Annotated in this window: 53 protein-coding genes and 2 tRNA genes (2 of these 55 only partly in view); 21 read left to right on the top strand and 34 right to left on the bottom strand. The window is 68.3% G+C overall.

What is annotated here, in order from left to right; all coding sequences use genetic code 11:
* Positions 1–108: the end of a C40 family peptidase gene (locus ISU10_RS02670; protein WP_194694821.1), read on the top strand. The gene continues 936 nt to the left of window position 1, outside the view; 108 of the gene's 1,044 nt are visible here — the last part of the coding sequence; its start codon lies beyond the left edge, outside the window; the stop codon is at positions 106–108.
* A gap of 114 nt (positions 109–222) precedes the next feature.
* On the opposite strand, the gene ISU10_RS02665 is transcribed toward ISU10_RS02670, so the two are convergent.
* Complete coding sequence (locus ISU10_RS02665; protein WP_194694820.1) at positions 223–1,314, bottom strand: hypothetical protein; 1,092 nt, start codon at positions 1,312–1,314, stop codon at positions 223–225.
* 173 nt (positions 1,315–1,487) lie between these two features.
* On the opposite strand from ISU10_RS02665, the gene ISU10_RS02660 reads away from it, so the two are divergent.
* On the top strand, positions 1,488–3,149 hold the full coding sequence (locus ISU10_RS02660; protein ID WP_194694819.1) for an ABC1 kinase family protein: 1,662 nt from the start codon (positions 1,488–1,490) through the stop codon (positions 3,147–3,149).
* A 122-nt stretch (positions 3,150–3,271) separates the two neighbouring features.
* Here ISU10_RS02660 and ISU10_RS02655 read toward each other — a convergent pair whose 3' ends face one another.
* On the bottom strand, positions 3,272–5,836 hold the full coding sequence (locus tag ISU10_RS02655) for an ATP-binding protein (protein WP_194694818.1): 2,565 nt from the start codon (positions 5,834–5,836) through the stop codon (positions 3,272–3,274).
* A 337-nt stretch (positions 5,837–6,173) separates the two neighbouring features.
* On the opposite strand from ISU10_RS02655, the gene ISU10_RS02650 reads away from it, so the two are divergent.
* Complete coding sequence (locus ISU10_RS02650; RefSeq protein WP_194694817.1) at positions 6,174–7,058, top strand: GNAT family N-acetyltransferase; 885 nt, start codon at positions 6,174–6,176, stop codon at positions 7,056–7,058.
* Positions 7,059–7,078: 20 nt separating this feature from the next.
* Here ISU10_RS02650 and ISU10_RS02645 read toward each other — a convergent pair whose 3' ends face one another.
* Positions 7,079–8,932 (bottom strand): AMP-dependent synthetase/ligase, encoded by a 1,854-nt coding sequence (locus ISU10_RS02645; RefSeq protein ID WP_194694816.1) that lies wholly within the window; start codon positions 8,930–8,932, stop codon positions 7,079–7,081.
* A gap of 398 nt (positions 8,933–9,330) precedes the next feature.
* On the opposite strand from ISU10_RS02645, the gene ISU10_RS02640 reads away from it, so the two are divergent.
* Positions 9,331–10,266: a TIR domain-containing protein gene (locus tag ISU10_RS02640; RefSeq protein WP_194694815.1), complete on the top strand. Its 936-nt coding sequence runs from the start codon at positions 9,331–9,333 to the stop codon at positions 10,264–10,266.
* A 159-nt stretch (positions 10,267–10,425) separates the two neighbouring features.
* Here the strand turns inward: ISU10_RS02640 and ISU10_RS02635 are convergent, their stop codons facing one another.
* Both ISU10_RS02635 and ISU10_RS02630 read right to left on the bottom strand, forming a co-directional pair.
* Positions 10,426–11,082: a response regulator gene (locus ISU10_RS02635; protein ID WP_194694814.1), complete on the bottom strand. Its 657-nt coding sequence runs from the start codon at positions 11,080–11,082 to the stop codon at positions 10,426–10,428.
* Positions 11,079–12,257 carry a sensor histidine kinase gene (locus ISU10_RS02630; protein ID WP_194694813.1) on the bottom strand — a complete coding sequence of 393 codons (1,179 nt, stop codon included), beginning with the start codon at positions 12,255–12,257 and terminating at the stop codon, positions 11,079–11,081. Before ISU10_RS02630 ends, ISU10_RS02635 begins: the two co-directional genes overlap by 4 nt.
* Positions 12,258–12,387: 130 nt before the next feature.
* Here ISU10_RS02630 and ISU10_RS02625 point away from each other — a divergent pair, with 130 nt between their 5' ends.
* Entirely contained in the window at positions 12,388–13,071 is a 684-nt protein-coding gene (locus ISU10_RS02625) for a hypothetical protein (RefSeq protein ID WP_194694812.1), read from the top strand.
* Between the two features lie 27 nt (positions 13,072–13,098).
* On the opposite strand, the gene ISU10_RS02620 is transcribed toward ISU10_RS02625, so the two are convergent.
* Together ISU10_RS02620 and ISU10_RS02615 are read right to left on the bottom strand one after the other, a co-directional pair.
* Entirely contained in the window at positions 13,099–13,452 is a 354-nt protein-coding gene (locus tag ISU10_RS02620) for a DUF488 domain-containing protein (protein ID WP_194694811.1), read from the bottom strand.
* Positions 13,453–13,582: 130 nt separating this feature from the next.
* Entirely contained in the window at positions 13,583–14,236 is a 654-nt protein-coding gene (locus ISU10_RS02615) for a DUF998 domain-containing protein (protein ID WP_194694810.1), read from the bottom strand.
* Positions 14,237–14,408: 172 nt separating this feature from the next.
* Between ISU10_RS02615 and ISU10_RS23995 the strand changes: the two genes are divergently transcribed.
* The 3 genes from ISU10_RS23995 (at position 14,409) to ISU10_RS02600 (ending at position 16,894) form a co-directional block, all read left to right on the top strand.
* Positions 14,409–15,587: a sensor histidine kinase gene (locus ISU10_RS23995; RefSeq protein WP_194694809.1), complete on the top strand. Its 1,179-nt coding sequence runs from the start codon at positions 14,409–14,411 to the stop codon at positions 15,585–15,587.
* On the top strand, positions 15,584–16,243 hold the full coding sequence (locus ISU10_RS02605) for a response regulator (RefSeq protein ID WP_194694808.1): 660 nt from the start codon (positions 15,584–15,586) through the stop codon (positions 16,241–16,243). The genes ISU10_RS23995 and ISU10_RS02605 overlap by 4 nt, the downstream gene beginning before the upstream one ends.
* Before the next feature lie 153 nt (positions 16,244–16,396).
* Complete coding sequence (locus ISU10_RS02600) at positions 16,397–16,894, top strand: hypothetical protein (RefSeq protein WP_194694807.1); 498 nt, start codon at positions 16,397–16,399, stop codon at positions 16,892–16,894.
* Between the two features lie 446 nt (positions 16,895–17,340).
* Here ISU10_RS02600 and ISU10_RS02595 read toward each other — a convergent pair.
* From ISU10_RS02595 to ISU10_RS02565, 7 genes are all read right to left on the bottom strand, one after another.
* Positions 17,341–17,416: transfer RNA gene (locus ISU10_RS02595), tRNA-Ala, on the bottom strand.
* 81 nt (positions 17,417–17,497) lie between these two features.
* A complete protein-coding gene (sepX, locus tag ISU10_RS02590; protein ID WP_194694806.1) occupies positions 17,498–18,283 on the bottom strand; it encodes a divisome protein SepX/GlpR in 786 nt (261 codons plus the stop codon).
* Between the two features lie 114 nt (positions 18,284–18,397).
* Positions 18,398–18,997 carry a GNAT family N-acetyltransferase gene (locus tag ISU10_RS02585; RefSeq protein WP_194694805.1) on the bottom strand — a complete coding sequence of 200 codons (600 nt, stop codon included), beginning with the start codon at positions 18,995–18,997 and terminating at the stop codon, positions 18,398–18,400.
* A 9-nt stretch (positions 18,998–19,006) separates the two neighbouring features.
* Positions 19,007–19,498: a MogA/MoaB family molybdenum cofactor biosynthesis protein gene (locus ISU10_RS02580; RefSeq protein WP_194694804.1), complete on the bottom strand. Its 492-nt coding sequence runs from the start codon at positions 19,496–19,498 to the stop codon at positions 19,007–19,009.
* Positions 19,495–19,971, bottom strand: coding sequence for a cyclic pyranopterin monophosphate synthase MoaC (moaC, locus tag ISU10_RS02575; RefSeq protein ID WP_194694803.1), 477 nt, complete (start codon positions 19,969–19,971; stop codon positions 19,495–19,497). Before moaC ends, ISU10_RS02580 begins: the two co-directional genes overlap by 4 nt.
* Entirely contained in the window at positions 19,971–21,224 is a 1,254-nt protein-coding gene (gene glp / locus ISU10_RS02570; RefSeq protein WP_194694802.1) for a molybdotransferase-like divisome protein Glp, read from the bottom strand. Before glp ends, moaC begins: the two co-directional genes overlap by 1 nt.
* A complete protein-coding gene (locus ISU10_RS02565; RefSeq protein ID WP_194694801.1) occupies positions 21,224–22,597 on the bottom strand; it encodes a UTP--glucose-1-phosphate uridylyltransferase in 1,374 nt (457 codons plus the stop codon). The genes glp and ISU10_RS02565 overlap by 1 nt, the downstream gene beginning before the upstream one ends.
* Before the next feature lie 22 nt (positions 22,598–22,619).
* Here ISU10_RS02565 and ISU10_RS02560 point away from each other — a divergent pair, with 22 nt between their 5' ends.
* Positions 22,620–23,222 carry a 5-formyltetrahydrofolate cyclo-ligase gene (locus tag ISU10_RS02560; RefSeq protein ID WP_194694800.1) on the top strand — a complete coding sequence of 201 codons (603 nt, stop codon included), beginning with the start codon at positions 22,620–22,622 and terminating at the stop codon, positions 23,220–23,222.
* A gap of 31 nt (positions 23,223–23,253) precedes the next feature.
* Here ISU10_RS02560 and ISU10_RS02555 read toward each other — a convergent pair whose 3' ends face one another.
* Positions 23,254–25,902 (bottom strand): penicillin acylase family protein, encoded by a 2,649-nt coding sequence (locus ISU10_RS02555; RefSeq protein WP_194694799.1) that lies wholly within the window; start codon positions 25,900–25,902, stop codon positions 23,254–23,256.
* Between the two features lie 87 nt (positions 25,903–25,989).
* Here ISU10_RS02555 and ISU10_RS02550 point away from each other — a divergent pair, with 87 nt between their 5' ends.
* The 3 genes from ISU10_RS02550 (at position 25,990) to ISU10_RS02540 (ending at position 28,877) form a co-directional block, all read left to right on the top strand.
* Positions 25,990–26,316 (top strand): FmdB family zinc ribbon protein, encoded by a 327-nt coding sequence (locus ISU10_RS02550; RefSeq protein WP_194694798.1) that lies wholly within the window; start codon positions 25,990–25,992, stop codon positions 26,314–26,316.
* Positions 26,317–26,415: 99 nt separating this feature from the next.
* Complete coding sequence (locus ISU10_RS02545; RefSeq protein WP_194694797.1) at positions 26,416–27,297, top strand: polysaccharide pyruvyl transferase family protein; 882 nt, start codon at positions 26,416–26,418, stop codon at positions 27,295–27,297.
* A complete protein-coding gene (locus tag ISU10_RS02540) occupies positions 27,294–28,877 on the top strand; it encodes a lipopolysaccharide biosynthesis protein (protein ID WP_194694796.1) in 1,584 nt (527 codons plus the stop codon). Before ISU10_RS02545 ends, ISU10_RS02540 begins: the two co-directional genes overlap by 4 nt.
* On the opposite strand, the gene ISU10_RS23990 is transcribed toward ISU10_RS02540, so the two are convergent.
* Positions 28,852–30,009: a glycosyltransferase family 4 protein gene (locus tag ISU10_RS23990; protein WP_194694795.1), complete on the bottom strand. Its 1,158-nt coding sequence runs from the start codon at positions 30,007–30,009 to the stop codon at positions 28,852–28,854. The two genes, ISU10_RS02540 and ISU10_RS23990, sit on opposite strands and share 26 nt — an antisense overlap.
* A 95-nt stretch (positions 30,010–30,104) precedes the next feature.
* On the opposite strand from ISU10_RS23990, the gene ISU10_RS02530 reads away from it, so the two are divergent.
* The 3 genes from ISU10_RS02530 to ISU10_RS02520 all read left to right on the top strand — a co-directional run bounded on the left by ISU10_RS02530 (position 30,105) and on the right by ISU10_RS02520 (position 32,248).
* Entirely contained in the window at positions 30,105–31,154 is a 1,050-nt protein-coding gene (locus tag ISU10_RS02530; protein ID WP_194694794.1) for a glycosyltransferase, read from the top strand.
* A gap of 66 nt (positions 31,155–31,220) precedes the next feature.
* Positions 31,221–31,865, top strand: coding sequence for an SAF domain-containing protein (locus ISU10_RS02525; RefSeq protein ID WP_370864603.1), 645 nt, complete (start codon positions 31,221–31,223; stop codon positions 31,863–31,865).
* 11 nt (positions 31,866–31,876) lie between these two features.
* Entirely contained in the window at positions 31,877–32,248 is a 372-nt protein-coding gene (locus ISU10_RS02520) for an MscL family protein (RefSeq protein WP_194694793.1), read from the top strand.
* On the opposite strand, the gene ISU10_RS02515 is transcribed toward ISU10_RS02520, so the two are convergent.
* Together ISU10_RS02515 and ISU10_RS02510 are read right to left on the bottom strand one after the other, a co-directional pair.
* Positions 32,245–32,457, bottom strand: a complete 213-nt coding sequence (locus ISU10_RS02515) for a hypothetical protein (protein ID WP_194694792.1) — start codon at positions 32,455–32,457, stop codon at positions 32,245–32,247. The genes ISU10_RS02520 and ISU10_RS02515 overlap by 4 nt on opposite strands.
* Complete coding sequence (locus ISU10_RS02510) at positions 32,454–33,707, bottom strand: LCP family protein (protein ID WP_228499275.1); 1,254 nt, start codon at positions 33,705–33,707, stop codon at positions 32,454–32,456. The genes ISU10_RS02515 and ISU10_RS02510 overlap by 4 nt, the downstream gene beginning before the upstream one ends.
* Positions 33,708–33,837: 130 nt before the next feature.
* Here ISU10_RS02510 and ISU10_RS02505 point away from each other — a divergent pair, with 130 nt between their 5' ends.
* Complete coding sequence (locus tag ISU10_RS02505) at positions 33,838–34,278, top strand: hypothetical protein (protein ID WP_370864602.1); 441 nt, start codon at positions 33,838–33,840, stop codon at positions 34,276–34,278.
* 144 nt (positions 34,279–34,422) lie between these two features.
* On the opposite strand, the gene ISU10_RS02500 is transcribed toward ISU10_RS02505, so the two are convergent.
* Positions 34,423–35,256 carry a hypothetical protein gene (locus ISU10_RS02500; RefSeq protein ID WP_194694790.1) on the bottom strand — a complete coding sequence of 278 codons (834 nt, stop codon included), beginning with the start codon at positions 35,254–35,256 and terminating at the stop codon, positions 34,423–34,425.
* Positions 35,253–35,651: a hypothetical protein gene (locus ISU10_RS02495; protein WP_194694789.1), complete on the bottom strand. Its 399-nt coding sequence runs from the start codon at positions 35,649–35,651 to the stop codon at positions 35,253–35,255. Before ISU10_RS02495 ends, ISU10_RS02500 begins: the two co-directional genes overlap by 4 nt.
* Before the next feature lie 606 nt (positions 35,652–36,257).
* On the opposite strand from ISU10_RS02495, the gene ISU10_RS02490 reads away from it, so the two are divergent.
* The 4 genes from ISU10_RS02490 to ISU10_RS02475 all read left to right on the top strand — a co-directional run bounded on the left by ISU10_RS02490 (position 36,258) and on the right by ISU10_RS02475 (position 39,426).
* Entirely contained in the window at positions 36,258–36,737 is a 480-nt protein-coding gene (locus ISU10_RS02490) for a hypothetical protein (protein ID WP_194694788.1), read from the top strand.
* Between the two features lie 573 nt (positions 36,738–37,310).
* The gene (locus ISU10_RS02485; protein ID WP_228499321.1) at positions 37,311–38,192 is read left to right on the top strand and encodes an HNH endonuclease; all 882 of its coding nucleotides are present in this window, start codon (positions 37,311–37,313) and stop codon (positions 38,190–38,192) included.
* A gap of 335 nt (positions 38,193–38,527) precedes the next feature.
* Positions 38,528–38,980: a hypothetical protein gene (locus tag ISU10_RS02480; RefSeq protein WP_194694786.1), complete on the top strand. Its 453-nt coding sequence runs from the start codon at positions 38,528–38,530 to the stop codon at positions 38,978–38,980.
* Positions 38,981–39,354: 374 nt separating this feature from the next.
* A tRNA-Arg gene (locus ISU10_RS02475) sits at positions 39,355–39,426 on the top strand.
* Between the two features lie 632 nt (positions 39,427–40,058).
* Here the strand turns inward: ISU10_RS02475 and ISU10_RS02470 are convergent.
* The 10 genes from ISU10_RS02470 to ISU10_RS02425 form a co-directional block, all read right to left on the bottom strand.
* Positions 40,059–40,649, bottom strand: coding sequence for a T6SS immunity protein Tdi1 domain-containing protein (locus ISU10_RS02470; protein WP_194694785.1), 591 nt, complete (start codon positions 40,647–40,649; stop codon positions 40,059–40,061).
* Between the two features lie 10 nt (positions 40,650–40,659).
* Complete coding sequence (locus tag ISU10_RS02465; protein WP_194694784.1) at positions 40,660–42,276, bottom strand: hypothetical protein; 1,617 nt, start codon at positions 42,274–42,276, stop codon at positions 40,660–40,662.
* A 460-nt stretch (positions 42,277–42,736) separates the two neighbouring features.
* Positions 42,737–43,528 carry a hypothetical protein gene (locus ISU10_RS02460; RefSeq protein ID WP_194694783.1) on the bottom strand — a complete coding sequence of 264 codons (792 nt, stop codon included), beginning with the start codon at positions 43,526–43,528 and terminating at the stop codon, positions 42,737–42,739.
* Between the two features lie 439 nt (positions 43,529–43,967).
* Complete coding sequence (locus ISU10_RS02455; RefSeq protein WP_194694782.1) at positions 43,968–44,189, bottom strand: hypothetical protein; 222 nt, start codon at positions 44,187–44,189, stop codon at positions 43,968–43,970.
* Between the two features lie 476 nt (positions 44,190–44,665).
* Positions 44,666–45,832 carry a PGN_0703 family putative restriction endonuclease gene (locus ISU10_RS02450; protein ID WP_370864598.1) on the bottom strand — a complete coding sequence of 389 codons (1,167 nt, stop codon included), beginning with the start codon at positions 45,830–45,832 and terminating at the stop codon, positions 44,666–44,668.
* 198 nt (positions 45,833–46,030) lie between these two features.
* On the bottom strand, positions 46,031–47,704 hold the full coding sequence (locus ISU10_RS02445; RefSeq protein WP_194694780.1) for a TM0106 family RecB-like putative nuclease: 1,674 nt from the start codon (positions 47,702–47,704) through the stop codon (positions 46,031–46,033).
* Between the two features lie 13 nt (positions 47,705–47,717).
* Positions 47,718–48,842, bottom strand: a complete 1,125-nt coding sequence (locus tag ISU10_RS02440; RefSeq protein WP_194694779.1) for an SIR2 family protein — start codon at positions 48,840–48,842, stop codon at positions 47,718–47,720.
* Between the two features lie 479 nt (positions 48,843–49,321).
* Positions 49,322–50,788, bottom strand: a complete 1,467-nt coding sequence (locus ISU10_RS02435; RefSeq protein ID WP_194694778.1) for an ADP-ribosylglycohydrolase family protein — start codon at positions 50,786–50,788, stop codon at positions 49,322–49,324.
* 1 nt (position 50,789) lies between these two features.
* The gene (locus ISU10_RS02430; protein ID WP_194694777.1) at positions 50,790–51,638 is read right to left on the bottom strand and encodes an ARPP-1 family domain-containing protein; all 849 of its coding nucleotides are present in this window, start codon (positions 51,636–51,638) and stop codon (positions 50,790–50,792) included.
* Positions 51,639–51,649: 11 nt separating this feature from the next.
* Complete coding sequence (locus ISU10_RS02425) at positions 51,650–52,201, bottom strand: hypothetical protein (RefSeq protein WP_194694776.1); 552 nt, start codon at positions 52,199–52,201, stop codon at positions 51,650–51,652.
* A 75-nt stretch (positions 52,202–52,276) separates the two neighbouring features.
* Here ISU10_RS02425 and ISU10_RS02420 point away from each other — a divergent pair, with 75 nt between their 5' ends.
* Positions 52,277–53,029 carry an NrtR DNA-binding winged helix domain-containing protein gene (locus ISU10_RS02420; RefSeq protein ID WP_194694775.1) on the top strand — a complete coding sequence of 251 codons (753 nt, stop codon included), beginning with the start codon at positions 52,277–52,279 and terminating at the stop codon, positions 53,027–53,029.
* Positions 53,030–53,158: 129 nt separating this feature from the next.
* Here ISU10_RS02420 and ISU10_RS23440 read toward each other — a convergent pair whose 3' ends face one another.
* The 4 genes from ISU10_RS23440 to ISU10_RS02405 form a co-directional block, all read right to left on the bottom strand.
* On the bottom strand, positions 53,159–53,293 hold the full coding sequence (locus tag ISU10_RS23440) for a hypothetical protein (RefSeq protein ID WP_267239099.1): 135 nt from the start codon (positions 53,291–53,293) through the stop codon (positions 53,159–53,161).
* A gap of 316 nt (positions 53,294–53,609) precedes the next feature.
* A complete protein-coding gene (locus ISU10_RS02415) occupies positions 53,610–54,530 on the bottom strand; it encodes an NYN domain-containing protein (protein ID WP_194694774.1) in 921 nt (306 codons plus the stop codon).
* Positions 54,527–55,270, bottom strand: coding sequence for a hypothetical protein (locus ISU10_RS02410; protein WP_194694773.1), 744 nt, complete (start codon positions 55,268–55,270; stop codon positions 54,527–54,529). The genes ISU10_RS02415 and ISU10_RS02410 overlap by 4 nt, the downstream gene beginning before the upstream one ends.
* 305 nt (positions 55,271–55,575) lie before the next feature.
* Positions 55,576–56,482, bottom strand: partial view of a hypothetical protein gene (locus tag ISU10_RS02405; protein ID WP_194694772.1) — the 3' portion only. The gene runs 38 nt beyond the window's last position; 907 of the gene's 945 nt are visible here — the last part of the coding sequence; its start codon lies off the right edge, out of view; it ends in the stop codon at positions 55,576–55,578.

The raw sequence follows: 56,482 nt of genomic DNA, 5'->3' as shown, positions 1-56,482 counted from the left end.
GGCGGCGGCCGCATGGTCCACGCGCCCGGCACCGGGGACCTCGTCCGCGTGGACACCACAGCCAGCCTCGGCCCGCAGTACGCCGGCGCTCGTCGCTTCCTGCCCTGAGCGCGCTCATCGTCATCTCCGGCTCGAGCCCGTCGCGCCTGCCTGGAGACGTGGGCAACCCGGCAGTTCGTGAGCGGGTGCCCTCAGCACCCGCTCACGAACCGCTGCCGCAGATCAGCGCAGGTCGAAGACCGCGGGGTCCGCGAGGTTCGATCCGCCGATGTTGGCGTAGACCTTGTACGTCCCGGTGCCACTGAGCTGGGAGACGGCCAGGTTGTAGATGTACTTGCAGTCGACCTGACGGAAGTACGTCCCGTCGTCCTTGAGCTGGATGCTGGTCTCCTCGTTCACCGCACCCGTCGGGGCGGCGTCGGCCTTGCCCCACTGGAGCTTGGCGTCCGGCAGGGCGCAGGTCTTGGTGAAGGCGCCGGCAGTCGTCGTCGTGCTCACGACCTCGCTGGTCTGGGGAACCCACGTGTTGTCGTTGACGGTCACGTTGGATACGTCGGCGATCTGGTCGCCGCCCCAACCCGAGTCGAGGATCAAGCTGGCGCGTGTCACCGTCGCGTCCGGGTGCAGCGCGGTCAGTCCGTCCCACGTGTCATAGAACGTGCCGCCTGCCGGCGAGGTGTCCACCCGCAGGTCGGCCAGGGACCGCATGTTGGTGCCGGACTGCGAGGCCGTCGTGCAGTCGGTGAAGTTGGGCACGTCGCCGTAGTAGACGTTGGCGCTGCCGTCGCGCACCCCGTCACCGTCCCAGTCGAGGCTGACGGCCCAGCGCAGGGATCCACCGTGGCAGTTGCCGGTCGTAAACGCGTACGTCGCGCTCAGGTTCGTCAAGCTGGCCAGCGGGATGGGCGTCGTCGGAGCGAACGAGGCGTACGAGTAGTCGTTGGTCAGGTTCGGATCCGAGCCGATGGACTCCCAGACCGGGGCGTCGTAGGTGCGGGTGACCGTGGTGATGGTCGTCGGCGCCGAGAGCAGGTCGAACTGCACCGGGATGACGCCCCTCTTGGCCGAGAAGTTGCTCGTCCCATCGGCGCTGATCGGCGCCCGCACGGCCGTCTTGTAGGCAGTGGCCCCCGGCGCCGTGGTCGTGCTGTCGGTGTAGGTCTGGGCAGGCTCAGAGGACCAGGTCCCTGCGGTGCTCGCAGCGGCGTAGGTCGTGGCGGGCGCGATCAGCGCCAAGGACAGGACTGCCGCGGCACCACCGGCCACGCCGATGGAGCGCCACAGGGTGCTGTGGGCGCGCGTTTCACTCTGCATGTGAGTTTCCCCCGATGTCTCCATCACTGAGATGGACGATGCGACCCCCTGCCGCACGGGGGACAAGATAGGTGACGAAGGGGGCATGCCGCTAGAACCCTAAGGGTGAAGTCTATTACCCCATGATGGTCTGTGGCCGAGGGAGCGCCGCGCGCGGATAGTCTCTGGGCACCATGGGCCTCAGAATCGATCCGGGACACGTCAAGCGCTATCGCCAGATCGCCATGCTGTTGCTGCGCCACGGTCGGGGGGACCTCGTGCGGTCGACGGGGATGGACGCGATCTTGGAAGGTGAGACCGCCGAAGGGGACCCTGACGCAGCGGCCCGGCTGGCCGACGACCTCGAGGCGATGGGGCCGACCTTCATCAAGCTCGGCCAGTTGATGTCCTCCCGCGTCGACCTGTTGAGCCCTCCCTACATCGAGGCCTTGTCCAGACTCCAGGACAACGTCACGCCCTTCCCCTCCGAGCAGGTCGAAGAGATCATCGGCAACGAGCTTCAGGTGCGGATGTCCAACGTCTTTCCCACCTTCGAGTCCACTCCGCTCGCTACGGCGTCACTCGGCCAGGTCCACCGGGCCACGTTGCGCGACGGGCGCGAGGTCGTCGTGAAGGTCCAGCGACCCGGGATCCGGGAGCAAGTACGCGGGGACATGGAAGTCCTGACGGACCTGGCCGCCTTCCTCGACAAGCACACCGAGATCGGTCAGCGGTACGGCATGGCCCAGCTGCTCGAGGAGTTCCGCAAGGCGCTGGTCGACGAGCTCGACTACCGGCGCGAGGCAGACAACCTCTCCAGGATGCGGGAGATGCTCAGCGGTCAGGAGCTCATCGTGGTCCCCCAGCCCTATCCGGACCTGACGACCAGCAAAGTGCTCACGATGGAGTTCGTCGCGGGCAAGAAGGTCACCGACCTGGGGCCTCTTGGCCGGCTCGAGCTCGATGGGGCCCCCTTGGCCGACGCGCTCTTCGAGGCGTACCTGGACCAGGTCCTCGTGCAGGGCGTCTTTCATGCCGACCCCCATCCCGGCAACGTCCTGGTGACCCCGGACGGGCGATTGGTGCTCCTCGACATCGGCATGATCGCCCGACTGGCGCCCGCCGTGCGAGACAAGCTGGTCAAGCTCTTCTTGGCGTTGGCCGACGGGCGCCCCGAGGAGGTCACCCGGATCGCGGTCACCCTCGGCGAGGTCCTGCCTGAATTCGACGAGACGGTGTTTGCGCGAGCTGTCGCCGACCTGGTCGGTCGGTCTGCCGACGCCTCGCTGGCTGACCTCGACATCGGAGCCTTGGTGCTCCAACTGACTCGCAAGGCGGGTGAGGCCGGGCTGCGCATGGACCCCGAGCTGGTGATGCTGGGCAAGACGCTACTCAACCTGGACCAGGTGGCTGCCACCCTGGACCCTGACTTCGCGCCACGGGAAGCGCTGCAGCGCCACATGACCGGCCTGATGAGATCAGGCATGCGCACCACGCCAGCTTCCATGATGGCGTCCCTGCTGGAGGCCAAGGAGTTCGTCGAGGAACTCCCGGGTCGGGTCAACCGGGCCTTCGACGCCGTCGGACAGGGCAACTTCGAACTACGGATCAAGGCCTTCGACGAGGACGAGTTCCTGCGGGGCCTTCACAAGCTGGCCAACGTGCTCGCAGCAGCGGTCGTCCTGGCCGCCATGATCCTGGCCTCGGCCCTTCTGGCCATGCCCTCGAGCAGCGGAGCATCGACCGAGAACCACGTCGCACTCGTGGTCTTCGTCATCGCCGTGGTGATCTCCCTCGGCATGCTGGTCAGGATCGCGTTGCACAGCCGGACGATCCGGATCGACCGACGCCGCTGAGGCGAGGAGGACACAGACGGGGCCTGCGCCCATCGTCTGCTGCCCACGGTTCCCACGTCGCCGAAAGATCCGCGAAAGACAACCGGATCGTGGGCCGGAAGCTACCCCGCCGCCACCCCGCATCACCCGGTGGCGCGGGCGGCGGCCTCCTTGCGGTTGGGTACGCCGAGCTTGGCGAGCAGAGCGGCCACATGGTGGTGCACGGTCCGCGGCGAAATGACCAGGCGGTCCGCGATCGCCTGATCGCTGAGCCCCTCGGCGATCAAGGTGAGCACCTCCCGCTCGCGGGCCGTCAGACCGTCAGGGTGCTCCCGGGTCGTGGGCCGCGGACCAGCAGAGCCGACCCGTACGCCGGCCGCGCGCAGCTTGCGCCGAGCCAGCGCCGCGGCCGGCTCGGCGCCCAGCGCCTCGAACCTACGCAGCGCATCGCGCAGGTCCTGTACCTCGCGCGAGCCGAGCAGCGCCATCGCGGCGTCGTACGGGCGACCCACGTCCTCCCACAGACGAACGGCCTCGCCGATGTCGCCCTTGAGCTCCGCCGCGTGGGGCGCCGGCAGGTCGACGGCGTCGGGATCGGCCTCGCCCGTGATCCGGAAGCGCTGGAGGGCGACAGTCGCCCTCTGGACCGGTGCGTCGGCCGCGTGTGCAGCGGCCACCGCGAGCTCCTCTTCGGCAACGGCACGTTCGCCGGCCAGCCACGCGACCTCCGCGCGGGCGGCCCTGACGTAGGCGGCCCAGTACGCCTCGCCCAGCGCGTCGGTCGAGGCGGCGGCCTCCTCGAGCGGCTCCCAGGCACCGCCTGCCCCGGTGCGGGCCCGCGACAAACCGAGCGGCACCAGGAACGTCACGCGGTTGATCGGGGAGGAGCGGTCACCGCCGAGTGGACCGGCGCTGATCGACTCCACCTCGTCCCAGCGGCTCGTCAGGGCGAGCACGAGCGCCTGACCACCGGCGAGGCAGAGACCCCAGGTGTCGAGGTCGTGCTCCTCGCAGTACGCCGCACCCTCGCGGTACCAGCGCTCGGCCTCGGCATAGCGCATCGTGCCGGAAGTGAACTCCTGGAGGTTGGTGTACGCGTAGGCGGCCTGCACGGGGAGTCGGTTCGCGAGCGCGACGTCGAGTGAACGCTGGAGCGGTGTCTGCCAGTCCTGGCGCTGGCCTTCGAAGGCGATGCACGAGAGGTTGTTGAGTGCCTGGCTGACCAGGTCGGTGAGACCGAGCGCCTCACTCATCTCGAGAGCCCGGTGCGTGAGGGCGGTCGCCGCTTCCGGGTTGCCCTCGGCGAGCTCGATGCCGGTGTAGGACAGCAGGACGGCTGCCAGCTCGTGGCAGGGGCCGACCCGCTCCAGGACCTGCCTGGCCTGCCGGATCGAGGCGATCGACTCCGGGCCCCGGCAGGCGCGCCAGTACGCAGCGGCCAGCCGCCGTCGTGAATCGCCCTCGAGCCGAGGCTCCTCCAGCCGGTGCCACAGCTCGACAGCCTCCTCGAGTGCGTCCGCGGCGGGGGCCCACAGGTCGAGCGCGACGAGCTCTTGTGCCAGCGCGCTGAGCAGCTCCGCACGGGGCCGGGCGCCGTCGGCGTACCGCAGAGCGCGCCGGTACTGGGCGACGGCCTCCCGGCGGGAGGACAACGCAGCCGAGCGGTCCCCGGCCCGGCGGGCGTGCTCGACGACCGCGGCCGCGTCACCGGCACCCTCGGCGTGGTGGGCCAGCCGGGCGTCGTCGTCCACGCCGGCGCGGGTCAGCTCGAGCAGGATCCGGCGATGGGTCTGAAGGGCGCCGTGCGGTCCCACCTCCTGCTCGACCGCCATCCTGGCGATCTCGTGACGGAACCGCAGCTCGGGTCCGTCAGCGACCAGCAGCCCGGCGACGACCGGCTCGTCCATGGCCCCGGACACGTCCGGGACGACCGCCGCGAGCAGGTCCTGGTCGACCCGGGCGCCGATCAGCGCAGCCGCGTCCAGCACCGCACGGCCTTCGGCGGAGAGCCGTCCCGCCCGGGCGAGCACGGCGTCGCGAGCCGAGGCCGGCAGGCCATCCGTGCCGTGGTGGAGCACCTCGCTGACGAAGAACGGGTTCCCGCCCGTCAGGGCGTGCAGGACCCCGGCCTCACGTCCTGAACCGGCGCTCAGCTCCGAGACGGCTGCCACCGTCAGCGGCGGCAGCGCGATCCTGCGCACCGCCCGCTGCGTCGATACCTCGCCGAGCGCCTCGCGCAGGGCGCGGTTGTCGGCGAGTCCGTCATCTCGGTACGTCGCCACGACGATCGCGCGCACTTCCCGCAGCCGTCGACCCAGGTATCCCACCAGGTTCAGCGTGGCCTCGTCGGCGAAGTGGAGGTCCTCCAGCACCAGCACGGAGAGCCCGGGATGCTCCCGCAGCATGGCGAGCAGAGCAACGAACCGGTGGTCGCGGTCAGCCGACTCCTCGGTCGCCCGGCGCACGGCGCCACCCCACTGGTCGGCCACGTCCCGCAGCGGTCCGAGCGCCGAGGGCGTGAAAGCGCCGTCGCAGACGCACCACGCGACGCGGGCCTCGGGCAGCTCGCCCACGAAGGCCTCCACCAGGCTGGACTTGCCGATCCCGGCCTCGCCGGCCACCAGGACCAGCCGCCCATCGCCGCGGGCGGCGTCGGTGGCGTAGTCGCGCAGCGCCCCGAGCTGCGTCTCCCGCTCGAGCAAGCGCATGAGCACAGTGTCCGCGCGCGTGCCCCTGGGCGCCAGAGGCAGGCGGCCGCGGTCAGGACCGTCCGAACGAGGGTGAAGCGCGGCCATCCTCTTCCCCCACGACGAGTACTCCCCGACCTTCGGCTGCACGAGTCTCCAGGTCACGCAGGCCGACGGCAGCGGTCAGCACTGGGTCAACGACCAGTGCGGCGTCGAGCATCAGGTCGACTGGGGAACGGCTCCGCTGGAGTAGGGAGCCGGTGCTCGCGGAACGAGGCACTTCCGTCCACACAGCGGCGCGCGTGAGAGCGCCGGCTCCAGCTCGATCACGTCGCGCAGCTCCGACTACATTGCGCCGATGGAGCTGTCCGTCTGCGTGACCGACGAGGACTACGAAGCGTGGCGGGCCGTCCGGCTCGCCGTCGTTCCCGGTGAGCGCTGCCTCACCGTCGGGGAGATGCGTGCACAGGACTCCGCGGACCGCGTGCTCGTGCTCGCGGTCAAGGACGGCGAGGTGGTGGGCTCCGGCCTCGCGGACCGGTCCGACACCGCTGGCGCGGGGTTCGTCGCCCCACGAGTCCTGACCGAGCACCGTCGGCAGGGAGTGGGGTCGGCTCTCCTGAGCTTCCTTGCCGAGCACTGCACCGGGCTGGGGGTGTCCACCGTGGTGGCGGGCGTCGACGACGAGGGGTCCTTGACCTTCGCCGAGCGCCACGGGTTCGTCGAGGTCGACCGCGAGATCGAGCAGGTGCGCGCCGTGGGCGACGAACCGGCTCCCACCGGGCTGCCGCCCGGCGTCGAGGTGATCGAGGCCAGACAGCGTCCCCACCTGTGGGCTGCCTGCTTCGATACGTTCGGCAAGGAGGTGCTCGCCGACTTCGCCCTCTACGCGGAGCTCGACATCAGCGCCGAGCAATGGAACACGACGTGGTACGGCGACCCGATGTTCCTGGCCCTGCATGGTGACGACGTGATCGGCTGCGCAGGCCTCAACCGCGACGCCGAGAGGCCCGGACGCGCGGAGAACGCGCTCACCGCAGTCAGCCGCACCTGGCGGGGACACGGCATCGCGTCGTACCTCAAGCGCCACACGCTGCACTGGGCCGCCGAGCACGGACTGGAGGAAGTGACTACCTGGACCCAGGTCGGCAACGCACCGATGCGCGGCCTCAACGAACACCTCGGCTACGTCACCGCCCGGACCAGCATCACCGTCTCCCGGGCGCTTCCGCTGCCCACCTGAGGCCGCGCGCCGTCCGGGACTCACGTCTTCGTCGAGCCCTGCGACGCGGTCGCGTACATCGAGTCCAGCACCGGACGGTACGTCGACTCGACGACCTTGCGCCGCACCTTCATGCTGGGCGTGAGCTCTCCACTCTCCACCGTCAGGTCGTGGTCGAGGATGCGGAAGTCCTTCACCGTCTCCCAACGGTTGACACGGCTGTTGACGTGCTCCACGGATGCACTGACCTGGGCGTGGACACCTGGGTGCGCGACCAGCGCGGCGTAGCCGACATCGGTCAGGCCGTGAGCCCGGCCCCACTGCACGAGAGCGTCCGCGTCCAGGGTGACCAAGGCCGTTGCGTAGTTGCGGCCCTCGGCGTGCACGACGACCTGGCTCGCCAGGTTGCACACCGCCTTGAACAGCACCTCGATCGGTTGCGGGGCGATGTACTTGCCGCCCGAGGTCTTGATCAGGTCCTTCTTGCGGTCGGTGATCCGCAGCCGCCCCTTCTCGTCGATCTCACCGATGTCCCCGGTGGCGAGCCAGCCGTCGGGGCTCAGCACCTCCGAGGTCGCCTCGGGTGAGCTGTGGTAGCCACGCATGACGCTCGGCCCACGGAGCAGGATCTCGCCGTCAGCGGCGATCCTCACCTCGGTGCCTGGGATGGGCGGGCCGACCCACCCGAAGACCGGGTCGTCGAGACGGACGATGCAGGCTCCCGCGCTGGTCTCGGTCAGGCCGTAGCCCTCGAGGATCACCATGCCGGCCGCCGAGAACCACGACGCGACTTCCGGGGAGAGAGCCGCACTGCCCGAGATGAGGAAGCGGATCCTGCCGCCCAGCCGGGCCCGGATCTTGGCGAACACCAACCTGTCGGCGACGGCATGCTGCAACCGCAGCGCCGAGCCCGGAGAACCACCCGCGAGGCGCACGTCGTCGTAGCGACGGCCGACGTCGAAGGCCCAGGAGAACAGGGACTGCTTGATCCCGCCCTCCTCCTCGATCGTCTGCCGGATCTTGGCGTGCACCTTCTCGAAGATGCGGGGAGGCCCGGCCATGAACGTCGGCCGGACGACCGACAGGTTCTCGACGATCTTGTCCATCCGACCGTCTATCGCAGTCGGGAAGCCGATCTGCAGCTGGACCGCCTGCAGCATCTTGCCGAACGAGTGGGACAGCGGCAGCCAGAGGTACTGGAGGTCGTCGATCGACAAGATGTCGAGCGACTCGGCACCCATACCGATGTAGGTCCAGCAGCTGTGGGTGAGCTCGACGCCCTTGGGGCGTCCGGTCGTGCCCGAGGTGTAGATCAGGGTCGCGAGATGCTCCGGGAGCACAGCCGCCACCGAGTCGTCGACGGCGGACGGGTGTTCGGCCAGGAAACGGTCTCCGAGCTCTCGGAGGTCTTGGATGCCCATCACCCAGTCGTCGTCGGGCCGGCTGTCGAAGACGACCACCCGGAGCAGGGCGGGAAGCCGGTCACGCAGCGTGCGGAGCTTGGCCACCTGTCCTTCGTCCTCGGCGAAGACCACCACCGATCCGCTGTCGGACAGGATGTAGCCCACGTCCTCCGCCCCGGTCGTGGGGTAGACGGTCGTGGTCGCCGCACCAGCGCAGGTGATGGCCAGGTCGGCCAGCACCCACTCGACCCTGGTGGAGCTCGCGATGGCGACAGGGTCCTCGGAGCCCACGCCGAGGGCGAGCAGGCCGGCCGCGAGCCGGCGTACGGCCTCGCCCGTCTGACGCCACGACATGGAGTCCCAGCCGTCGTCCGAGGGGAACCGGTAGGCCTCCAGGTCCGGTGTCATCGCGACCCGGTCGTAGAACAACTGAGCCATGGAGACCGCCCGTAGGGGGCTCGACATCGCGATGTCGGCTTGCGTCGTGGGCATGGTTGACCACTGATCCTTCCGTCGCCTGTGCTCCCAGCCTCGCGCGCCAGGGGCGGCGTCTGCAGAGGACTAGGTCCCGTCAGAGGCGTCAGGAGGCCCGAGCCGAGGTCCGCCAGCATCACAAGAACGGGTCTCACGACCCTGACCCGCCGTCGTGGTCGTCTCGTAGGTCCGAGTGGATCATTCCCGACTCTTCGCGGGGAAAGTCTCCCGAAGCTCGGTGACCAACGTGCCGGCGGCGAGCCCCCTCCGACGACGACGACGGGTGCGCTCAGGACGCCATGCTGACGTCGGGCCCGCCGTACACCGCCCGTGGACTCACCTCACCCGCCTGCCGGATCTGGCTTCGGTACGCTGCGACCCGCAGACGGACGATGGACCTATAGCGGGGAGGAGCGATGGCCAAGCCCCGTATCTTCCTCGGCTCGTCGGGCCGGCAGGCCACGCTGCTTCAGGCACTGACCCGCGGGCTGGCGGACGTCGCGGACGTCGAGCCGTGGACGGCGACCTTCAATCCCGGGTCAACCACTCTCGGGCGACTGGTCGAGCTGACTCGCGAGGTCGACTTCGCGGCGTTCGTCTTCGCCCAGGACGACTGGACAAGCGCCGAGCCGCCCCCCTCCGACGCCGATGCAGTCGCCGCCGGCCAGGCCTCACCGCGTGACAACGTCGTCTTCGAGGCCGGGCTCTTCGGAGGGGTCCTCGGCATGGAGCGAACATTCATCCTGCACGCCAACGGCGCGAAGCTGCCTACTGATCTGCTGGGCCTGACCTGCGTCCGGTACGGCGACGCGAACAAGGTCACCGAGGTGAGGGCCGTCAACCAGAAGTTGCGCAAGGCGATCGAGGACATCGGGTCCCTGTCCCGGATCGAGGGGCTGTGGTGGCAGTTCTCGATGACCGAGCGAAGCACGGTGGAGCCTTCCGCGGTGAGTCTGCTGCGCGTCTCACGCGATCGCGACCGCATGCTGGAGGTGAACGGCCGCGCCTGGCAGGAGGACGGCACCCTGTCCGCCCGCTACTGGAGCGAGGCGGCCAAGGAGACGAAGGACCCCGCGAGCATCTTCTACGCCTGGAGCGGTGAGCGTCCGCGCCATCCGAACGCACCCGCGATCTACGGCACCGGCCAGATCAAGCTCGAGACCGAGGACCGCGCAGCCGGTTACTGGACCACGCGGTCGGACGCCGATCCCACGCTCAACGCCCGGACATCAGGCGTCTACCTACGCGCCGACTCCGACGACCTCGCCGTCGTGGACGGACGCGACAACCAGACACGAGCGGCACTGATCGCCGAGCGCATCGAGGACTGGAAGTCGCTCGCGAACTCCTGATGGAGGTGCGTCGTGACAGGGGCGAACGGTCGCAGCGGGCACGTCCGCTGCCCGTGGAGGTCGGCCCGCGGATCGACCTTCGCATCGCGTCGCTCCCCCGTCTTGACCGGACAGCCCGATCCGCTGGAGCTGAACGTCGCGATGCGCCGGTGGGCAGGGTCAGCGGCCTGGCCGGAGGAAGCCGGACTCGTAGGCGAGCACGACCGCCTGGATCCGGTCCCTCAAGCCCAACTTGGACAGGATATTGCCGACGTGAGTCTTCACGGTGGCTTCGCCGAGCACCAACGTTCCCGCGATCTCGGCGTTCGACCGGCCGCTCGCGAGCAGGCCGAACACCTCGAACTCCCGCTCGCTGAGGTCGGCCAGCACGTCGGGTACGCCGGTGGTCGGCGGCGGTGCCCCGACGTAGTGCTCGATCAGACGGCGGGTCACTTTCGGGGAGACCACGGCGTCGCCGCGGACCACCATGCGCACGGCGGAGACGAGCTGCTCGCGGGGGACATCCTTGAGCAGAAATCCGCTGGCTCCCGCGCGCATGGCGTCGTAGACGTACTCGTCGAGGTCGAAGGTGGTGAGCACGAGGACCCGCGATGGCGATCCGGCCTGCACCAGTTGACGCGTCGCCTCGACGCCATCCATGCGTGGCATACGAATATCCATCAGCACCACGTCCGGACTGACTGAGGCCACCATGCGCAGGCACTCCCTGCCGTCCTCGGCCTCGCCGACCACCTCGAGGTCGTCCTCGAGGTCGAGGATCAGCCGGAACCCAGCGCGGACAAGCTCTTGGTCGTCACACAGCAGGACCCGGGTCATCCGCGCTCTCCATCGATCGGGATCGTCGCGACGAGCTCGAACCCACCGTCCTCGGTGTGACCCGAGTGCAGGGTGCCGCCCGCTGCCAGCGCTCGCTCACGTACGCCGATCAGCCCGTGCCCCGAGCGCCTGTCCGTGTCGACCCCTGGTCGAGCCTGTCGGCTGCGATCGTTGCGCACGACGACGCGCACGTCGTCCGGCCTACCTTCGACGGTGAGCCTCGTCGGCACGGCACCGGCGTGCTTGAGCACGTTGGTGAGCGCCTCCTGCACGATCCGGTACACGGCCAGCTCGATGCCGGCCGGCATCGATGCGGCGTCGACCCGCATGTCGGCCTCGAGCGGAAGCCCGGCCTCACGCAGACCGTTGACGAGCGACGGCAGGTCCGCCAGTCCGCGGGCCGGCGCCCGCGAGGAGCGATCTGGGCTCGGATCGTCATCCCAGTCGGCGAGGTCGTCGCTCCGCAGTACGTGCAGCAGCTGACGCATGTCGACCAGAGCCTCACGGGCGCTCCCACGGATCGCGCGCAGCGGCTCGCCGGCCCGCGACGGGTCCCGGGCGAGAGCCGCCTCGGCGGCGTCGGCCTGGACCGCGATGACGCTCAGGCTGTGGGCGACGACGTCGTGCAGCTCGCGGGCGATCCGCGCGCGCTCGTCGGCGACGGCCACGTGGGCGAGGTCTCGTTGGTGCTGCTCGGCATACGTGGCCCGCGCCCGCCACGACCTGGAGGCTCGCCCCAGCAACCAGGCCCCGCCCAGCTCGACCGCGATGAACGGGTAGTCCGAACCGCCGTCCAGCCATTCGGTGAGGAACATCCCGGCGAGCATGAAACCCAGCCCGAGCGAAGCGACACTCTCGTCGTACTCGGCGCCCAGCGAGTACGCGAGCAGGAGCACGACCACCAGCGCCATGAGCGTCCCCGGCGACTGGTTGCCCCAGACCCCCTGGACGACGTTGGCCGCGGTGGCGACCACTGCGGCGACGAGGGGGACGCGGTTGCGCCCGAGGAGGCTCAGGCCGATCACGACTGCCACTGGCACCGTCAGCGCCAGTGGCGTCTCGTCTACGTCTCCGCTGGTCAGGCCCCCGACTGAGAGAGCCACCACGACGCCCGCCAGGACGACGTCGCGGAGGGGAACGCCGAGAACAGCTCGGGAGCGCGCGGTGGATACCACCGGTCGAGGATAGGTCGGGGCGACGATCCCGGGGATCGGCATGGAGGAGGAGATGAATCAGCCGCGCGGTGGAGTGCATTCGTGATGCGGAGGGAGGCGGCGAGCGCGCGGTTCGCGCCAGCGTGGTGCCATGACGAACTCCACTCTCCTTCGCATCTCGGCGGCAGCCCTTCTGGTCGGAGCGCTGTTGCTCTCGCTGGGCGACCTCCTGCGTCGTACGGTCGACTCCTCGACCGGCTCCTCGCCGACGGCGATCGCCTCGGCGGTCCACGACCACCCTGGCGTCTGGCTCGCGGCCGGCGTCCTGAGCGCGCTGGCACCCGTGCTCTTCATCCCGGGCATCTGTGCCCTGGTGGCGACGACGCGCGGACGAGGGTCACGTGTCGTCGCCGTAGGCGGGGCCCTGGCCGTGCTGGGCCTCGTGGCGTCGGCCGGGCACGCGGTGGCGTATTACGCCCCGTTCGCGCTTTACGGCCGGGCGGACACCGACGCCACGACGATCAAGGCTCTTGACGACGCCTCGGAGTCCTACCCCATGCTCGTCGCGCTGATCATCGCGTTCATCGTCGGCATCACGATCGGCACGATCACGCTTCTCGTCGGCCTGCGCCGCGCTCGCCGGGTGCCGGTGTGGGCGCCGATCGCGGCGGTTGTCTTCGCGGTTGCGGGCAGTTCGGGCGGAGTCGTGATGGGAGTCCTGGGCACGGTGGCGGCGCTGGCTGCATTCCTTCCCGCAGCACGGTCTCTGCTGGTCCCCACGATCGACGGAGCGTCGACACGAGCCGATCGCGACCTCGAGTCGACCTCAGCCTGACGGACCAGGCCGTCTGTCCGAATGAGCTCAGACCTCATCGGCCAGGACCGTCGCCTGGCTCAGCGACAGATCCTTGGTCGCCGTCAACAGCGTCACCGGATGCTCTTCGAGCAAGGTGCGGAGCTTCGCCAGCGCCTCGGCGTGGTCGTCCTGGGCGAGCTCGGCGCGGTAGCGGCGTACGAACTCCTCGTGCTTCGCCGGGTCGTGTCCGTACCACTCGCGCAGCCCCGTCGAGGGCGCGACGTCCTTGAGCCACAGATCCACACGAGCCTTGTCCTTGCTGAGGCCCCGTGGCCACAGCCGATCAACCAGGACCCGTGTGCCGTCGTCGGCCCCAGGTGCGTCGTAGACCCGCGCAGTCCGGACACGGTGCACGCTCATGCTGGGCAGTCTGTCACCGCTGGCTCAGCACCTACTTCCGGTCTGTGCTGCCTGGGTGACCAGTTCGCGGGCCTTGGCCTGCAGGTCGAGCTTGTCCATCGTGCCCTCTTTCGTTGCGGGTCGAACGGGACTACCCCCGGCTGGATCCAGAGGCTGGCGCTCCGGTGAGCGTTGCGTCCTCAGCAGGTGGTGCCACTCGTCGCGCGTAGGCCGAAGCCGCGAGGAGCCAACTGATGAAGGTTGCGACGAAGACGCGCTGAGCGAGTCCGAAATGTGCGGGGAGTGCGGGGATCAGGAAGAAGGACCCGGTTGCCGCGACGGCCCAGACCAGGGTCGGTGCGGCGAAGCCTCTCCAGATGGTCTCTCGGCGGAAGAGTCCGCTGGCGGCGTACATCGAGATCAAGATGATGAGGAACGCCGCGAGGCCGGCGTCATTGTGGATGGTGCCGTGGGTGGTGGCCGGCTGGCCCGTCAGGTCGGTGTGGAAGAAGGCGGACATCGGGCCGGCGAGCACGGCTGCGACGTACAGCATCCAGCGGGTCACGCGCCCACGGGTGCAGGTGCGGCCAAGAAGACGGGCGAGCAGCGCGATGCCACTGCCCAGTGACAAGAAGGCCACCACCATCAGGGCGCCGCCCCGGCCGAGCGCGAGCTCGCTGATCGCCTGCACCTTCGGGTCGTATGTGACGTGCTGGATCAGGTTGAGCGAGACGACAACGGCCGGGAACACGGCGACGCAGGCGCAGGCTGCTGTCGCCAGCTGTCGGCTGGACATCGGACTCATGGCGGGCTCCTCGGGTTCGGCTCCCCGCAACCTAGGAATGGACACCTGCAGGACGCGTCGTACGACGAGACGAGCTGGCGTCGAACATCGGCCGACGTGGTCGTCGCCTGGTCGACAGGGGTCATCGCAGAGTTGACGCGCGCACGGAGCGCTGGCGCTAATGTCGTGAGCCGTGAGACCGACTCGCCGGTGGCTGCGAGAGATCGCGGTTCCGCGCTCCGACCTGTACCTCCCGCTCGCCCTGGCCGTGGTCACGCAGACCGATGTGTGGCTGCCTCGGCCCGTGAACCTCGGACACGTCGTCGGGCCGCCGGCTGTCGTCTCACTGCTCTATCTGGTGACCTCGTTGCTCCTGGTCTGGCGCCGCCGGGGACCACTCGCGGTTCTCGCGGCGATCGTGACCGTGGATGCGGTGGAGTACCTGGTCTTCGGCGCACCCGAAGGGCTCGGGTCGCTGCTGCCCTCGGTGATCGCGTTCTATGCGGTCGGGCGATACGCACGTGCCAGCGCGCTCGCGGTCGCAGCGCCCTTGGTTCTCCTCGGCACGGCTGTCCACGAGCTGAGGGACCCGGCGTTCACCTTCGACGGCGGCGAGGCCGTCTTCTATCTGGTTCTGGGCGCGGCCTGGCCGCTCGGGCGGGCTTTCGCTCGCAATGCGACCCAGCAGGCAGCGGTCGAGGACCGGTCGCGGGCTCTCTTGCGCGACCGCGAGGCGCGCACCCGAGAGGCGGTGATGGCGGAGCGCGCACGGATCTCGCGCGAGCTCCACGACGTGGTCGGCCACGGTCTGACCGTCGTGGTCTTGCAGCTCGTCGGCGCCGAGGCTCTGCTCGCCAACAACGCCCTCGACCTCGCTCACTCGCGGGTTGCTTCCGCAGAGTCCAGTGCCCGGGCCGCCCTTGAGGAGATGCGCCGACTCCTGGTGCTCCTCGGCGAGGACGGCGCCGACCGGTCCTTGGATCCGCAGCCCGGCCTACGTGACCTCGACAGCCTGCTCGACCACGCCCGCACAGCTGGCGCGCACATCTCCCTGACGGTCGAGGGTCAAACCCGCGAGATCCCCGCGGGAGTAGATCTCGCGGCCTATCGGATCGTTCAAGAAGCCCTGACCAACGTGCTCAAGCACGCGCAACCCCCACGGGCAACGGTCCGAATCGGCTACGAGGTCGACGCGCTGGCGATCGAGATCCTCGATGACGGCGCCCCGACCGCGACCACCGGCGACGGAACCGGACGCGGCCTCACCGGGCTGCACGAACGCGTCACGTTGTACGGCGGCGCGATCCAGGCCGGTCCGCGCCCGGAAACCGGGTACGCCGTCTCCGCACGCCTCCCGGTGCCCTGCCCATGACGATCAGGGTCCTGGTCGTCGACGACGAGGCCATCGTGCGCGACGGTCTCCGCACGATCATCGACCTGGAGCCCGACCTCGAAGTGGTCGGCGAGGCCGCGAACGGAGAAGAGGCGCTGTCTGCCGCCCGCCGACTCACCCCGGACCTCGCCCTGGTCGATATCCAGATGCCAGTCCTGGACGGCATCGAAACGACCCGGAGGCTGGTACTTCTCAAGACCCCGCCGAAGGTGTTGTTGCTCACGACCTTCGATCGCAACGAATACGTCTACGAAGGGATGAAGGCCGGCGCCGGGGGGTTCCTGCTCAAGGATGTCCGCCGCAACCAACTCACCGACGCGATCCGCACCATCATGGCCGGCGACACCCTCCTGGCGCCGTCGGTGACCCGCCGCCTGATCGAGGAGTTCTGCAGGCTTCCGTCACCCTCCTCATCACGACCCGTGGGCCTCGCGGAGCTCACTGCACGCGAGGTCGAGGTCCTCGCCCTGGTCGGACGCGGAAGGTCGAATGCCGAGATCGCCCAAGACCTGGTGGTCGCAGAAACGACGGTACGTACACACGTGTCCAGGCTGCTGACCAAGCTCGACCTCCGTGACCGCGCCCAAGCCGTGGTCGTTGCCTACGAGTCGGGCCTCATCCGCCCGGGAACCTGACACCCGAGCGCCGTGGTCGGAGAGCCCTGGCCCGGTCCAGAACGTGAAGTCCTCCGACATCGCTCTTGAAGCGGTCAAGAACAAGCACCTTGCGGGCCCCCTGAAGACCGACCCGACGACGCCCAGACGCTTGGTGGCCTGAGCCTGGCCGAAGTGGTGGCCGCGGCCGGGGGCGAGGACGTCGAGGCCAACCAGGTCGGCAACACCAACATCGAGTTCGTCGCGGCCACCGGGATCGTCTTGGCATCGCTCGAGCTGCCGCACGCCGGCAAGTGGCTGGTCAGCGCCAGCGTCCCCGTGACCTGCACCTGGGACAACACATCGTCCGGTGGAGACCCCGACCCGGCCAACGCATCTGGGCCGGATCAACCCTGGTTCTACGGGCAGGCTCGCATCTTGAACGGCGATACGGTCCTCGAGGCGAAGACCGGTACCTGCGCGGCCGAAGCCCGTCAGAACGTCGTCGAAAGCAACATTGTCGGCGCGATCGAGATCCAGATGACCCATCTCGTGACGGTCGACGGTCCGACGACGCTTCTCCTCAGGGGCAGCAGCGCCGAGAGCAACGTGCTCGGCGTGCAAGTCGTCGCGAGCTCGCGTGTCGTCGCCATGGCCAGCGGCTCGAAGCTCGCGGCCGTCACGGTTCAGTAGTAGACGTCGCTGCTCGAGTTCCGCAGGGGGCCGCGACCGTCGGCCCAGCCGGCGCGATGAGGTAGCCAGTCGCTCGCAGCACGAGATGCACGGTGAACTCGATGACCAAGACCAGATCGCAGCAGCCCAACGATGGGGTTCTCCTCCATCGTTGCAACCTCCTGCTGCTCGGGAGTCCGCGAATGGAAGCAGCGGTACTCGTTCGCCACGGGGCGAGGCTACCCACGAAGCGCACTCACATGGCCGCTGTCATTGGCCACAGACGTCGCGGCGGCCTCGGCGCCGGCATCGTCCAGGCCTGGATGGGGCACGCGTCGATCGCCACGACGAACATCTACCTGCACCACCTCGGGATGCGAGGCACACGGGAGGAAACTCACACGGTCCCCGAGAAGCACGAAGCCCGCCCCGATGAACGTCTGCCCAGGTCGGAGCGGGTGAGGGATTGGTGGAGCTGAGGGGATTCGAACCCCTGACCTTCTCATTGCGAACGAGACGCGCTACCAACTGCGCCACAGCCCCAGGTGCGTCCGGGGGATCACCCCGAAGACGCGAAACGGAAGGCTAGCACCGGCCTTCAGACCGGATCGAATCAGCAGCGGTTCAAGAGCCGACGGCGCGGTCGCCCTCGGACGGCTTCTCGTCGCGGGCAGCCTTGGCCGCCTCGTCGGCCTCGCGAGCCAGCTGGCTGTCGGCCTCGGTGCGGCCCGACGTCCATACGCCGGTGGAGTCGAGGTCGATGGTGCGGACCGTACGCCGGGCGGTGGCCTTGCCGACGTACGTCGGGAGGGTCACGGGCACCGGATCCCACAGGCCCGGGTCGTCGACGGCGACCATTTCGCCGGTCTCGTCGTCGAGCATCAGGGCCGGGCGTTCGGCGGTCTCGAGGATCTCGTCCTCGATCAGCGCGTCGACGACCTGGTCGATGACAGAGGGGCGCCAGGCCCGTTCGCGACGGACCATGAGGCGGCAGGCGACGAGCCAGGCGAGCAGGACGCCGGCCGGTGCGGCCGTCCACCACCAGGAGAACACGTGGGCGGTGGCGAGGGCGACGACGGCCACGTTGGCGAGCAGCAGGAGGAGCAGGACGCGGCGACGGCGGCGGGCGGCCCGGTTGGTCGCCCGCCGGCGGGCGGCGAGCTCCTCGGCGGTCGTCACGACGGAGTCGCCCTGCACGGCCTCGACCTGCGTGGCGGGCTTGCCGGGGACGACGAGCCGGGCGGTGCGGCGGTCGACGGGCTCGCGGCGAGCCAGGACCCGCATGGAGTCGGAGAAGGTGTCGACGGACCGGGTGCGGACGACCTCTTCGTGGTGCTTGAGCGCCTTGGGGATGAGATAGGCGGCCCAGGCGACCGCCAGGGCGACGAAGATCAGTCCGCTCAGGTCCACGGAGGTGAGCCTAGGTTTGCTAGCGCATGGTGGGGCGGATGTCCATAGGTGTGTCGCCAGGGAACTCGTGTGACTAGTGGGACTGGTTTCGAGGCGGGCGCCAGCGCGCCCTCCTCAACCAGCGGAGAGAAGTCGTCGCACGAGACCCCCGGGAGCCTCCTCGACCGTCACGGCGTACAGCCGGTGGTCGCGCCAGTCACCGTCGATGTGGATGAAGCGGGGCGCGTAGCCGACCTCGCGCAGGCCGAGCTTCTCCACGACGCGCAGGGAGTTGGAGTTCTCGGGCCGGATCGCGATCTCGATGCGGTGCAGGCCCGCCGCGGTGAAGCAGTGGTCGATGACCAGCGCGACGGCGAGCGGCATCACCCCACGGCCGGCGAACGAGCGGTCCAGCCAGTAGCCGATCGAGGCGAACTGCGCGGAGCCGCGCACGATGTTGTTGACCGTGATCTGGCCGGCGAACTGCCCGTCGACATCTATCGCGAACGGCATGGTCGCGCCGATCCGCGCCGAGCGGTCGAGCCGGCGTACCAACGCACGGAAGGACGCCGGACGCTCCGCGCCGCCCGGCGGGACGGTCGCATCCCACGGCCGCAGCCAGTCGGCGTTGGCCTTGCGCGCCGCCTTCCAGGCCCGGGCGTCGGCGTAGGCCAGCGGGCGGACCGTCACCTCGCCGTGCTGCAGAACGGCCGGCCACCCCGGCGCCGCGTTCACGGTCGCCTCTCAGTGGTCACTGCCGACGATCTGCTCGATCGCGTGCTCGAGGATCGGCGCCAGCACCACGAGCCCGTCCTTCACCCCGCCCTTCGAGCCGGGCAGGTTCACGACCAGGCACGAGCCGATCACTCCGGCGATGCCGCGCGACAGGGCGGCTGCCGGGATGCCCTTGCTCGCGCCGTAGGCCCGGATCGCCTCGCCGATGCCCGGCACCTCGAAGTCGAGCAGTGCCCGGGTCTGCTCGGGCGTGCGGTCGGTGGGTGTCAGGCCCGTACCTCCCGTGGTCAGCACCACGCGCGCGCCGTCGGCGACCGCGGCCGAGATCGCCTCGCCCACTGGAGCCCCGTCGGGTACGACGACGGGGTCGCCGACCGCGAAGTCGAGCGAGCGCAAGAAGTCGACCAGGACCGGGCCGGTGAGGTCGTCGTAGACCCCCGCGGCCGCCCGGTTCGACGCGACGACCACCGCGGCGGGTACGTGGAGGACTTCCTCGGTCATCGCTGCCAGTCCCCCGACCGGCCCCCGGACTTGGACTCGACGCGTACGTCGGTGATCACCGCTGCCTTGTCGACGGCCTTGATCATGTCGATCACCGTCAGCGCAGCCACCGAGACCGCCGTCAGCGCCTCCATCTCGACGCCGGTGCGTTCGGTGGTGGCGACCCTGGCCACGATGTCGACCGACTCGTCGGTGAGGGCCAGGTCGACGGTCACCGACGACAGCATCAGCGGGTGGCACAAGGGGATCAGCTGAGGCGTCTGCTTGGCGCCCATGATCCCGGCCAGTCGCGCCACCGAGAGGGCGTCGCCCTTGGGCATCCCCTCACCGCGCAGCAACGCGATGACGGCCGGGGAGACCAGCACCCGGCCGCTGGCCGTCGCCGATCGAGCAGTCACCTCCTTGGCCGATACGTCGACCATGCGCGCCGCACCGGTCTCGTCGAGGTGGGTCAAGCGCGGCTGGTCTGCCATCAGAACTCCCGATCCAGGGGGACGACGGTGACCGTGGCACCCGCATCGAGCGAGGTCGTCTCGGTCGGCACCACGATCAGCGCGTTGGCCTGGGACAGGTCGCCGATCAGGTGGGAGCCGGGGCCGCCGACGGGCGAGACCGTCACCGTGCGGTCACCCGCCTCCAGCTCGCCACGGAGGTACTGCGCGCGACCGGGCGGCGACTTCACAGCGTGGGTCAGCGTCGCCTCGACCGTCGGGCGCGCATAGGGCAGCAGCCCCATCATCCGGCGCAGCGCCGGCAGCACGAACATCTCGAAGGAGATGAACGAGGAGACCGGGTTGCCGGGCAGCGTGAAGATCGGGGTCTGGTCCTCGCCCACCACACCGAAACCCTGCGGCTTGCCCGGCTGCATGGCAACCCCGCCGAACCACACGGTCCCGCTCGGCAGCAGCGCCTCCTTGACCACGTCGTAGTCACCCATCGACACGCCGCCGCTGGTGATCACTGCGTCAGCGCGCACCAGCTGGTCACCCAGCGCGTCGAGGAACGCTTGCGGCTCGTCGGGCACGATGCCGACGCGGTAGGCGATCGCGCCCGCCCGGCGTACGGCTGCGGCGAGCATGTAGGAGTTGCCGTCGTAGATGGAGTCGTGGCCACGAGCCGTGCCCGGCTCCCGCAGCTCCGACCCGGTCGAGAGGATCACCACGCGAGGGCGGGGACGCACGACGACCGACGCGCGGCCCACGCTCGCCAGCAGGCCGAGCTGGCGCGGGCCGAGCCGCGTGCCCTCCTCGATCAGCAGGTCGCCGACGGTGACGTCCTCGCCCGCGCCGCGCACGTGCTGGCCCTCGTAGGGCGCCTTGGAGATGACGACCTGGGCGACTCCTCGGTCGGTCCACTCATAGGGCACGATCGCGTCAGCGCCGGCAGGAACGGGCGCGCCGGTCATGATCTTGACGGCCGTGCCGGGAGACAGGGCCAGGATGCGCGCCTGGCCGGCACCGATCTCGCCGACCACCGGCAGGTGCACGGGGTTCTCGTCGGAGGCCGAGGCCACATCGGCCTGTACCACGGCGTAGCCGTCCATGGCCGAGTTGTCGAAGCTCGGCAGGTCGATCGGCGAGGTCACGTCCTCGGCGGCCACCAGGCCGAGCGCGTCGAGCAGGGGCTGGTCGTACGGCGGCAGCGGCCGCAGCGAGTCGAGGATCGCCTGCTGGTGCTCGTCGACGCTTCTCAGGCTCTGCCGGTCCTTGGGCTGGTCGTTGGCCATCACCCGTCGAGCACCGTGCCGGCCGCGATCCGCTTCGCCGTGTCGGCTTCGAGCTCCACGTCGCCCACGACCTCGACGCCGCGACCGAAGGTGAAGTCGCCCTCGACCTTGAGCGAGCGCGCCCTGCGCAGCGACGGCGCGCCCTCGGGGAAGCGCTGGTCGAAGTCGCCGACCATCCGGTAGAAGTCGGGATCGAGATCGACGAACGGCAGGTCGCCTTCCTGGTCGAGCCCGAAGTCGGCGCCGAGGTCGTAGACGTCGGAACGCAGCACCAGCAGGTCGTTGGTCGTCTTGACGGGGATGAACCGGTCACGCCCGACCTCGATGGTGCGGGCTGCCGCGAACACCTCGATGGCCGCGCCCATCGCGGTCTCGATCTGGATCACCTTGGGCGTGGAGGTGTCGGCGGGGTCGAGGTTCTTGACGTTGCGGATCAGCGGGAGACCCAGGATGCCGCCGCGGCGGTCGAGCTCGTTGCTCATCGCGACCAGGTCGAACCACAAGTTGTTGGTCGAGGAGTACCTGTGGCGGCTGAGATCGGCCAGCGCCTCCTGGTCCTGGGGCAGCGTCTGGGCCGTCTCGCGCAGCACGATCCGGCCGTCGCTCCTGCGTCGGGCGAAGTGCCCGCCCTTGCGGTCGGACGGGGTGCGCCGCACCGCCTCGATCGCGAACGGGATGCGGTGGGACTTCAACCAGCCCGCCAGGCGTGGGTCGGGCGTGGCACCGAGGTTGTCGGAGTTGGAGACGAAGACGCGTTCGTAGCCCTGCTCGATGAGACGGTCCAGGAGACCCGTGCCACGAAGGGCCGTGTAGAGGTCACCGTGTCCCGGCGGACACCACTCGAGATCGGGGTTGCGGGGGTAGGACGCCGGCACCAGGCCCTTCTCGAGGAGCTTGGGCTCCTTGTTCTGCCAGAACTCCAAGGGCAGGCCGTCGACCGCCAGGTCCTCGTAGCGCGCCAGCGCCGCCATCGTGTCTGCCGAGGTGCGGAAGGAGTTCATGAAGATCATCGGGAGCGGCGCGTCGTACTGCTTGCGCAGATGCAGCACCTGACGGGCGATCACGTCGAGGAACGAGAGGCCGCGGCGCACGCAGAGCAGCGACTTCGCGCGGTCCATGCCCATCGAGGTGCCGAGCCCGCCGTTGAGCTTGATGACCGCGGTCGTGCGGATCGCGTCGGCCGCGACCTCGTCGGCGACCTCGACGTCTGCGAGCGCCTCCATGTCGATCGGCTCGATCGCGGTCTCCGGGATCATGCCGGTCTCGCCGTGCTCGAGCAGCCGGTAGTAGTGGGCGAACGTGTCGACCGCCACCTCGTCCACGCCCGCGTCCAGCATCTTCTGGCGCGCGAGGTTCAAACCAGGACTACCCATGCTTCGATCGTAGGCTTGTGGGGTGCCCGACCGGCAATCAGCCCACTCTGCAAGTACGGCGAAGCTCGCCCTGCGCGACCAGCTCGTCACCGCCCGCAACCGGCGCAGCCTGCTGGAGGTCGGCGAGGCGGCTCGCGCGATCGCCGAGCACGTGCTGGCGACCCCGGAGATAGGCCGGACGGCGACCATCACGGCGTACGTCTCCATCGGCACCGAGCCCGGCACCACCCAGTTGCTGGAATCCCTGGTGGCACTGGGCAAACGCGTGATCCTGCCCGTCGTGCTGCCAGGTCTCGACCTCGACTGGTCGGTGTACGACGGACCCACGTCTCTGGCTCCCGCCCGGATGGGGTTGCTCGAGCCCGTCGGCCCCCGCCTCGGCGTCGAGGCGGTGGCGACCGCCGATCTCCTGCTGGTCCCCGGACTCGCTGCGTCTGCGACCGGCGACCGGATGGGTCGCGGCGGCGGCTGCTATGACCGCGCCCTCGCGCGAGTGCCCGTCGGCACCCCGGTGTGGGCGCTGCTGTACGACGACGAGGTCGGCGTCGACGTACCGACCGAGCCCCACGACCGCTCGGTCACCGGCGCCGTGACGCCCTCGGGGCTGCACCTCTTCGCTGGTTGAGCCACCGGGTGCGCTCGACCACCGGGTGCGCTCAGGGCGCCAAGGTCAACGTGTGCTCGGCGGCGTCGCGAACGGCCCCGGGTGAGAACGGCCACGGCAACGTCTCGCCACGAGCCCACAGGTCGGTCTGGTCGGTGTAGTGGTCGCTGAACGGATGTCCGGAGACGCCCGTGAGGTTGATCCAGCGCGACTCGTCGAGGTCGGCCATCGAGACGACCATCCGCATCGAGGGCGCCGAGTCGACGGTGTAGCCCAGTGACGCCGAGTAGGACGACGCGTCGACGGCCGCGGGGCCGCCACCCACTTCCCAGCCGCCACGGTTGACCAGCCACTCGACCGGTCCGATGCCCGAGGTGCCCAGGGTCGGCTCCTCGAGGTCGAGTCGGTGGAGGTGGCCCCACTCCCAGCCCTCGACGTCGCGCGAGTCGAGCCGGGTCACCTCGTCGCGGGCGTCCATCAGCACCTGTCGCAAGATGTCGTCGCGGGTCTCGGTCTCCTGGGTGCCGCGGTCGTCCCACCAGGTCGAGTCCGGTTCGTCGAGCAGTCGCGTGACCACGGCCATCCAGCGGTCGCCGCCGCTGGGCCAGACGTCCTCCACCATCTCGTCGTGGAAGGTCTCGGCGAGCAGCGTTCGCCAGGCCACGTTGAAGTACTCGGCCGCCGCACTGTCGGCCTGCTGGCGATAGTCCCACCGGCGCAGCTGACGCTGACCGGCCGACCAGTAGCCGGAGGGCAGGTCGATCGCAAGCAGCCGCGGCACGAGCGCGGCCGCCAGTGGGTTGCGGTCGTCGAGCTGGATCTGCGCCATCTGGTCCACCGACAACCCGCCGCTGCCGGCGGTCGCCTGCCCGATCAGGTCGCGGATCCGCTCGGAGCGGTAGCCCTGGTCCCAGTCGTCGGTCAGGAAGTAGGGATAGTCGGGCCCGATCACGGCCTGGTTGGCCGTCACGATGAACCCCTCGGCAGGGTCGAGCACGTTGGGCAGCCCGTCGAAGGGCACGTAGTCACCCGTCCAGTCGTTCTCGTTCAGCCAGCCCGCCTGGGGCTGACGTCCGTCGTTACCGGACTTGCGGATCGGCACCATGCCGGGTGCCTGGTAGCCGATATGGCCCTGGCGGTCGGCGTACACGATGTTCTGCGCGGGTACGGCGAACGACGAGACCGCCTGCCGGAAGCCCTCCCAGTCGGAGGCGGTGTTGAGGTCGAAGATCGCGTCGGCGGTCGTCGAGGGGGTCAGCGCCGTCCAGGCCAGCGAGATCGCGCCCCGGGTGTCCGGCGACGCGGCGACGCCCGCTCCGGAAGGGTCGTCGGGCGCATTGGTGGAGAGGTCGTCGTAGAACGACGAGACGTCGCTGAGCAGCGGACCGTGGGCGGTCGAGCGCACCCGGATCGTGACGTCGTCCTCGCCGAGCACCTTGATGGTCTCCTGACGAACCTCGAGGGGGCGCAGGCGACCGTCTTGTTCCCACTGGTCGTCGGTGACCCGCTCGAGGTAGAGGTCGGTCACGTCGGGACCGAGGTTGGTGAAGCCCCAGGCGATGTCGGCGTTGTGCCCGATCACCACACCCGGCACGCCGGAGAACGTGAAGCCGGCAACGTCGAACGGGCAGTCGTCACTGCGCACTCGGCAGTGCAGCCCCATCTGCACCCAGATGCCCGGCACCGAGACGCCGAGGTGAGGGTCGTTGGCCAGCAGCGGCGCGCCGGTGTCGGACAGGTCGCCGGAGACCACCCAGCTGTTGGAGCCCCAGCCGTCGGTCTGGCTGTCCGTGGACCCACCCGCCCCCAGGAAGTGCGGGAGGTCGGCGAGGGCCGACCTGAGCCCGGCGAGCTGCGCACGCTGGTCGGCGGTGTACGCCGGCCGCTGCGGGTTGCGGGTGCCGCCCTTCTCGGCGTCCTGCTCGAAGACCCCGTCGACGACGGCGCCCTGACCCACGATCGGCCGGTGGGCGCCATAGTCGTAGTCGGGGTAGAGATCGGCGACCTGGTCGGGCGTGTGGTCGGCCGACACCAAGGCCCGCTCGATCTCCTCGTCCAGGTTGCCCTTGAGGTCCCACGCCATCGCCTTGAGCCAGGCCAGCGAGTCGACCGCGGTCCACGGTTCCGGGCGGTAGTCGAGCCCGCCCAACCCGAGCACGGTGTACTGGAGCGCGATCTGCGAGGGCGTGTGGGAGTCGAGGTAGGCGTTGACGCCGTCGGCGTAGGCGTCGAGCGCGGCCCGGGTGCGCGGCTCCAGCAGGGCCAGCTCCTCCTCGGCCACCCGCCGCCAGCCGAGGGTGCGCACGAACTCGTCGATCTCGAGGGTGTCGGGCCCGAACAGCTCCGAGAGCCGGCCCGCCGTGGTGTGCCGGCGGACGTCCATCTCGTAGAACCGCTCCTGCGCGTGCACGTAGCCCTGCGCGGCCATCAGGTCGGCCGTCGTGTCGGCGTACAGCTGCGGGATGCCGTTGGCGTCGCGCACCACCTCGACCTCGGCGCTCAGGCCGGGCACCTTGATCGTGCCGTCGACCTGCGGGAACGGGCGCCGCACCAGCATGACACCGGTGACCGTGGCAGCGATGAGCGCCAGCAGGACGCCGAGAGCCACGTACGTCGACCAGCGCACCGTCCGTGGCCACGCGCGGAACCGCTGCCACCAGCTGGGGCGGACGGCTTCGCCGGGGAATCCAGGCTCGCTCATGGTGGTTCACAGTGTGCCGTACCATTGGCAGTCGCCCGGTGAGAGTGCCAGTCGACTGCTGACGACCGAGAGCAGCGAAGGAGAACAGTGCCCACCTACCAGTACGCCTGCACCGAGTGCGGCCATGCCTTCGAGCAGTTCCAGAGCTTCTCCGACGACGCGCTGACCGAGTGCCCCGAGTGCAGCGGTCGTCTGCGCAAGGTCTTCAACGCGGTGGGCGTGGTCTTCAAGGGATCCGGCTTCTATCGCAACGACAGCCGCGACAAGACGCCCTCCGGCACGTCAGCGTCCTCGGAGTCGAAGTCCGACTCGAAGTCCGACTCCACCACCAAGACCGAGACCAAGACCGAGTCGAAGTCCGAGACCAAGGCCACCGCGAAGTCGAGCGAGGCCAAGGCGCCTGCGACCACCTGAACTCCGTCGGCTTCGAGCGTCGTTCGCCAGATCGGCGCTGCCTGGTCCGGTAGCGTGAACGGGTTCACGAAGTCAGCCTGATGGGTTGCGTGGGGCCTCATGCCATACGAGTCGCGGACCCGGCGACGCCTCCGGGTGGCCGGCCGCTACGCGCGGTCGGTCGCGCACCCGCGCTCCTACCCCACGGTCGGCGTCATCCCCGCCTACTGGTGGGACGGGCACCCCAACTTCGGCGACGCGTTGACCCCGTGGCTGCTGCGTCCCCGCGGGGTGCTGCCCTTCCTCACGGCGCCGAGCCAGTCCCACATGGTCGGGGTGGGCAGCATCCTGGAGCACCTGCCCGACGACTACGAGGGCACGATCTGGGGCACCGGGCTGATGTACGACGCAGCGTTCAGCCTGCCGAAGGCTCGGGTGCTGGCTGTCCGTGGCGCCCTGACGCGCGACCGCATCGACGCGCCCGCCGATGTGACGCTGGGCGACCCCGGCCTGCTGGCCGCCGACGTGGTGCGCCGTCGAGACGTGCGCTACGAGCTGGGCTTCCTGCCTCACAGCAACCACTTCCCCAGCCCTCAGACCCGTGACCTGCGCAGCCGCGAGGACTCGCGCATCCACTTCATCGACGTACGCCGCAGCCCCGACTTCGTGGTCCGCGAGATCTCCCGGTGCCGTCACGTCCTCTCGACATCCCTGCACGGCCTGGTGGTCGCCGACTCGTTCGGCATCCCCGCTGCTTGGGCGAGCCTGGAGCCCGAGCTGATGGGCTCGACGTACAAGTTCCACGACCACGAGTCCGTCGTCACCCCCGGCTGGTCGCGGCAGATCGAGGTTGCGGTCGGCGACAGCGTCGAGTCGATCACCGGGCGGACCCGCCCAGCCGACCGCGACAGCGTGCGCGCCTCCGTCGAGGGACTGCGTGCCAGCGTGACGCAGCTGCCGGTCACGCGCGCGTTCGCGCCTGTGGCCTGGTGGCATCGGTGACCGACGTCCCGGACCCCGCGCCGCTACCCGACCCTGCGGTCGCCTCGCCCACCGACCGCTCCGGGCTCCAAGACGGTGCCGTGCGGGGAGCGACCTGGACCGTCATCCACACGCTCATCTCCCTTCCGGTCGCCTTCGCGGTCAACCTCGTCGTAGCCCGCATCCTCGGCGTCGCCGACTACGGCCGGCTGGCCTTCCTCACCTCCCTGATGGAGGTCGCGGGTGGGATCATCACGCTCGGCTTCAGCCAGGCGCTGATCCAGTTCGGCTCGAAGTTCCATGCCGCCGGGCGCCACGACGAGCTGCGCCATCTCCTCTCGGCGGCCCAGGGCTTCCGGCTGCTGGTCGCCGGGCCGCTGCTGGCCCTCGTGGTGCTCCTGGTCGTGGACGTGCCGCCGGCCATGCTCGCCATCGCCGTGGTCTTCGGCATCTTCGTCCCGGCTGCCCTCGATGGGGCCGCCGCGTGCGTGTGGATCGAGAACAAGTCGGCGGCCGGCGCCAAGCTGGCGATCGTCACCTCCCTGACCACGTCGGCCGCCGTGGTCCTCGCCGCGGTCCTGGCCCGGACGCCGGACGCGGTGTGGGCCACCCGCCTGGTCGTCACCGGGACGGCTGTCGCCCTCTCGCTGCTGGTGATCAGCCCCGCCTACCGCAGCGCCGTGCTCCGCCCGCGACTGCCGCGCGGGCTTCCCGAGGGCTTCTGGCGCTTCGCGCTGCCCATCGCCGCCGCCGGGGTGGTCGGCGGGCTGGTGATGTCACGCAGCGAGGTCTTCTTCATGACCTGGCTCGCGACTCCGGCCGCGGTCGGCGCCTACGCCCTGGCCTACGGCCTGGCCAGCCATCTGTTCGCCCCCGCGCAGGCGTTCGTCGGGCCCCTGATCCCGGCGATCTCCGGACTGCGGGCGATCGATGGCCAGGCAGTGGCGCCCGCCTTCCGACGTACGTTGCGGGCCAGCTCGACGGTCGTCGGCGTACTGCTCGCAGCAGCCGTCGCTCCGCTGGCGCTGCTGGTCACGACGCTCTACGGCCACGAGTACGACGCGTCCTCACCCGTCCTCGTCGCTCTCGGCATCTCTGCCGGCCTGGTCATCGTCTTCGCCCCGGTCACCGCCTTCGTGAGCTCACGGCTCTCCGCTGGGGTGCTGCTCCGCGCGAACCTGACGGCGCTGGCCGTCGACGCAGCGGTGGCCGTCTCCCTGATCCCGCTGATCGGTATCTGGGGCGCCGTGGTCGCCAGCATCAGCGCGATCGCGGTCCGCTACGGGCTGCTGCTGCGCAACGAGATCGGACAGCTCGGGATCGGCTGGGGCGAGCTCGGCGGGCTGGTCAGGCCGGCCCTGCTCGGCGTCCTGCTGTGCCTGGGGACCTGGTTCGCCGTACGTCCGCTCGGGGACGGTCTCGGGTCAGCCGTGATCGCCGGCGCGGCGGGTGTGGCGGGCTACGCACTGGCCCTGCGGGTGGCCCGCACCGGGCTCACCGAGTCTGACGCCGCCTCGATCGCCCGTCCCTTCCGCGGCCGTCTTCAGCCGGTGCTGCGGATCGTGCTGCCGGTGCTCACCGGACGTCGCGGGTCGGCCTGACCACCTGGTCATAGATCGCCTCGTAGTCGTCGACCACCCTGTCCCAGGTGAAGCCGCGGACGGAGACACTGGCCGCCTCGACCAGGCGTTGGGCCAGACCCGGGTCGGTCAGGACCCGGTCGATGGCCGCCGTCAGTGCGGCGGTGTCCTCGGGGTCCACCACCAGCCCGTCGTGGCCGTCGGTGACGAAGTCGGCGGCCCCGCCGTGCGAGGTCATCACCAGCGGAGCGCCGCCGCGCCACGCTTCCAGCGCCACGATGCCGAAGGCCTCGACCCGGCTGGGTACGACGAGCACGTCGGCCGCCGACACCGCGCCCAGCACCTGCGCCCGCGACAGCCGGCCGGGGAAGTGCGCCCGGTCGGCGATCCCGAGCCCGGCCGCGAGCGCCTCCAGCTCCGGGCGAGCGGTGCCGTCACCGCCGACCACGACGTGAACGTCCGGGCCCATGCGAGCCACCGCGCGCAGCAGCAGGTCGAAGCCCTTGTTGTGCTCCATGCGACCGTAGGCCACGACCACCCGGATGCCATCGGCAGACGGCCACAGCGGCGGCAGCTCCGAGACGAGGTCGTCCTCGGCGTCGATCCCGTTCGGCACCACCTGTCCGCCGACCAGGCCGAACCGTGTACGGAGGTCGTCGAGCACGAAGGTCGAGCAGCCGGTGACGGCCTCGGCGACCGACAACGCGCGGCGCAGGGCGGCCTGGCTGAGCGCGCTCCGGTCGAAGATGCCGCGGGCGTCGGCGAAAGTCTCTCCGTGGGACGACACCACGAGAGGCACCCGTCTGCGACTCTTCAGCGCCGTGCCGTAGACGCCGTTGGGCCCGAAGCACTGCACGTGCAGGACGTCGGGACGCAGCCGGCGGAAGGCCCGCTGCCACGCCAGCCACGCACCTGGGATCGTCACCGCCGCGCGGACCAGCGCCCGCAAGGTACGGGCGGGCAGCGGCGCCGGCAGGTACCGCACGGTCACCCCGTCGACCACGGCGGTGCCGAGATGCTCGCCACGGTCGACGGTCCACACCTCGACGTCGTGGCCGCGGGCGGACAGGAGGCGAGCGACGTGCCTGACGTGCTCCTCGACCCCTCCCGTGTGGGGGTGGAACGAGGAGGCGACGAGCGCGACCCGCTGCACCGCGACTCCTCCCGTCGGTTGCGCCGAGCGCCCGTCGGCGCGGCGGCTCGCCCTAGGATGCCAGCAGTCCGGATCCCGACCAGGAAGGACCGCCCATGCCGCGGCTGGCGATCGCGAGCATCGCGACCGCGGTGCCCATGGGGGCGCAGCGCTACGAGACCGAGATGGCGGCCCGGGCGCAGTCGGCGCTGACGCCCTACGGCGACTGGTGCGTGAGACGAGTCCTGGTCCGCTCCCTGCGCTCGCCGCTCCCCGGAGACCGCCGCATGCCGATGTCCAGGGTCGGGGCCGCATCGGTGCGCGAGCGCCGGCTGGCCGGCCGGGTGCTCTACCCCCGTGCCGACATCGTGCACCGCACCGCCCTCGAGCTGCCCCCGGCGCGGGTCGACGTGGTCACTCTCCACGACGTGGTCGCCTGGCGATTTCCCGACGAGTCGGCACCCGTACCTGCCGCGGCCGAGGAGCTGCGACGCGCAGCCGCGGTCATCTGCGTCTCGGCCTTCAGCGCCGGCCAGGCCGTCGAGCTGCTCGGCATCGAGCCACCCCACGTCGTACACAACGGCGTTGACCCGCGCTACCTCGACGCAGCGCCCCTGGCCCCGTCCCAGCTCGCCGCCCTGGGCATCACCGGCCCCTATGTCCTCACCGTCGGCGGCGCCTCGAAGCGCAAGAACCTCGAGGGCCTGGCCGCCGCCTGGCCAGCGATCCACGCCGCGCGACCCGACGTGACGCTGGCGCTCGTGGGACCCGAGCATCCCGAGCGCACCCGACTGTTCGCCGGACTGCCCGGCACCCGGCTGCTCGGGCGGCAGCCCGACGAGGTCGTGCCCGGCCTCTACGCGAGCGCCTCCGTGGTCGTGGTGCCCTCGACCTACGAGGGTTTCGGGCTTCCGGCCCTCGAGGGCATGGCGGCCGGCGCACCCGTCGTCGCAGCCGACACCAGCGCCCTCCCGGAGGTCGTCGGCGACGGCGGATTCCTGGTCGAGCCGACGCCGGACGGCATCGTCGACGGCACGCTGGCCGCCCTCGCGGGGGGCGCCGATGTCGAGACGGTGGCCGCGCGCGGCCGCAGGCGAGCGGCGGAGTTCACCTGGGAGCGCTCCGCTCGCGGCCACGCCGAGGTGTGGGCCTCCGTCGCCCGCTGACCCGCCACGTCGCGAGGCTGTGGAGAGAGTCCTCGGCGCACGCCCGACCGCGCCTAGCGTCCTCGCGTGGCCACCCGTGACGAGCTGACGCAGCGACTACACCGCCGACGCAGAGCCCTTCGACGTGCTGTGCTGTCGCGGCGCCGTCCTTTGGCGGCGCTGCTCGCGGGCGCTGCCGTGCTCGCCGGTCTCCACGAGGTGCGACCGCCCGCGCCGGCGACCGAGCAGGTCCTCACGGCCGCACGGGATCTACCGGCCGGCACGGTGCTGGCCGACGACGACCTCAGGTCCGTGGCCTACGCCGAGGGCACCGCCCCTGCCGGCCTGGCCAGGAAGCCGGTCGGTCGGGTGCTCGCGGCTCCCCTGCGCGCCGGCGAACCGGTGACCGACGTGCGGGTGCTGGGTCGCTCGCTGGTCGCGGCCTACCCCGGGACCGTGGCGATGCCGGTCCGGCTGCCCGACGCCGCGATGGCGGCCCTGCTGCGAGTCGGCGACCGGATCGACCTGGTGGCGGCCGACCCTCAAGGCGCCGCGCCGGCCCGGCTGGTGGGCTCCGAGCTACCCGTGGTCGTCCTCCCCGGCGCGACCCAGGACGACGCGTCCGGTGCGCTTGCCGGACGGCTCGTGGTGCTCGCCGTGCCCCAGTCGCTGAGTGAGGAGATAGCCCAGGCGAGCGTGACCGGGTTCCTGACCTTCACGTTCTCCCGATAGCGTCCGGTGTCATGACAGGGTTCAAGAACTTCGTCCTCAAGGGCAACCTCGTAGACCTCGCGGTCGCCGTGATCATCGGCACCGCTTTCGGGGCGGTCGTCGCAGCGTTCACGGCCTGGCTGACGGCGACCCTGCCAGCAACCGCAGAGACGTTCAAGGGCGCCAAGGAGGGCTCCGGCGCCTTCTTCGTCAACGCGCTGATCTCCTTCGTGATCCTCGCGGCCGTCGTCTACTTCTTCGTGGTGCTGCCCTACACCAAGGCCAAGGAGCGCTGGTTCCCGGCCGAGTCCCCGGGCACGCCCGCAGACGTTGCGTTGCTCGAGGAGATCCGCGACCTGCTCAAGGAGCAGGCGGGTCCGGCCTCAGCCACCCCTGGGGCCTAGCCGTGGTGTGGCGGCACCTGGTCACGGATCCAGGTGTCGCGGTCCCGCTCGCCCCGCCCGTCGCCCCGCCCATCGTCGGGGTCGCGCTCGTCTGAGGTCGTCTCGGGCAGCACGTCGCCGAAGACCTCGGCCAGCCTGCGCTTGCGCTGGGCCTCTTCCTGGGTCTCCTTTCGGGCCTTGTCTCGGGGCTCGTCTCGTGGACCGCTCACGCGCAGAGCCCGTTCTCGGCGGCCTGCTGGGCCTCCTCGTCGGTGACCCCGTCGGTCGGCGAGCTGGTCGGGGTGCCGGGTGAGCCCGGAGTACCGGTCGGAGTACCGGTCGGAGTACCGGTTGGGGTCTCGGTGGGCGTGCCGGGCAGGTGCTCGGCACTGATGGCGTCACCGAGGAACTTCCGCGGGATCGGCTTGTCGTTGATGATCGCCGTCCAGACCTGCTCGGCCTCCGGCAGCCAGCGGATCCGGTTGGGGTCCTCGGGGGCGTACTGCCACGGGACGGTGATGAACTGGATCTTGTCGAGCCCGATGCCCCGGAACTGCACGCCGAGCTTGGCGATCTTGGCCAGGCTGCCCAGGCCCTCGTCGAGCTGCAGCGACTTGGTGGCGGCCTCGAGGAACTTCAACAGCCGCACCGGGTTGGCCAACGTGTTGGCACTGAGCACCTGGTGGGCCATCGCGGCGATGAACGCCTGCTGGCGCTTCATCCGGCCGACGTCTGAGCCGTTGCCCAGCACGTAGCGCTCGCGCACGTAGTTGAGCGCCTGCATCCCCTCGAGCTTGCGGGTGCCGGCCGGGAGGTTGATGCCGTGGGCAGGGTCGACGATGCCCGGCTCGGGGATGCAGACCTGCACTCCGCCGATCGCGTCGACCATGCCGCGGAAGCCGGCGAAGTCCACGACGATGTAGTGGTCGACCCTGATGCCCGTCAGCTTCTCCAGCTGGTGGATCGTGCAGGCCGGGCCGCCGACCGAGAAGGCCTCGTTCCACATGGCGTCGGTCGCGCCCGGGATCGGCTTGAGGTTCTTGTCGAGACACTCAGGGCGGTTGACCAGGGAGTCGCGCGGGATGCTGATGCCGTAGGCGCGCTTCCGGTCGGCCGAGAGGTGCAACAAGATCGTGGTGTCAGAGCGCTTGCCGCCGCCGGTCAGGTTGTCGATGTTGTTGCCCGGCGCGTCCCGGTCGTCGGACCCCATCACCAAGATGTTGAGCGGCTCCTTGGGACCCTCGACCTTCACCTTGTCCGGCCGGTCGGTGATCTGCCTGGAGACGTCGACGACGTCGAGGTTGCCGTTGTAGTGGCGGTAGAGGTACAGCGTCGACAGCCCGGTGACCAGCGCGAGCACCACCGAGGTGACCAGGAGCACGCGCCCGACCGTGTGCCGCTTCTTGACCTTGGCCCGCCGCTTCGGCCTGGGGTCGCCGGGGGTCGAGCTGGCGCCCTCGGGGGCGTCGTACTCAGACAAGCGTCGACCTCTTGAACACGGACTGGGACACAGGTGGGACGTCATCGAAACCGACGACGATCCGTCCATGGTGACGCGTCGGTGGGCGTAGTTCCAAACGAGTGGGCCACCCGTCGACGAGGATGCGGCTGTGCGGAGTACGTCGAGACGCGGGCTGCTGGCGGGTGCCGGTGCCCTCGCCCTCGGCACCGCGGCCACCGCCATCGGCGTGGAGACGGGCGTGCTGCCGGGACGTTCGGTGGCCTACCACCGGCTAGGGCTCGACGGGCGCGACGGCAAGGTGCCCGATGTCGAGCCCGGTCGTGGACTCGACACCGCCAGGATCGGCTTCCTGGGCTGGTTGGCGATGAGCCCGGCGCTCTGGCAGAAGTACGACGACACCTCGCCCGGCTCGTTCGACGACGAGGCCGACTTCGAGGACGTCACGCCGTTCGGCCACCAGGCCGAGCTCGACGGGATGGCGATCCGCATCGACTGCGGCGACGGCGACCACGACATCGGCTACTGGCGCCGGATCGTCCCCCAGCACCTCGCCCTCCTCGGCACTTCGCTGGGTCGGCCGGCGACCTGACAAGATATGTCACCGTGTCGCGGCTGGACCGCACACGCTGGCCCCAGTAGGACGTGCGTAAAACCCGTGCTACGCCCGATGAACTGCTGCAATGCCGACCCGGTCGGTCGGGCTGGAAGTCGTTTCTCCTGGATCCGGAAGGACCTAGTGTCCGGAAATGTCCGCTTCCGCGGCCCTCCACTCGTCGGTGTGGCAGCGCATCACTTCCTCCAGGTCCTCGTACCTCATCAGCAGCTTCAACTCGTCGGCGGGGAACGGCGTTCCGTCTTGTTCGGTACACAACGAGTAGAGAGCCCGGAAGTTCACCAGGCCTTGGTTGAACCAGGCCTCGGGGTCGCAGAATCGGCCCACGAGTTGGCCCACCTTCGCCCACACCTCAGCGCGAGCCACCTCGCCGCGTCCCGGTCCAATGACGAGGCGGGCCAAGGCGGCCTCAAGTTTGACGACGTGCGGGGCCAAAAGGGTGTTCCTGGCAGTTGAGCGAGTCGACCCGTTTCCTCCGGCCACGTTGGGCTGGTTGTGGGGCATCTGGGCCGGGTCTAGGCCGAAAACTTGCAACCGGTCGTCGAGTTGATCGACGGGGACAGTGATGAGTGAGTCGATCTCGTCGAGCTTGGCCGCGAGGTCGTCCGGCAGCGGCTCGCCAGGAGGGAAGCTCAAGACGTGGCCGGGCAAACGGGCCCAGGAGACGGTCGTGTAGGTGGTGGGCACGTGGCGGCCACGGGTAAGGCCGTATACAGGATCCATATCCTCCCCGAAATCGAGTCCGAGTTCTCGGCGCGCATGGGCGACTCGGACGGTCGCCGCCCAGTCGTCTCGCATGTCGTGGGCCTCGTCGCCGCACTGAACAGCGAAGTCGTCCAGGGACGCAACGTTCTCGAAGATCCGGTCGGCGGCGCGCCTCCTCCTTCTGGCTTCCGCGACGGCTGCCCTCTCCGCGAGGTAGCGCCTGTCGGGCCGGCCCCTGCTTGCGCTCACGAGGCCACCCCCTGGCTCGTCGGGACGCGACGGTCGGTCGGCGTTGTAGCCGCGAGGATCCGGGCCTCGCTGGTGTCGGCTTGGCGATCCATGAGGGCCCGGTGAGTGGAAGAGAGTTGGTCCAACACCAACTGCACGGCCCGCAGACGAACCGAGTCCGAGGCATCGCTGAGAAGCGTTTCCAACACCGCAAAGGCACTCTCCGCCATGCCGGTCAGCCGACCTGCGATCGCGCACTGAACCTCTTCCCGTCGCTCCGCGACGAGGAGTGCGACCTGCGGGTCGCTAAGCCAGCGGCGGACGGTGCGATCCGTAACCCCGAAACGCTCGGCGAGGAGCTTCTGCCTCCATCCCAGCACAACGAGTTCGATGAACTCCGGTGGAACTTCAATCATTCGAGTGGCCTAACTCTTGGGTGGGACCTCCCCTTGCGGGAGGTTCCTCACCTCTGAGCTGGCCTCGCGATCGATTCGACAGCGTCTCGGCGCAAACAATCTTGCGAAGAGTTTGACGCTATGACTGAGAACTACAGGTCGACGCGTGACAACATCTGTTCGCTTGACGATCGTACACCTCACGCGAAGCCATGACCCCCTGCCTGATCTCGTCGCGATCTGATGGCAAGTGCATCGATGCCTGCTCCGACCGAATGGTCCCTCCTCCGTGGCGCCTGCGGGAAAGCAAAGGCGGGCTCCCCAGGCGAACTTGATCTCACAGAACTGCCAGCTCGAGATGGAGCAGGTCCGGGGAGGGAGGTCACTCTGGGGAGGTCGAACCCTCATCGCGTTTTGGTAGTCGCGGGGCCAACGCACCGACCGGCCTAGCACACGCGGAAACGCGTCCGTCATGGCGGCCCACAACATGATGCTTGACTGTCGATCTCGAACAGTCGCGCGGGCGGCGGGCAATGAGGAGGTTCTATGGGTTGGTGGTCGGGTCGCAAAGAGGCACGGCGCGCTGAACGGGCTGCACGTCAGGAGGCTGAGCGGGCGCGGGAGGCCATGCGCCTGAGGACGGAGCAGGAGCGAATCCAGAAGCATCTTAACGGAGAACAGGTACTGGACTTCCTAGAAGGCACCTACTGGGACGCCGAGCATTACATCAGCGAAGTCCTGGATCGACCTGAGGGGATCTTCAACATGTGGGATTCCAGGTACGTCAAGGTTGGAACGGGGAGCCTCGTGGTCACCGAGCGCCGCCTAATCTTCGTCCCAGACGAGGGTGGAACGCCACGCGCCGGCACCTTCGCCGAATCTCCCCGCGACAAGAGCGCTCCCAGTGCCAACGCGTTGGCATGGGTCACTTTCAACCCCGTTGAGACCATCAAGGTTCCTGAACAGCACTGCATCATGATTAGTTTCGACGGGAGATACCTGCCCAAGTACGACGAGTTCGGGTTCTTCGCCACAGACTCACCTCGTGTGAAGGCCTTCAGTCAGGAAGTCGAGCGGTCGGCGCGGAGCGCGAGAAGGGGTGCATGACCAGTCTCGACCGGCGTCCCCATGTGCGTGGCAAGGCGGTGGCCAACTCGGCGAAGTCTCCGAGCGGCCGCCTTCCCCGGTCGCACGTCAGTTGGCGACCTCGCCAGTACCGATACGTAGACCTTGAAGGTCGGCTGGTCGTGTCCGAGGTTCACCGGCACCCGAGATGCAGATCCCTCCGACCCCGCGCACCCCCTTTTACCCAATCCCCTGAATGTCCAGGCTCAATAGCGGAGACCTCCCGAGTGCGCTCGAGTGCACGGCGGCTGTGGGGTTGGCGGTCTCCGGGCTCCGCGATGTGGCGCGCTCTCCTTGGCTCGGTAGCGAGGGAGCGCAAGCACCACAGCTCGCGGATGGGCTACGCATGACCTGGTTCGCGCGGATGTGCCGATGCAATCTCGTAGCCTGCCCTCAGGGGTGGCGCCGGGAAGTCCGCGGGCGCGCGCTCGCGAGGACGAGGCGGATAGTGAACATGCGCCGGTGGTGTGAAGACAAGCCAGGAGGACCTCCCATGTGGGACTCGACCGACGGTGTTTAGTACCCGAAGAGGGGGAGACTGCGCGCGTGGACGTGATGGCGTTGGGCCTGCCGAGGATTGGCAAGTTCGTGGAGCGACACGTGTTGTCGATCGTGGAGTATTGCGATCACCATCCTGAAGAGTTCGAGCACCTCCGCGATGAGAGCTACTGCAAATCGACGCTTGGCGTGCGCTACCCGTTCTTTCGGAGTCCGGACCTGATAGTCGGTAGGTACGAGGGTCGATACCGGTCGAGTCCGCAGGTCGTCGTGTGCGGCGAGACCGTCCTGTTCACCAACGACTGGTACGCGCGGCACTACGTGGGGTTCGTCAAGTACATCGCGGACAAGCAGATGATCGACCAGGACACCGCTGCTGCCTACTTGGACGCGCTCTCCGAGAGTGTTCCTCGAGCTGGCGCTGCGGGTGAAGCCGGCAGCCGCGGAAGACTAGCGGCGCCGGCAATTGGGAACGCCCAGAACCTGTTGGTACGCAACGTTCTCGGGAGGATCCGACCGGACGCACACGCTCACGGCGGGTGGGAGTCCACATGGAGCTACTTCGGCGGACGATGCGCGTACTGCGATGAGCCATTGGCGGCGCACGACAAGGACCACGTCTTCGGGATCAACTCCAAGAGCCTGGGCGAACACAAGCGAGGCAATCTCGTTCCGGCGTGCAAGGACTGCAACAGCGAGAAAGGCGATGAGGACTTCCGAGACTTCCTAGATGCCAAGTTCATGGCAGACCCAGCAACGGCCGAAGACCGAAAGGCAGCGATCTTTCGGTTCATGCTTGAACGTGACTACCTGCCCTTCGCGCTCGACCCTCAGGTCGACCCGGCTGCCATCACGGCGCTCCTGGATCAAGCCCGTACTCGAGTGCAGGAAGTCGCCACCGAGTACGTTGCGCAGATCAGATCGTTAGTGACCTCATGAGCCAACGAGCCGCAGCACCGGTCGCCTGGACCATTCGCCTACCGAAGTCGCTGCAGGACTCCGACGACAGGTGACCTCGGGATGCGCTTTGGCGCTAGAGCTAGTGGGTCAGGCGGCCGAGCCCGTGCCAGGGTGTCGTGGCCCCGGGCGCCGTAGGTATTCGCCGGGGCTGCGCTGCGACGGCAGCGCCGGATCGCCACCCGACGCGGGACTCCAGGGTGGTTAGAAAATCGGCCGCGCAGGCGGCACAGCGTCGAGTGACAGGCTCGCGCACGACCCTTCGACAACAATGGGAGGCGCGAGACCAGCGCGCCAGCCAAGGAGGAAGCCCGCCCATGAACCTTGAGGAGCAGATCGCAGATCTCGACCCAGCGCCTCAACTCGCTGCGCTGCTGCGCGACGTCACGGCGCAGCGAACGGTCGAGACGGCTAGGGAGTCCGGATACATCAGTATCCGACCACCCGACCGCAGCATCGCGGCGTACGTCAACCGCCAGCACGTGGACATCGCTGTGGACCCAGCGGCCTCGGCAGGAGTCGGTGTCCGCGTGAAGGCAACGCGCGTGATCGCAAAGACGACGGCCACCCACTATGTGCGGGTGCCCGGGTCCAGCCTCCCGGACGGGGCAGTGCTAACCGAAGTGTTGGCGGCCATCGAGTGGCGAGACCACGGACCTCGCTGGTCTGGCGCCGCCGCAGGCGGCGCGTTCCGCGATCTCGCGGGCGAGATCTGCGGAGAGTGCTTTTACGAGATCACACCGTCGGGGGCCTGTGGGTGTGACGGCTGACCGCGTCTCTCCGCTCAGCGACTCCGCGAGCTCGATGGCGCTTCCTCGAGACGCAGATCCCGAAGTCCCCGCTCACCTCTTACTTTGATCCCCTCGATGGCCAGGCTGCATCAAGGAGACCTTCCACGTGCGCTCGAGTGCGCGGCGGTTGGGATTGGCGGTCTCAGCGTCGCCAGGCGGCGCGCTCCTCTTGACCCGGTACGCCTGACCGTCCGGAAGCCGTCTGGGGGCAAGCCACTACAGGCACCGATGCGCGCAGATCGCCCGAGCCCAGTGGATCTCGTAGACCACTCTCAACTGTGGGACCACCGAGGCATTCAGATGTGCGAGCGCATTTTCGGCCCGAGCGAAGCGTTGGATAGGGTTTCCACAGAGCCCCCGTAGCTCAGCGGATAGAGCAGTGCCCTCCGGAGGCATGTGCGCAGGTTCGAGTCCTGCCGGGGGCGCTCTCGTCACTGAGACGTTCTCGTGCGGTTCCCGAACCCGGAGGTCATCCGCGACCCGTCGAGTTGAGCAGACCGATCGCTGGCAGGGCCGGTCGATCCGCTTCCCCGCGTTTGTGATGGTCGTCCTTCGCGAGCGGGTTGCCGGGCAGCCATGAGCCACCTAGGCGTTGCGCTCGAACGCATCCTGAGGGTGTTTGAAGATCAACAGCGCCCCCGGGCGTCAGCGCGGGGGCGCTGCCTCAGGGGCTGGACAACCGTCCAGCTACCGCCCTCCGTGGCTCCAACCTAGTGAGTTGGGAACTGCGGATCCAAACTGGGCGTACCTGCGCGTTCGAGACGGCCGCGTAAGGGACGGACACATTGACCAAACCGGTGCCTGGCGCCCCGCTGTCCGGGCGAGGTCGCCCCGCGAACTCGAACTGGTAGGTCAGCGGGGTGGTTCTCGTCGGAACTCCGCTCAGCCCTTGCATACCCGATGTGGCGTGGGCAAGGTTCCCACCGACGGTGGCGCTGCCGCCGGCGACGGCCAAGGGTTGGTCGGTGTGGACGAGGTCATAGGCGGATAAGAGCCCCGCGTTGAGAGGGTCGAGTGCGCTTCGTCCGAGAGAAGGACAACCTGGGCCTGCGCGCGGTCAGAACGTCTGCCCTCGTAACTGACCACAGAGAGTCCAGTAGACATCGATGTCGCTGACCTCAAGATTCACCAGTGTGTCATCGCCACCGAGGAACAGTGGGATCCTGTAACCAACGCACTCATCTCGACGTAACGGCAGTTGGTCTGTGTTGGATCGCGACCAGTCGGCAAAGAAGGCCGAAGCGAGGGCTGCGTCTGAATGGTCGACGAGTTCGACGTCATGGAATGCCGCGAATGAGAACGGGATCTCCAACGCCTCACCCGTCCCCGGCTCGAGAAGCAGCACTTGGGGTTCTTGGCCTACGACTCGGCCCGAGTCGACCGCGAACTGCCGCCCGAGCCAGTCGTATCCGAAAGGACACACTCGCTCAGCAAACTCCGGGAACGCATCCGTCACCAGTGACAACGCCTGCGGCCCAGTTCTGTCGTCGTGAACTCGGTAAACTCCCCCGTCGAACGAAGCACCGGCAAACTCTCGTGCAAACGCTATGTACCCATCTAGCGCCTTGAGCCGTTGGTGCGTCCAGACAGACCCCGCTTCGGACGTATCGCGCAACCCTGAGTAGGCGGCCCAGAATCGCTCGAACATCGGTGCCACCTCAGCAGATCGCCACGCCGAGGATGGGTTCGCCATACTCGAGAGAGCTGAGTTGAGCGGCGATCTGAATACCAAGACTGCGATTGACTGCAAGGTCGAGTGGCTTCATGTTCGAGATGTCGTCTTGGCCGCCGAGCTGGAGGTCGATCGTGTGGTCGACGTCCTGACCAGCGGGAACACTCCTGCCCGTAGCCTTCACGTAGGTTGAAGTGGCCGTGCCGGAGCGTTGGGGTAGCGTCTTTCTCAGCTCACCTCTTTGTGCGGCCTCGTAGATCGCCTTCACCTTCTCATCCGCGGCCTGGCGTTGAGCGGGTGTCCATCCGGAGTGGTACTTGAGGCGCAGTCCACCCTGCGGTACAAGGTCGCAGTCCTTCCACGGCTTCATTGGTCGCCACCACCGGGCAGCCTTCGCAACTTCGTCTGTCTTGGCTGCGGCTCTTCCTGCCTTCGCAGCAGTCGCCGCGCCCTTGGCCGTTGCGGAGCCTTTCGCGATCTTCGAAAACGCGAGGCCTGGTAGAGCAGCAGCAAGGGAAAGCCCAGCCATGCCGTAGTCACCTTCGATCGCGTACCAGGTGGCGTTCGAGGCGGCTGCAGTCACTCCGATCGCGCTGAACGGCGGCGGAGCGAAGGTCGCGAGGGTGAGGATGTTCAGGACCAGGTGACCCCAGTGCCGAACCCAGCCCCACACGGCCTTGGCTGCGGCAATCACACAGTGCCCATAGTGGAGGGGATTTAAGGAGCATCCACTGTCCTGCGCCATGTCGCGGGCCAGGGCTAGAAGGATCAGCGAGTCGTGCGTGGGGCCGAAGTCTTTCGACGCGGCGTCGTAAGGCAGCGGCTGCGTGGCTGCTTCGCTCGAGATGGTTGAGTCGATCGCTGACGACAGTGCAGTGAGCGCAGCCGTCATGCCGATGCTCTCATCACCTGACCCTTCGGGGAATCGGTGTTCAAACAGCAGGAAGTGCGTGAACCTGCCGATCTCGTAGTCGGACCCGTCTATCTCCACCCTGCCGGGCTGGAACTCGGTGAAGGCCCACTTACTCGCCACCGAATTGGCTGTCAGTGCGGCTGTCAGGGCCAGGACACCATCCGTCAGGTAGGCGCCGTTGGGCGCGGGCGCATAACCCACATCGTCATCCGGGTCCGCGACGGGCCAGGCGTCATCGCCTTCTTTGCGGTCGAAGTCGAAGTACTCCTTGGTCACTACTTGGAGGAACTTTGGCGACCAGTAGCCACGGGACAGAAGAAGCAGCAGATTGGCCCTGTTGGCCCTGTCCTGCCTTTCGCGCTTCTTGCCGTCCCGGTCGAAGAACCCGTCGTGGGCTCCGTATAACTCAGTCGGGGTCGTGGTGGCCAAGACAAAGTCGGAGGTCCAGGTCTCTGGCAAGGTGCGATCCCTCGCGCCGTGCGTCGCCAAGGCCAGGGTGCCTGCCAGGTCGGTCAGCGTGAGCTCGTAGGCGTGAGGGTCGATGCCAGTCTTCAGCGGAACATCCTCGCTCCTGCCAGCGACCGTCGCCAGCGCGTCTCCGAGGTCACGCGGCGTGACCGCTGAAGCGAAGAAGTAGGCGAAGTCCGTCCCGCCACGGTTCGCGGCCAACCGCTCGTCGAGGGCGACCAAGTCGCCGTCCTTGAGGGCCTGGACTGCGGCTCTGGCGTCAGCTCGAGTCCCCCACAGGTGGTCTCGGAAGGCAACGACGCCTGACAACGAGATGATGAGGGCTGCAAGGAGGCCAAGGACCAGCCAGTTCCGTTGTGTTCGCAGCATCCAGAACCGATCCGGCCGCTCTCGGCGAAACCTCAGCTCCGTACGGAACCGGCCCTCTGCCTGGTCCACGAGTTCCTAACCCCTGCCCTGCCACTTGTCCACCACATGAGGCTGTTTGCGGCGAGCAGCTCGCCCGGACTCCTGCCTGAATCGCAACCGGTCAGTCGCCCCGCGCCGCTGTCAAAGACGCGGAACTGAAGTCGCTACTGTGTTGCTCCAGACTCAGGTCCCGACCGCGATACGCAGAGTAGCCAGATCGAGCCGCCAGTTGGGTCGATTTCCCACACTTGACGCCCGCACGAAACGAGGCTGTTTACGTCGAGCCTGCACCGGAGGGCTTCCCGCCGGTCACGGTGTGAATGGCGTGAATCACTAGTTCCAGTTCAGCTAGATCGGCCGTGACCTCATCTGCCGTCAGGAGGGCTCGTCCTCGCCCGGACCTGTCACCCTCGTGCGCAATCTTGTTGCGCCGCGTGGTCAGACGGTCCAAGAACTCGACGGTGCCACCCTTGGCGAAGCCGCACTCATGGTCAATCTTCGACGACCAGGAATCGACGCCGAGCATGCTGAGGAGATGCCCCACTTTCGTGGGGGCCGTGCTCGCCTGCTCCCTGACGAAAGGCTCGATGACCTGTCCTCGCAGGCCCCACTTCTTCCGTTCATACTTGGCATCGATCTCGAGCCAAACGCCCAGGTTCATCGGGATGCCTCTCAGCCGTGCGGTGGCCTTGCCCGCGTTGAGCAGTGGGCCCACGAGCTCCATGGCCCGGTCAGCCAGGTACGTCTCGCCGGCTGCGCAGGCTGCGACCAATGCCTGCCGGAGAAGCGGTCGAGGGTCGTCAAAGTCCGATCGCTTCACATCGGATCCTGGGAGAAACGTGACGAAGAGGTTGGCGCTTTGGAGGCAGTCCAGAGATTCCCAGTCCTTCGCAGGCACCTTCAATGCCTCACCCACACGCTTGCGTAGTTCCTTGCGCATGCGGTGCACTCGCGTGTTCGTCAGAGCCTGCGCCATCCGGACGAGATGTCGAGCGTCCGCCATGTTGATCTCAAAGGCCTCCAGGGCGGTGGGCTTGGGGATCCGACGCTTGTCGAGGGTGGCCACTATCGCCGCCTGCTCGGGGTCACACTTGCGCCTGTCACACGGTGCATGATGGCAGGCCGGCCGCGAGCGGGGGCGGTGGAAGGGCCGCCCGGGGCCCTTGCGAGGCGGTCCCGCTCGTATCACGCATGGCGTCCGGAGCAGCCCTCCCGCTGTGCGAGGTTGACCCGCGAGCGGAGTGGCAGCGGCCGAATCAAGGTTCGGGTCGCCCAGGGCCAGCCTGGCCTTGTGCTCGTCCCGTGGCACCCGGTCGTCCCCGTGGCACCCGGTCGTCCCGTGGCACCCGGTCGTCGCGCGCTGGGGCGGACGCGCTGGCGGCTGCAAGGTGACGTCGCCGCATCGGAGCGCGCACCGACGAGCCACCCAAGGCGTTGATCCATCAAGTACGGCGACCTCAGGCTCGGGGTCTGGCGGCGGAAACGTCGCTCATGGCACGCCATACCTAAGGGGTGTGGCTGGCCCAGAGCCGTTCAAGGTCCAGCTCGTCTCCTGGGTCTACTGAGGTTCCGCCGCCCTGCGGGCGCCAATGTGTGCTGGGCAGCTGGGACTCGAGCAGATCGACGGGAAGAACATCCTGCGGATCTACTACTCGATCGAACTCGACCTCGACGTAGTTGGTTGTCTTGCCGGGCGTCTCGTCCCAGTGATCGTCCTCGAACGGCAAGCGTGAGACCGTGCCGCTAGCGATGATCCCCCGAGGTTCCTCGCCCACTCTAATGAGAAAGAATCGATCGCCGATGGAAACTCCGTGGCGTCGGTTGCTGACCGACCAACGGCCATGGACTTGCCTTCCCGCTGACGTTTCTCGTATCTCCAGGCTCAGATCGTCCCATTGCCACTTGGATGGGTTCCAGATGCCAAGAAGAGTTCCCACGGCCCTTTCCCTTCATCGCTCATATCCCGGGACCCTACGCTCAACCGACACGAGCCAAATCAGCTGCGCATGAGGTTATGCCGCAGCAGCGGATGGATGCAGACCAGGCCCCCGGCGTGGCCGGGATAGTTCGAGCGCCCGTCGAGAGGCTCTGGCAGGGTCAAGCGGCCAACTTCATCCACTAGAGCCGTCACGCAGTGAGATATTGCCTGCGGTCACCACGGTGGAGGGCCGGCTCGCGCCGGTGCCGTGCACGACGGCGATCTTCATCCGTCGCCTTCGGCTAGCTCGTTGGCCAGATCTTGGAGCTCCACGGGCCGGAAGGGATACTCCAGGCCCGTTCCCTCGGTGCCGATTTGGAGGTCAACGAGTTCGTCGTACAGGACGACGGTCCCGTGGAAGTCGAGCGCGCCTTCGAGTCCGAGTGCGTCGGAGATGCCGAAGGCCTCCAACAGTGATCTCTGGTCGTAGATGAGATCGTCGGCGTAGCGCAGGACGTACTCGCGTGAGGTGATGGTGGGATCGAGGAACAGCGAGCTGTCCACGGTCATGAACCTCTCGGGGCGACGCAGCAGCTGCTGCCACACCTGCTCGACGGTGCTGCCAAGAGCCCGGTGTTCGACTCGGTGCAACGAGCTCTGGTACGCGTCGTTCTCGGCTGGGAGGACGTGTAGGACGCGAACGCGGTCGGCTCCCTCGGCGCCGGTCTGTTCCAGCGCGTGTGCGAGAAGTTGTTGACGCACGAGCTGGTAGATCGGCTCGTCCAACAACAGGTCGAAGGGCAGGACCTCTCCTCGGATCGGACCGGCGGGGTCGGCCACGGCAGGGCCGTACCTACTTTGGCGGACCGCGTCACTCTCCGGGGCGGGCGCGCGGCGGCGGTAGGACTCTGTGTACTTCCATTCGAGCAGCACCAGTTCGGTGGCGCCATCGGCAGCGCGGTGCTTGAACGCGGCGTCCACGCTCGTGCAGTGCGCGCCGCGGATGCGCTCACCTCGCGGGGCCTCGTTGAAGAAATCGTTCGGCCCGATGTACTCAAAGGTGAGGTAGCGTCCGGGCTCGATTGGAAGGACCTCTTCGATACCTACGAGGTCTCCGAATGCCTGGTGGAGGCGGTCGGCGTCGAGGACCATCTGGCCCAGGGCGTTCACGCACTGCACCTGGGAGGAAAGCAGGTGGTTGCTCGGGCCACCGGCGACCCCGGCGTGCCAGGGGACTCCGAGCTCGACGAAGAGCTCCAGTGCCAGTTCTCGGACTTCGGGAAGCAATGACCAGGTTGCGTACGCAGGGGGCAGGCAGAAGTCGTGCTCCGGCCCAGTGGATGACCCGTTCTTGGTCACATAGGGCGCCGGGAGCGTCGCTTCCGCGGGAAGTGTGCCGGTGCTGTGTTTCCACCGCACCGCTTGGGCCTTCTGGGCCTGCGAGTACGTCATAGATTTGACGGTAGCTGCATCCTCCGACATTGCGGCCCCTCTCCAGGGAACTCACCGACGCTGCTCCGCCGGGGACTAACCCGGGTAAGCTGGAGGCCGCATGACCTCTGAACTACGGGGCCGACCGGTCACTAACGGACTGCATCCCTCACGGCCACCAGACCGTCTAGGTTCTTTCAGGTTCCTCGGAGGATTCAGTCAGAGGCCGTTGCGGATTGCGGAAGTAGCTCGGACGTCGTCCTCGTTGTAGGTCAGGATGCGGGCTCGCCCGGCGTCCCTCGTCTCGGCGGCCGCCGTCTGTCTAGCCTCGATGAGCCACAACTGCGACTGCAGGCCTCCGGGGTCTTCGTCGCGCCAACCGAAACCGAACGCCGGCGCCACCTGCTTGATACCCAGGCCGTGCAGCCCGAAGTAGTGCTCACGGACGATCGGCAGGAGATCGACGAAGCGGCTCGTCAGGTCCGCGACGTCCTCCTCCCCGAGCAGGCGCTTAAGGTATGCCGGCTCGGGATGGGAGTAGTGGTAGACGAGAAGCGACTGGCCGGACTGGTCAGCAGCCGCGATCTCGGCGCGCAGCCAGTCGGCGAACTGCTGTGCGAGCCCGACCGCCGAACTGTCGTCTAGCTCGTCCCAGGCAACCACCGGATGGTAGGTCGACGCCTGCCCGGCTCGGGAGACCATGGCCCCCCATAGGTACACGTGGTCCTCGGTGTCCCACTCGATGTCGAGGTCGATCTCGACGTCGGCGCGCGGCACGATGATCTGACCCATGGTCTCGCGCTCGAGCGTCACGCCCGCGACAGTCATCCGTGCCCGGCGTACGGCGTCGGCCAAGCGGCGAACGGGATCCTTGATGTTGGTGACTTCAGGCAGGTAGCGGTCTTGGAACGTGTCGTCGTCGATACTGAGGTTCGCGAGGTCCTCGACGGTAGTCACACCAACCTGGCTCAGAGCGTGCCATTCGCGTACCGAGAGCCGCCCGGAGCGGATCTCGGCGCTCGCGACGTCTGGCCCAGAGACCGTGCGGCAGTGGTCGTACCAAGGGCATGCGTCGCACTCGTCAGTGAAGATCGGCTGCACCAGTGCTTCCTCAGCCCCGGCTGCAGCCGCGGCGACCTTCAACCTGAAGCCGTGCTCGTGGTCGTAGCGCTCGAGCGCCGTCCGCTTGGCAGTTCTCTTCGAGCGCGAGTAGGTCACAAAGAGGGGTGCATCCAGCTGGAGCCACGTGAGCACGTGACCGCTTGCGGAAAGGTCGGGGAGATGGTCGGTGCCGATGATGAACCCGAGCGGGACGCTGCTGGTTGGCGAGCGCCCGATGGACTCCAGCATGCGCCAGTAGTGCGCGAGCTGGAGGTAGTCACCGAACCGAGCCGTCACTTCCGCGGCACGGCCGGGATACGTGGTCTGTTCTGTTGGATCGTCGAGCCGCGAGTAGAGCAGGGTGCCTCGCGCCCGGACGGCGGTCGACTTGTGTCCCTTGACGTCGCCGGGGACGTACGCCGGTCGACCGTCGCCGCGATCACCGAGGCGAAGGAGGACATCGGGCCGCCCGCTTCGCCCGCCGGCAACATCGTCGGGCAGGCATCCGCCCAGGATCACCTCGACGCCCGCCTCTATCGCACCGAGGGTCGCCTCGATGGCGGCGGCTTTGTCGCGGATGTGAGAAAGGTCGGCCAGACGCTCTGGACTCAGCGCAGCCCGCAGCTCACCGAAGACTGTTGCTTCGAACGCGATGCCGGCATCCATTCGCATCCGCAGCTCGCCGGGGACCTCCCACCCCGTCTTTGCGATGCCGGGATCCCACTCGTTGTGGATGCGCCGAGCGCAACGCTTGGCGTCGTAGCCAGTGAAAAGGACCGTGGGTTCGCTCATGTCAGCCTCACCATCAGATGGGCAGCTCAGCGTTCCAGCGTCGAGTCTCCAGCCGCTCGTCGTACTCGCCGGATGCAGCCCCGAAAGCCAGCAATGCGTCGGCGAGGCCCTGCCACTCTGGACCAGCCACGGCTACCCGGCGGTAGAGGTCACGAGCCGCGTGCACCAGATCCTCGTCGAGGCGAAGCAGTCCGCGGAATCGCTCGTCCAGGAGCCAGGATGCGTCGTTCGAGGCATGAGCCGCCACGGCGTCCAGGAAGATCTCGAGCGTGCGTGACCGCTCCTCGATGGTTCTACCGGACATGCTCAACCAGCTCAGCTGCCCCCGCCAGAGCTCACGCCGTACCCGGTCGTCGTCGACGTCCAACAACGTGCCAACCCCGCCCTTGAGTCCGTGCGCACGCCGGAACCGGTCCACCTCGTAGGCCAATCGCACCACGTTGTCGTCGGCCAACGAGGCACCAACAAACAGGACATGTCGGGTCATCAAGAGGGACTGCAGCAACGCACCCGCGGGTCGGGTCTCGGCATCAAAGCTCACGAACTGACGACGGGTGAGGACGATGCTGTCCGGCACCTGCACATCGCCGTGCAACTTGAGCACCCACGGCTTCCCGGCGCGCGGGTGGTCCCACGGGAGGACGGTGGCGACGTTGTCTCTCCCTCGCTGCATGCGCACGGCGCTCTCATAAAGGCGGTCGTAGTTGGTCGTCACTGCCTCCGCACAGCCCAGCGATGCCAGCAACGCGTGCCCGAGGGCAGGCACGGTCGCCTTGCTGACGATCCGAGCGACCCGGTCCCCGAGATGCTCGACCCGGTGGTGCAGGAACTGAGCCTGGTCCAAGGCATTGAGGCGTTCGAAGCCCCCGCCGATGTCGACGCCACGTTCAGAAGCTAGCTCCCCAAGAAGGCCAGCCCAGGTCGGCAGGCCCGCAGGAATGCTCACGCCGGCACCCATGAAGAGAGCGAGCTGACCCTCCCGCGCCGCCTGTCCGATACGGCTTGCGTTCTGCAGCTGTCGAGCCGGAAGTGGCCACTCGGCGGTTTGACGACGCAGATGCTGGGCCGCACCGTAGACCGAGCCATCCGGGGTCACCACGGCCACATCAAGATCAAGCTCAGCGGCCGCATCAGTCATGGATGAGAGCAGTCTCCTCACCACCGCCCCTCGCTGGTGGTCCAGCCCTCCTCCTGCGATCCCAAGGACTGGCACAGCCACGAGAGGTTTGGTTCGGTTTCGGGAGGGTTCGGGCGCTGTGGCTGCAATGTCTCGCAGAGCGGCGACCGCACGGTCCATGATGACCTCGGCGCCTGCGGAGTAGCGAGCGCCGACGTTGACGAACCAGACGTCGTCGCGGCCTCGTGCCTTGGCGTACCCCCTGCCCGGCCAACCCTGGGGACGCCACCGGTCGGTGTCCTCCCCAAGGACGGGCCTCCAGTAGCCCCGGATGTGGAAGTTGCTGGCTGTCGGCACGATCGCCACGTCGTGGACAACCTTCTCGATACGGCCATGCACGACGAAGACGTGACCAGGCATGGGGTCATCCTGCCCCCGAACGCGCCGCAGCACGCCAGTATGTGCTGCGCCCCGCGAGGGGTTTCGCGTGCACACGGGCGTCACGGGGCCAGGCGCAGGTCCGCCGCATCCCAGACCGTGCCCCATCCGCGGGCGCTCTTAAGCACTGCGGCGACGTCGCGCCGCGCCCGGTCGAGGTCGTAGCCGAGCACGACAGCGTAGGCGATGGCCACGCTCGGGGTGCGCTGATGGGCAGCGACGCAGTGCAGCAGGACGGTCTTACCCTCGGCGCGCAGTCCGCGGACGGCGTCTGCGGCATCGCGAAGGATGAAGGTGAGATCGGCGTTGTCGGCCGGGTCCTCGGAGTCCTGCAGACGGGACTCGACCACTTCGGTGGCGCCGTCGAAGCAGGCCTGCCGCCTGCCGACGCGGCACAGCGAGACGATCGCGTCGGCGCCGTGCCCGCGCGAGCGGTGGGTGCCGAGCAGGACGCCCGGGTCGTAGGGGTGGGGGACAGCGAGGCGGGCAGCGCGCTCGTCATACGGGACATCGTCGACGACCGGCCAGCCCTTGCGGTCGGGCCTGCCGTCGCGGACCGTCAGGGTGGCGAGCGAGACGAGGTCTCGCCCGTCCCGGCCGGGCCAGCCGTGCACGGCCCGTCGCCAGCGCCACGGCACCGCGCTCGCACCCCACCGGGCTCCGAGTAACCCACCGGCGATGGCGGCGACGGTGTCGGTGTCATCGCCGATCCGGACGGCCGCGTGCAAGGCGTCCTGGAGGTGGTGGCAGTCGACGTCCGGTGTGGCGGTGATCGCCGCGAGTGCGGCCTGGAGTGCGGTGATCGTGTACCCGTTGGGCGTGAACCGGACCGCAGGGCCGGTCTCGGCCTCGTCGAGCCAGGATGCCCAACGGTCTCGGCGGTCGGCGGGCAGCAGGTCCATACCCGCCCGGACGTCGATGCGGCCATCGAGGACGGCGATCCGGATGGCTTCACACCACAGCACGCAAGCGTCGCCGGCGAGGGGGTCGGCGTGGGTCAGCCGGGCCACGAGCCGGGCGGCCTGTGCAAGCTTCGCCCTGTGGTCGAGGTGAGCCAGAGCGACCGGGGCGGTGCGCATCAGCGCGCCGTTGCCGGCCGCGTGTGCATGGGTAGCGGCGTACACCGTCGACTCTTGCAGCATCACGGCCGCGGGTCGACCGCCCTCCCGGTCGAGGCGCCGCCGGGTGGCGCCGAGGACCGCGCTGGTCTGGATTCCGATGTCAGCTGGCCCGTCGCCGTACCAGCGCAAGAAGCTGGCCGCGATCGCGTCGAGCGCATCGTCGGTCCTCAGGTCGGCGCCGGTCGCGGCGACCTCGGCGATGGCGATCGCCATAGAGGTGTCGTCGCTCCACTCACCGGGCGCGAAGCTGCCGAGTCCGCCACCCTTCATCTCGGCGAGCTCGCCCACACCAGGGGGTTGGGCGAACTCGTAGGGCACACCGAGCGCGTCCCCAGCCGCACTCGCGAGCAGGACACCGGCGGCGCGGTCGGTCTGGGCGGTGCTGAGTCCCGACCTCCTGCGCACCATGTCAGGCCCCCGTCAAGATCGGGTGGCGGCGGTACGTCGCGCGCAGGTGCAGCCTTCGGTAGGACTGCCGCAGCGACATCACGTCGAGGTCGGTCGTTCGCGCCCGCCCCAGCTGAGAGGTCTGACCGAGGTCAGGCTGGTAGTCGAGCTTGGTCTTCTCGAGGCGCTCCACCAGCCGGCGGGCGCGGCGCCCGGGGGTAGGGAGCGCAGGGCGGCCCAACGCGTCGAGGCATGCGGCGCGGACGATGGCCTCGAACTGCTCGCGCAGGGTCTGCGGGTGGTCGAAAGCCTCGAGGGCGAGCGGCTGACCGCCAATCCCGACGAGGACGCCGGTCTGGCCGGGCAGCGGGCGCACCCGCTTGAGCATCCAGCTAGCCTGCTCGTCGGGGGCCGCGAGCCGGTCGGCGAGCGAGCCGGTCGCCGAGTCGCCGCCGTAGCGCTGCACGCGGGCCCAGACTTCTGACTGCTGCCCGACCTCGTCGAACCCGGTCCGCACGAACGTTGTCGCCCTACGCCCCCGGGTCACCTGCGCCCGGTTGCCGCCCCAGCGGTGCTGCTCGACACAGGCGACGTCGAGCAGCGCTCGTGCTCCGGTCTGCACCAACGTCGAGCGGGTGGCCATCCGGTGCTGCCACCCGGCCTCGAAGAGCTGGCCGTCGAGCACGAGCACCGGCATGGCTCCGGTGTTGGTGGCGACGAGCTGCGGCACCGACGGGCCGCCGTCGGCCTCGCCGATGTGCAGCGACTCCGAACTGGTGTCGTAGCGGCGCGCGCCGGTCGACGTGCGGTCCTGCCAGACGGGGAACAGAGTGAGGCTGCCGACGGTGGTGCCTTGGCCTACGTGGAGCATGAGCTCCCTCCTTATCGTGAATATGCGTGAAGTGTGGTGCTGCGGACAGGTCCCTCGTCGCACAGGTCGCATGCGCCGGTGATCGGCCGGGCGACGAAGTGCCGGTCGCAGGTGGCGCCCCAGCGGACGTAGAGCGGTGCCCTTCCGCCGCGCGAGGCGCGGTAGCCGGGCAGCTCGACGAAGGCTCCGGTGGCCTTGACGAACGCGTAGCCCTTGCCCACCCAGGCGATGCCCGGACCGTCGAGCCCGAGGGCGACGTACGACTCACTGTGTGGCAGCCAGACCTGGTCGAACGGCACGACGCGCAGCGCATCGCGGATCAGCCGGTGGGTGCCCTCGTTGCAGCCGAGCGCCCGCAGCGCGTCCTCCAGCGTGGCGTAGTAGGTGCGTCCCTGACCGGCAAGCTCAGCCCGGCACCGGGTGCAGACCGCCAGCGCGTGGTGGCCCATGGCGGTTGCCGGCTGCAATGCCGAGCCGACGTGCGGGCAGCCGGGGATGTGGAGCCGCTGGCCTGTCGCGGTGCGGACGAGCGGCGGCTGCGCATCTGACGGCTGGATGGTCATGAGGTCTCCCGGGCTTTGTGAGTATCTGCGATAAGACTAACAGACCCTTGAGCGAATCTGCGATAAGTTGGTCAGGTGAGCGATCTTGCGGCCTACCCACGCCCCCATCTCGCGGTGGACTTGGTGATCCTTACGGTCGGCTTCCTTCGCCCTGCCGACGAGCGTCTGTCACTGGGGGTCGTCGTCCAGCGACGCGCGGACGGCACCCCCGTGCTTCCTGGGCGGTTCGTCCGCGAACGGCACACGGTCGGCCAGACTGTGCGCGAGCTGCTCATCGAGAAGCTCGACTTCGAACCGAGCCGCACGTTCTACCTCGAGATGCTCGGCGTGTATGACGCCCCCGAGCGGGACGAGCGCGGCTGGGTCGTCTCCGTCAGCCACCTCACTACCTTTCGACCCGACGAGGCAGACAGACTCTCGCCTGAGACCGTCGAGATCATGCCCGTCCGTGGCGATGCCACGCGCGGCCGCCGGGTCACCCGTGAGTCGCTGGCTTACGACCACGACGAGATGGTGACCACCGCCGTTCGCCGCACCCGCCGCCGCTACGAACGCTCCCCCGACCCACTGCGGCTGGCCCGTCCGCCGTACACCCTCAGCCAGCTGCGCCATGTCCATGAAGCCGTCCTGGCCGAGCCTCTCAAACGCGACACCTTCAACCGCCGGATGCTGCCCTACCTCAAGCCCGCCACCGACAGCCGCGGGGAAGTCTCGCTGTCGGGCACGGGCGGCCGCCCGGCCCAGATGTTCCAGCCGGTCAGCCGCAAAGACCGCGACCCCGAATCAGGACCTTTCCCGCTCCCTCGTGCGACGACCAGAGCGCGGTAGACGTCGCGAGGTCGATCTCGCCCGTGTCCTTTACGCGCGTGGGCTTCAGGTCGGCGAAGGCTCCCGACGAGCGTCAAGGTGTCGGGCCTGGTTGCGCCCGACCTCAAGCCCGAGGGGCCTGGCGCGGACTCATTGAATTTGGGACTTGCGTCTGCGTGCAGGCTCGGAGGGCTCGTGGTGGAGCCGGTCGGCCTCGGACGCGCGGTCAGCCGCCTCGGCGTTGACGTAGGACGTGGGCATGCGGCCCGCGAAGATCTCGACCAAGGTCTGCCTCGTCGCAGTCGGAGCCGACTTGCCCTGCGCCGCCTTGCGCGCGTGCTCACGAAGAAGGACGGCGAGACCGGCCTGGTCCCCTCGATCATGCAGAGAGCAGCGCGGGCACTCAAAAGTGGAGAAGTCGTCGGCGAAGTCGGAACTGGCCGACTTGAGGGCTGCTCCAAGTTCCACTCCGTGACAAATCCGCCCACGTACCCATCCGCAGGACGGCGCAGATCTCTAGTCTGCGTTTCAGCGTCGAGGACCCGGCCAATCGGGCTAGGCGCGCGCCAGTCCGCGGGGTATGGCCAAGCTGCCCGGGTGGCTACGGCGGACTGATCTGAGGCAGCCGGACATACAAGACCTTGTTTGCGCCTTCCGTCTGCACCTCCCTGACCTCGATATAGGGCTGATCACGCACCAGCAGGCCCAGGCGGGGATAGCCATAGTTTCTTGAGTCGAAACTTGGGTGGTTGGCGACGAGTTGGAAGCCCACATTCGACAACTTCGCCCATCCGTCGTCCTCGAGCCGCGCGGAAATCGCTGGCCGCAACATGTCGCCTAGAGGGGGTAGGTCGCCGGCCGCCGTTTCCGGAGCCTCCATCGTCGTATCCGGTCGCGCAGCAGTGCTGTCGGGGTGAGGAGCAGTGTCTCCAGACTCGTGCTCAGGATCGTCGTCCTGGGATCCTTCGAGTACGTCGAGAAAGGTGAAGCGATCACACGCGTTGCTGAACGCTGCCGAAGCGGTCTTAGATCCGATGCCAACGACCCGCTTGCCGGCTTCACGAAGGCGCATGGCCAACCGTGTGTAGTCACTGTCGTTCGCGACGAGGCAAAAGGTGTCGACCTGGCCCGAATGCAAGAGGTCCATGGCATCAATGACGAGAGCGATGTCGGTGGCTCCCTTGCCAGAAACGTACGCGATCTGCTGCATCGGCTGGATGGCCAAGCTGGTCAGTACGGCTCGCCAACCCTTCAGATACTGACTTCCCCAGTCTCCATACCCCCGTTTCACGCCCAACACGCCGTGCGTTGCGGCCTCAGCGGTAACAGCGGCAGCTCGTTGCCAAGACACGTTGTCACAGTCAATGAGCAGCGCCACCCGTGCAGCACGTGGCTCAGAATTATTGGAACTCACTCGCTCCCCCAACCAAAAACTTGCTTCCTCATGACTCGTAACCAATTCGCCGCTTGAGGGGGCGCACCCCTGCTTATGCACCGCCGCATGTAAAGGACCCGACGTCATCCGCCTCGCGCCAGGTTGCGCCGCAGGAGTGACCGTCTGGCGGGAATCGGAGTGGGCTCGGTCTTGGCGACGACGGCGTCGAGCTCTTTGGCTGCATCGGCAGTAAAGGCGGCTTCGATGACGAACTCGGTAACGGTGGCCTTCGTGCCGCTCACGCCGAGCTTGAAGCCCGCCTTCCTCAGCCGGAGCCCTAGTTCACCGTCGACGCCGAGCGTCGAAGACCGAGTGATCTGGATGCGACCCTTCTTTACCCCAAGGTGCAGCACACCGTCGCAGACCGCGTCCAGCATGGGTTCATCCCGGAACCGAAGGGGGCGAGGGTCTAAGGGGACGCCACCCTTCCCTTCCTGGTCGAAGGTTAAGCTCCAGGTTGCGTCCTTGCCCGCACCGAGGTCCGCCCCGAGTCGCTTGATTCCGAGGCGACCAGCTACCTGCTTCGTCGTTTGGCGGCGGGAAGTGGCGACAATCCGGGCGGCGCCCAGCTTGGTGAACACGCGCAGCGCCTCGTTGTAGCGGTCCTGTGCGAGCTTTTCGTCGTAGTCCGCAAAGGGGATCAATTCATGCGCATCGATCGGATGCCGGACATAGACGATTCCGACAACAGCAGGGCCAGGCAGGGCGAAGCCGTCAGCCTGGTCGATCGGCAGAAGCTCGACCCCAAGCGAGTTGAGCGACTTCTTTGGCGGCACTTGGTAGAAGGAGATCAATCGCCTGCCGGCACCCGTAGCGGCGTCTGTCATCCAGTGCTCCTCATACGGGCTATGCCGTTCTCGAACTTCAGCGCTGCATCGAACCACGCAGGTGCGGAGGCAGCAGCCTAATCCACCCGCGCGCGCTGTGGGCGAAACCTGAACCTCGACCGATCGTCATGCCGCCGCCTTTCGACCACACCCAAGAAGCGCAGGGCTAGGCCGACGACGACCCTCAACGTCCGTGAAGCGATCGAGCTCTTCTTCGATGGACTGTGCGGCTGCCAGGCCGAGTCGTCGTGCACTCGGAGCGCGCTTCCATAAACTCTGTCACTAGGCGTGAGGGCATCAGCAGGTCAGCGTTGGGGCGCCGCCATCTCGCCGCGCTCGACCAGTTCGCGAACCGATCGCTCGCAGCCTGACTGGCGATCACCGCTCTGATCCTGGAAGGAGACCACTGGAGTGCCCTGGCAAGTCACTCCGTGCCAGGAGCAGGCGCCCCCCGCAGCGCGTGTACCGGGGCGGTGAAAGTCCGGGTCATATGCGATGGCCTCGATCATTGATGCCTCCTCGTTCGCTTGGACGTTGGCTCGGTGCGGTTCGATCGCCGGCGCCAGCTCGACCATCGAGCCCACAAGTCGAGCGGTCAATGCCCAGCGTGCGGCATCGGCCACTAGCCACACGCGCACAGGGCCCCCTGAGCAAAGTCGCTGCAACTCTGTCCACTTGCGGCCAGGATTGCTTTCCGTACTCGCTGTCTGGTCGCGCGCAAACATCAGCCATGCCCGAACCAATGTTTCGAGACTGTCCCTGCCTGTTGCTCGAGCCTTGGCCTCCATGACCAGAACTGGCCTACCGGAGTTGCCGTGTCCCAGAGCATCGAACTCTCCGCGTTCGAAGTCGAGCTCCCCACCTGACCATGCCAGGTCGCGCACCAACTCGTAGGCGGCGCCCACCTGCACCAAGTACTCATGGTTGACCGAGACGCCAGAGCCGCTCTTGGCCAGCAACGCGTATCGACCAGTCGGACGCTTCACTCGAACCGTAGGAAGCGTCACAAACCCTGCGGGGTCTATCTGCGCAAAGCCGCTATCGACTGCGGCCAAGAAGCTTGACGCTTCGTCGTGGCGCAAGCCGCGTGCTGGTTCGAACAACTTGGGGGATACGACATCGGAACGGCGAGCGGCGAATGCGTCCGCGCACGACCGCAGAATGTTCATGAGGCGATCCACCCCGGGGGACTCGGTCGGTCCCGGCGCCACG

It is taken from the genome of Nocardioides agariphilus (assembly GCF_015352445.1).
Lineage (GTDB): Bacteria > Actinomycetota > Actinomycetes > Propionibacteriales > Nocardioidaceae > Nocardioides > Nocardioides agariphilus.
The sequence above is the reverse complement of the archived record's forward strand: the minus strand, read 5'-3'. Positions and strand labels throughout refer to the sequence as shown.

Bases quoted from the DNA above. Each gene is read 5' to 3' on its own strand.
- ISU10_RS02430 (WP_194694777.1), bottom strand. From the start codon at position 51,638: ATGCTCCACGTAGGCCAAGGCACCACCGTCGGCAGCCTCACTCTGTTC.
- ISU10_RS02635 (WP_194694814.1), bottom strand. From the start codon at position 11,082: ATGACCCGGGTCCTGCTGTGTGACGACCAAGAGCTTGTCCGCGCTGGG.
- ISU10_RS02565 (WP_194694801.1), bottom strand. From the start codon at position 22,597: ATGGGTAGTCCTGGTTTGAACCTCGCGCGCCAGAAGATGCTGGACGCG.
- ISU10_RS02625 (WP_194694812.1), top strand. From the start codon at position 12,388: ATGACGAACTCCACTCTCCTTCGCATCTCGGCGGCAGCCCTTCTGGTC.
- ISU10_RS02485 (WP_228499321.1), top strand. From the start codon at position 37,311: ATGGCGTTGGGCCTGCCGAGGATTGGCAAGTTCGTGGAGCGACACGTG.
- ISU10_RS02645 (WP_194694816.1), bottom strand. From the start codon at position 8,932: ATGCCCACGACGCAAGCCGACATCGCGATGTCGAGCCCCCTACGGGCG.
- ISU10_RS02640 (WP_194694815.1), top strand. From the start codon at position 9,331: ATGGCCAAGCCCCGTATCTTCCTCGGCTCGTCGGGCCGGCAGGCCACG.
- ISU10_RS02415 (WP_194694774.1), bottom strand. From the start codon at position 54,530: ATGACGTCGGGTCCTTTACATGCGGCGGTGCATAAGCAGGGGTGCGCC.
- ISU10_RS02530 (WP_194694794.1), top strand. From the start codon at position 30,105: ATGCCGCGGCTGGCGATCGCGAGCATCGCGACCGCGGTGCCCATGGGG.
- ISU10_RS02435 (WP_194694778.1), bottom strand. From the start codon at position 50,788: ATGGTGCGCAGGAGGTCGGGACTCAGCACCGCCCAGACCGACCGCGCC.
- ISU10_RS02545 (WP_194694797.1), top strand. From the start codon at position 26,416: ATGCCATACGAGTCGCGGACCCGGCGACGCCTCCGGGTGGCCGGCCGC.
- ISU10_RS02665 (WP_194694820.1), bottom strand. From the start codon at position 1,314: ATGCAGAGTGAAACGCGCGCCCACAGCACCCTGTGGCGCTCCATCGGC.
- ISU10_RS02445 (WP_194694780.1), bottom strand. From the start codon at position 47,704: ATGAGCGAACCCACGGTCCTTTTCACTGGCTACGACGCCAAGCGTTGC.
- ISU10_RS02425 (WP_194694776.1), bottom strand. From the start codon at position 52,201: ATGACCATCCAGCCGTCAGATGCGCAGCCGCCGCTCGTCCGCACCGCG.
- ISU10_RS02410 (WP_194694773.1), bottom strand. From the start codon at position 55,270: ATGACAGACGCCGCTACGGGTGCCGGCAGGCGATTGATCTCCTTCTAC.
- ISU10_RS02615 (WP_194694810.1), bottom strand. From the start codon at position 14,236: ATGAGTCCGATGTCCAGCCGACAGCTGGCGACAGCAGCCTGCGCCTGC.
- ISU10_RS02655 (WP_194694818.1), bottom strand. From the start codon at position 5,836: ATGCGCTTGCTCGAGCGGGAGACGCAGCTCGGGGCGCTGCGCGACTAC.
- ISU10_RS02605 (WP_194694808.1), top strand. From the start codon at position 15,584: ATGACGATCAGGGTCCTGGTCGTCGACGACGAGGCCATCGTGCGCGAC.
- ISU10_RS02650 (WP_194694817.1), top strand. From the start codon at position 6,174: ATGGAGCTGTCCGTCTGCGTGACCGACGAGGACTACGAAGCGTGGCGG.
- ISU10_RS02450 (WP_370864598.1), bottom strand. From the start codon at position 45,832: ATGACGTACTCGCAGGCCCAGAAGGCCCAAGCGGTGCGGTGGAAACAC.
- ISU10_RS02495 (WP_194694789.1), bottom strand. From the start codon at position 35,651: ATGATTGAAGTTCCACCGGAGTTCATCGAACTCGTTGTGCTGGGATGG.
- ISU10_RS02520 (WP_194694793.1), top strand. From the start codon at position 31,877: ATGACAGGGTTCAAGAACTTCGTCCTCAAGGGCAACCTCGTAGACCTC.
- ISU10_RS02580 (WP_194694804.1), bottom strand. From the start codon at position 19,498: ATGACCGAGGAAGTCCTCCACGTACCCGCCGCGGTGGTCGTCGCGTCG.
- glp (WP_194694802.1), bottom strand. From the start codon at position 21,224: ATGGCCAACGACCAGCCCAAGGACCGGCAGAGCCTGAGAAGCGTCGAC.
- ISU10_RS02555 (WP_194694799.1), bottom strand. From the start codon at position 25,902: ATGAGCGAGCCTGGATTCCCCGGCGAAGCCGTCCGCCCCAGCTGGTGG.
- ISU10_RS02490 (WP_194694788.1), top strand. From the start codon at position 36,258: ATGCGCCTGAGGACGGAGCAGGAGCGAATCCAGAAGCATCTTAACGGA.
- ISU10_RS02440 (WP_194694779.1), bottom strand. From the start codon at position 48,842: ATGACTGATGCGGCCGCTGAGCTTGATCTTGATGTGGCCGTGGTGACC.
- moaC (WP_194694803.1), bottom strand. From the start codon at position 19,971: ATGGCAGACCAGCCGCGCTTGACCCACCTCGACGAGACCGGTGCGGCG.
- ISU10_RS02470 (WP_194694785.1), bottom strand. From the start codon at position 40,649: ATGTTCGAGCGATTCTGGGCCGCCTACTCAGGGTTGCGCGATACGTCC.
- ISU10_RS02660 (WP_194694819.1), top strand. From the start codon at position 1,488: ATGGGCCTCAGAATCGATCCGGGACACGTCAAGCGCTATCGCCAGATC.
- ISU10_RS02620 (WP_194694811.1), bottom strand. From the start codon at position 13,452: ATGAGCGTGCACCGTGTCCGGACTGCGCGGGTCTACGACGCACCTGGG.
- ISU10_RS02480 (WP_194694786.1), top strand. From the start codon at position 38,528: ATGAACCTTGAGGAGCAGATCGCAGATCTCGACCCAGCGCCTCAACTC.